Annotated in this window: 54 protein-coding genes (2 of these 54 running past the window's edge); 41 read left to right on the top strand and 13 right to left on the bottom strand. The window is 76.5% G+C overall.

From position 1 onward, the window contains the following. Positions 1–327, top strand: the end of a protein-coding gene (locus U5M74_RS08055) for a proteasome assembly chaperone family protein (protein WP_410907875.1). 627 nt of this gene lie to the left of the window's left edge; only the last 327 of its 954 coding nucleotides appear in the window; its start codon lies beyond the left edge, outside the window; its stop codon occupies positions 325–327. Then, complete coding sequence (locus U5M74_RS08060; protein ID WP_410907988.1) at positions 324–521, top strand: cold shock domain-containing protein; 198 nt, start codon at positions 324–326, stop codon at positions 519–521. The genes U5M74_RS08055 and U5M74_RS08060 overlap by 4 nt, the downstream gene beginning before the upstream one ends. Positions 522–591: 70 nt before the next feature. On the opposite strand, the gene U5M74_RS08065 is transcribed toward U5M74_RS08060, so the two are convergent. Next, positions 592–1,455 (bottom strand): spermidine synthase, encoded by an 864-nt coding sequence (locus tag U5M74_RS08065; RefSeq protein WP_410907877.1) that lies wholly within the window; start codon positions 1,453–1,455, stop codon positions 592–594. 189 nt (positions 1,456–1,644) lie between these two features. On the opposite strand from U5M74_RS08065, the gene U5M74_RS08070 reads away from it, so the two are divergent. From U5M74_RS08070 to U5M74_RS08080, 3 genes are read left to right on the top strand one after another with little or no spacing between them, the layout of a single operon-like run. Beyond that, positions 1,645–2,133 carry an SAV_6107 family HEPN domain-containing protein gene (locus U5M74_RS08070; RefSeq protein ID WP_084818271.1) on the top strand — a complete coding sequence of 163 codons (489 nt, stop codon included), beginning with the start codon at positions 1,645–1,647 and terminating at the stop codon, positions 2,131–2,133. Continuing rightward, on the top strand, positions 2,130–3,401 hold the full coding sequence (locus tag U5M74_RS08075; RefSeq protein WP_410907879.1) for a DNA polymerase IV: 1,272 nt from the start codon (positions 2,130–2,132) through the stop codon (positions 3,399–3,401). The genes U5M74_RS08070 and U5M74_RS08075 overlap by 4 nt, the downstream gene beginning before the upstream one ends. Before the next feature lie 28 nt (positions 3,402–3,429). Further along, positions 3,430–3,855, top strand: a complete 426-nt coding sequence (locus U5M74_RS08080) for a DUF3040 domain-containing protein (RefSeq protein WP_410907881.1) — start codon at positions 3,430–3,432, stop codon at positions 3,853–3,855. A 207-nt stretch (positions 3,856–4,062) separates the two neighbouring features. Here U5M74_RS08080 and U5M74_RS08085 read toward each other — a convergent pair whose 3' ends face one another. From U5M74_RS08085 to U5M74_RS08095, 3 genes are read right to left on the bottom strand one after another with little or no spacing between them, the layout of a single operon-like run. Beyond that, positions 4,063–6,330 (bottom strand): DUF3488 and DUF4129 domain-containing transglutaminase family protein, encoded by a 2,268-nt coding sequence (locus U5M74_RS08085; protein WP_410907883.1) that lies wholly within the window; start codon positions 6,328–6,330, stop codon positions 4,063–4,065. Next, a complete protein-coding gene (locus U5M74_RS08090) occupies positions 6,327–7,631 on the bottom strand; it encodes a DUF58 domain-containing protein (RefSeq protein WP_410907885.1) in 1,305 nt (434 codons plus the stop codon). Before U5M74_RS08090 ends, U5M74_RS08085 begins: the two co-directional genes overlap by 4 nt. Positions 7,632–7,633: 2 nt before the next feature. After that, the gene (locus tag U5M74_RS08095; protein ID WP_410907887.1) at positions 7,634–8,671 is read right to left on the bottom strand and encodes an AAA family ATPase; all 1,038 of its coding nucleotides are present in this window, start codon (positions 8,669–8,671) and stop codon (positions 7,634–7,636) included. 383 nt (positions 8,672–9,054) lie between these two features. Between U5M74_RS08095 and mraZ the strand changes: the two genes are divergently transcribed. From mraZ to U5M74_RS08225, 26 genes are all read left to right on the top strand, one after another. Next, positions 9,055–9,519 (top strand): division/cell wall cluster transcriptional repressor MraZ, encoded by a 465-nt coding sequence (mraZ, locus tag U5M74_RS08100; protein WP_142988826.1) that lies wholly within the window; start codon positions 9,055–9,057, stop codon positions 9,517–9,519. A 276-nt stretch (positions 9,520–9,795) separates the two neighbouring features. Further along, positions 9,796–10,908, top strand: coding sequence for a 16S rRNA (cytosine(1402)-N(4))-methyltransferase RsmH (gene rsmH, locus U5M74_RS08105; protein WP_410907889.1), 1,113 nt, complete (start codon positions 9,796–9,798; stop codon positions 10,906–10,908). Next, complete coding sequence (locus U5M74_RS08110) at positions 10,905–11,330, top strand: hypothetical protein (protein ID WP_410907891.1); 426 nt, start codon at positions 10,905–10,907, stop codon at positions 11,328–11,330. Before rsmH ends, U5M74_RS08110 begins: the two co-directional genes overlap by 4 nt. 74 nt (positions 11,331–11,404) lie before the next feature. Continuing rightward, positions 11,405–13,480: a peptidoglycan D,D-transpeptidase FtsI family protein gene (locus tag U5M74_RS08115; protein ID WP_410907893.1), complete on the top strand. Its 2,076-nt coding sequence runs from the start codon at positions 11,405–11,407 to the stop codon at positions 13,478–13,480. 83 nt (positions 13,481–13,563) lie between these two features. After that, positions 13,564–15,291 carry a UDP-N-acetylmuramoyl-L-alanyl-D-glutamate--2,6-diaminopimelate ligase gene (locus U5M74_RS08120; RefSeq protein ID WP_410907895.1) on the top strand — a complete coding sequence of 576 codons (1,728 nt, stop codon included), beginning with the start codon at positions 13,564–13,566 and terminating at the stop codon, positions 15,289–15,291. Further along, the gene (locus U5M74_RS08125; RefSeq protein WP_410907897.1) at positions 15,288–16,751 is read left to right on the top strand and encodes a UDP-N-acetylmuramoyl-tripeptide--D-alanyl-D-alanine ligase; all 1,464 of its coding nucleotides are present in this window, start codon (positions 15,288–15,290) and stop codon (positions 16,749–16,751) included. Before U5M74_RS08120 ends, U5M74_RS08125 begins: the two co-directional genes overlap by 4 nt. Continuing rightward, entirely contained in the window at positions 16,748–17,830 is a 1,083-nt protein-coding gene (gene mraY / locus U5M74_RS08130; RefSeq protein WP_410907899.1) for a phospho-N-acetylmuramoyl-pentapeptide-transferase, read from the top strand. The genes U5M74_RS08125 and mraY overlap by 4 nt, the downstream gene beginning before the upstream one ends. Before the next feature lie 2 nt (positions 17,831–17,832). Continuing rightward, positions 17,833–19,401, top strand: coding sequence for a UDP-N-acetylmuramoyl-L-alanine--D-glutamate ligase (murD, locus tag U5M74_RS08135; protein ID WP_410907901.1), 1,569 nt, complete (start codon positions 17,833–17,835; stop codon positions 19,399–19,401). 18 nt (positions 19,402–19,419) lie between these two features. Continuing rightward, positions 19,420–20,661, top strand: coding sequence for a putative peptidoglycan glycosyltransferase FtsW (locus U5M74_RS08140; protein ID WP_410907903.1), 1,242 nt, complete (start codon positions 19,420–19,422; stop codon positions 20,659–20,661). A 152-nt stretch (positions 20,662–20,813) separates the two neighbouring features. Continuing rightward, the gene (murG, locus tag U5M74_RS08145; protein WP_410907990.1) at positions 20,814–21,944 is read left to right on the top strand and encodes an undecaprenyldiphospho-muramoylpentapeptide beta-N-acetylglucosaminyltransferase; all 1,131 of its coding nucleotides are present in this window, start codon (positions 20,814–20,816) and stop codon (positions 21,942–21,944) included. Between the two features lie 74 nt (positions 21,945–22,018). Further along, positions 22,019–23,413 carry a UDP-N-acetylmuramate--L-alanine ligase gene (gene murC / locus U5M74_RS08150; RefSeq protein ID WP_410907992.1) on the top strand — a complete coding sequence of 465 codons (1,395 nt, stop codon included), beginning with the start codon at positions 22,019–22,021 and terminating at the stop codon, positions 23,411–23,413. A gap of 362 nt (positions 23,414–23,775) precedes the next feature. After that, positions 23,776–24,465 carry a cell division protein FtsQ/DivIB gene (locus U5M74_RS08155; protein ID WP_410907905.1) on the top strand — a complete coding sequence of 230 codons (690 nt, stop codon included), beginning with the start codon at positions 23,776–23,778 and terminating at the stop codon, positions 24,463–24,465. A 164-nt stretch (positions 24,466–24,629) separates the two neighbouring features. Then, the gene (gene ftsZ / locus U5M74_RS08160) at positions 24,630–25,901 is read left to right on the top strand and encodes a cell division protein FtsZ (RefSeq protein ID WP_410907907.1); all 1,272 of its coding nucleotides are present in this window, start codon (positions 24,630–24,632) and stop codon (positions 25,899–25,901) included. Positions 25,902–25,920: 19 nt separating this feature from the next. Further along, positions 25,921–26,760, top strand: a complete 840-nt coding sequence (locus U5M74_RS08165) for a polyphenol oxidase family protein (protein WP_410907909.1) — start codon at positions 25,921–25,923, stop codon at positions 26,758–26,760. 164 nt (positions 26,761–26,924) lie between these two features. Further along, complete coding sequence (locus tag U5M74_RS08170) at positions 26,925–27,398, top strand: cell division protein SepF (RefSeq protein WP_069983438.1); 474 nt, start codon at positions 26,925–26,927, stop codon at positions 27,396–27,398. 212 nt (positions 27,399–27,610) lie between these two features. After that, a complete protein-coding gene (locus U5M74_RS08175; protein ID WP_410907911.1) occupies positions 27,611–27,901 on the top strand; it encodes a YggT family protein in 291 nt (96 codons plus the stop codon). Between the two features lie 157 nt (positions 27,902–28,058). After that, positions 28,059–28,706, top strand: a complete 648-nt coding sequence (locus tag U5M74_RS08180; protein WP_410907913.1) for a DivIVA domain-containing protein — start codon at positions 28,059–28,061, stop codon at positions 28,704–28,706. A gap of 176 nt (positions 28,707–28,882) precedes the next feature. Then, positions 28,883–29,344, top strand: a complete 462-nt coding sequence (locus U5M74_RS08185) for a TraR/DksA family transcriptional regulator (RefSeq protein ID WP_410907915.1) — start codon at positions 28,883–28,885, stop codon at positions 29,342–29,344. 46 nt (positions 29,345–29,390) lie between these two features. Continuing rightward, positions 29,391–30,077, top strand: a complete 687-nt coding sequence (gene lspA / locus U5M74_RS08190; RefSeq protein WP_410907917.1) for a signal peptidase II — start codon at positions 29,391–29,393, stop codon at positions 30,075–30,077. Next, positions 30,077–31,009: an RluA family pseudouridine synthase gene (locus tag U5M74_RS08195; RefSeq protein WP_410907919.1), complete on the top strand. Its 933-nt coding sequence runs from the start codon at positions 30,077–30,079 to the stop codon at positions 31,007–31,009. The genes lspA and U5M74_RS08195 overlap by 1 nt, the downstream gene beginning before the upstream one ends. Next, the gene (locus U5M74_RS08200; protein WP_410907921.1) at positions 31,002–31,478 is read left to right on the top strand and encodes a GNAT family N-acetyltransferase; all 477 of its coding nucleotides are present in this window, start codon (positions 31,002–31,004) and stop codon (positions 31,476–31,478) included. The genes U5M74_RS08195 and U5M74_RS08200 overlap by 8 nt, the downstream gene beginning before the upstream one ends. Positions 31,479–31,525: 47 nt before the next feature. Continuing rightward, positions 31,526–32,554, top strand: a complete 1,029-nt coding sequence (locus U5M74_RS08205) for a TIGR03885 family FMN-dependent LLM class oxidoreductase (RefSeq protein WP_410907923.1) — start codon at positions 31,526–31,528, stop codon at positions 32,552–32,554. After that, complete coding sequence (locus U5M74_RS08210) at positions 32,551–34,245, top strand: alpha-amylase family protein (RefSeq protein WP_410907925.1); 1,695 nt, start codon at positions 32,551–32,553, stop codon at positions 34,243–34,245. The genes U5M74_RS08205 and U5M74_RS08210 overlap by 4 nt, the downstream gene beginning before the upstream one ends. Before the next feature lie 72 nt (positions 34,246–34,317). Then, positions 34,318–37,851 carry a DNA polymerase III subunit alpha gene (dnaE, locus tag U5M74_RS08215; protein ID WP_410907927.1) on the top strand — a complete coding sequence of 1,178 codons (3,534 nt, stop codon included), beginning with the start codon at positions 34,318–34,320 and terminating at the stop codon, positions 37,849–37,851. After that, on the top strand, positions 37,848–38,402 hold the full coding sequence (locus tag U5M74_RS08220) for an NUDIX domain-containing protein (protein WP_410907929.1): 555 nt from the start codon (positions 37,848–37,850) through the stop codon (positions 38,400–38,402). The genes dnaE and U5M74_RS08220 overlap by 4 nt, the downstream gene beginning before the upstream one ends. Before the next feature lie 49 nt (positions 38,403–38,451). Continuing rightward, the gene (locus U5M74_RS08225) at positions 38,452–38,856 is read left to right on the top strand and encodes a pyridoxamine 5'-phosphate oxidase family protein (RefSeq protein WP_410907931.1); all 405 of its coding nucleotides are present in this window, start codon (positions 38,452–38,454) and stop codon (positions 38,854–38,856) included. Between the two features lie 77 nt (positions 38,857–38,933). On the opposite strand, the gene U5M74_RS08230 is transcribed toward U5M74_RS08225, so the two are convergent. Further along, positions 38,934–39,167: an RNA-binding S4 domain-containing protein gene (locus U5M74_RS08230; protein ID WP_410907933.1), complete on the bottom strand. Its 234-nt coding sequence runs from the start codon at positions 39,165–39,167 to the stop codon at positions 38,934–38,936. Between the two features lie 30 nt (positions 39,168–39,197). On the opposite strand from U5M74_RS08230, the gene hisD reads away from it, so the two are divergent. Together hisD and U5M74_RS08240 are read left to right on the top strand one after the other, a co-directional pair. Further along, positions 39,198–40,523 (top strand): histidinol dehydrogenase, encoded by a 1,326-nt coding sequence (hisD, locus tag U5M74_RS08235; protein ID WP_410907935.1) that lies wholly within the window; start codon positions 39,198–39,200, stop codon positions 40,521–40,523. 10 nt (positions 40,524–40,533) lie between these two features. Next, entirely contained in the window at positions 40,534–41,163 is a 630-nt protein-coding gene (locus U5M74_RS08240) for an AAA family ATPase (protein ID WP_410907937.1), read from the top strand. 50 nt (positions 41,164–41,213) lie between these two features. Here U5M74_RS08240 and U5M74_RS08245 read toward each other — a convergent pair whose 3' ends face one another. Beyond that, the gene (locus U5M74_RS08245; protein WP_410907939.1) at positions 41,214–42,143 is read right to left on the bottom strand and encodes a glycosyltransferase family 2 protein; all 930 of its coding nucleotides are present in this window, start codon (positions 42,141–42,143) and stop codon (positions 41,214–41,216) included. Between the two features lie 9 nt (positions 42,144–42,152). Further along, entirely contained in the window at positions 42,153–43,118 is a 966-nt protein-coding gene (locus tag U5M74_RS08250; RefSeq protein ID WP_410907941.1) for a glycosyltransferase family 2 protein, read from the bottom strand. 129 nt (positions 43,119–43,247) lie between these two features. On the opposite strand from U5M74_RS08250, the gene U5M74_RS08255 reads away from it, so the two are divergent. After that, positions 43,248–44,645: an aldehyde dehydrogenase family protein gene (locus U5M74_RS08255; RefSeq protein WP_410907943.1), complete on the top strand. Its 1,398-nt coding sequence runs from the start codon at positions 43,248–43,250 to the stop codon at positions 44,643–44,645. A 70-nt stretch (positions 44,646–44,715) separates the two neighbouring features. Here U5M74_RS08255 and U5M74_RS08260 read toward each other — a convergent pair whose 3' ends face one another. Together U5M74_RS08260 and U5M74_RS08265 are read right to left on the bottom strand one after the other, a co-directional pair. Beyond that, complete coding sequence (locus U5M74_RS08260; protein WP_410907994.1) at positions 44,716–47,013, bottom strand: RecQ family ATP-dependent DNA helicase; 2,298 nt, start codon at positions 47,011–47,013, stop codon at positions 44,716–44,718. A gap of 376 nt (positions 47,014–47,389) precedes the next feature. Next, complete coding sequence (locus tag U5M74_RS08265) at positions 47,390–47,806, bottom strand: hypothetical protein (RefSeq protein WP_410907945.1); 417 nt, start codon at positions 47,804–47,806, stop codon at positions 47,390–47,392. A 104-nt stretch (positions 47,807–47,910) separates the two neighbouring features. Between U5M74_RS08265 and U5M74_RS08270 the strand changes: the two genes are divergently transcribed. The 7 genes from U5M74_RS08270 (at position 47,911) to U5M74_RS08300 (ending at position 53,227) form a co-directional block, all read left to right on the top strand. Beyond that, positions 47,911–48,348 carry a Rieske (2Fe-2S) protein gene (locus U5M74_RS08270; protein ID WP_410907947.1) on the top strand — a complete coding sequence of 146 codons (438 nt, stop codon included), beginning with the start codon at positions 47,911–47,913 and terminating at the stop codon, positions 48,346–48,348. Positions 48,349–48,459: 111 nt separating this feature from the next. Continuing rightward, complete coding sequence (locus tag U5M74_RS08275) at positions 48,460–49,644, top strand: histidinol-phosphate transaminase (RefSeq protein WP_410907949.1); 1,185 nt, start codon at positions 48,460–48,462, stop codon at positions 49,642–49,644. Further along, complete coding sequence (gene hisB, locus U5M74_RS08280) at positions 49,644–50,243, top strand: imidazoleglycerol-phosphate dehydratase HisB (protein ID WP_410907951.1); 600 nt, start codon at positions 49,644–49,646, stop codon at positions 50,241–50,243. The genes U5M74_RS08275 and hisB overlap by 1 nt, the downstream gene beginning before the upstream one ends. A gap of 4 nt (positions 50,244–50,247) precedes the next feature. Continuing rightward, positions 50,248–50,811: a hypothetical protein gene (locus U5M74_RS08285; RefSeq protein WP_410907953.1), complete on the top strand. Its 564-nt coding sequence runs from the start codon at positions 50,248–50,250 to the stop codon at positions 50,809–50,811. Positions 50,812–50,821: 10 nt separating this feature from the next. Further along, positions 50,822–51,547, top strand: a complete 726-nt coding sequence (gene hisH, locus U5M74_RS08290) for an imidazole glycerol phosphate synthase subunit HisH (protein WP_410907955.1) — start codon at positions 50,822–50,824, stop codon at positions 51,545–51,547. A gap of 130 nt (positions 51,548–51,677) precedes the next feature. Beyond that, entirely contained in the window at positions 51,678–52,409 is a 732-nt protein-coding gene (priA, locus tag U5M74_RS08295) for a bifunctional 1-(5-phosphoribosyl)-5-((5-phosphoribosylamino)methylideneamino)imidazole-4-carboxamide isomerase/phosphoribosylanthranilate isomerase PriA (RefSeq protein ID WP_069984343.1), read from the top strand. A gap of 80 nt (positions 52,410–52,489) precedes the next feature. Next, positions 52,490–53,227, top strand: a complete 738-nt coding sequence (locus tag U5M74_RS08300) for an SseB family protein (protein WP_410907996.1) — start codon at positions 52,490–52,492, stop codon at positions 53,225–53,227. A gap of 21 nt (positions 53,228–53,248) precedes the next feature. Here the strand turns inward: U5M74_RS08300 and U5M74_RS08305 are convergent, their stop codons facing one another. From U5M74_RS08305 to U5M74_RS08320, 4 genes are all read right to left on the bottom strand, one after another. After that, the gene (locus tag U5M74_RS08305) at positions 53,249–54,061 is read right to left on the bottom strand and encodes a S1C family serine protease (protein ID WP_410907957.1); all 813 of its coding nucleotides are present in this window, start codon (positions 54,059–54,061) and stop codon (positions 53,249–53,251) included. Beyond that, complete coding sequence (locus tag U5M74_RS08310; RefSeq protein WP_410907959.1) at positions 54,058–54,648, bottom strand: hypothetical protein; 591 nt, start codon at positions 54,646–54,648, stop codon at positions 54,058–54,060. Before U5M74_RS08310 ends, U5M74_RS08305 begins: the two co-directional genes overlap by 4 nt. Before the next feature lie 10 nt (positions 54,649–54,658). After that, on the bottom strand, positions 54,659–55,054 hold the full coding sequence (locus U5M74_RS08315) for a DUF1844 domain-containing protein (protein ID WP_410907961.1): 396 nt from the start codon (positions 55,052–55,054) through the stop codon (positions 54,659–54,661). Between the two features lie 111 nt (positions 55,055–55,165). After that, a protein-coding gene (locus U5M74_RS08320; RefSeq protein ID WP_410907963.1) for a catalase crosses the window boundary here: on the bottom strand, positions 55,166–56,178 show its 3' portion. It continues 496 nt past the right edge of the window; only the last 1,013 of its 1,509 coding nucleotides appear in the window; its start codon lies off the right edge, out of view; its stop codon occupies positions 55,166–55,168.

The raw sequence follows: 56,178 nt of genomic DNA on the forward strand, positions 1-56,178 counted from the left end.
GTCCACGTGCCGCACTACCTGGCGCAGTCCCGGTACACGCCGGCCGCGGTCGCCGCGCTGCAGCACGTGGAGCGCGCGACGGGCCTCGACCTCGCCACCGGGCGTATGGCCGCCGCGGCGGCCGACGCGACGCTCGAGGTCGAGAAGCAGCTCGAGGAGTCGCCCGAGGTGCGGGCGGTCGTGACGGCGCTCGAGGAGCAGTACGACCGCTTCGCCCGCTCGCTGGGCCGCCAGTCCCTGCTGGCGGAGGCGGCGCCCCTGCCGACGGCCGAGGAGCTCGGCGCCGAGTTCGAGCGGTTCCTCGCGCAGCAGGACGGCGAGGGCTGAGCCCGCGCGGGCACGGCCCGCGCGACCCGCGAGGGGGCTTCATCGCGCAGGACGACGGCGGTGCCGACGTCTTCGTGCACTACTCCGCGATCCAGACGCAGGGACACCGCACGCTCGAGGAGGCCCAGCGGGTCGAGTTCGAGATCACGCAGGGGCCGAAGGGCCCGCAGGCGGAGCAGGTCGTCCCGCTCTGACGGGCCGCCCGACCACGGCGAGGGCCGCGACCACGGGGTCGCGGCCCTCGCTGCGTCCGCGGCCCGCGCCTCAGCCCGCGAGCCCGGCCTCCTGCTCGGCGTCGTCGTCCTCGAACGGCGTGAACCCGCGCACGAACCGGGCCAGCTCGTCGCCGGCGAGCACCTGGGCCGGCACGGGCAGGCTGCGCAGCGCGCGGGCGAGCACCGGGGCGGTGAGGTCGGGCGCGGGCACGTCCTCGCCGCCGGGCCGCACGGCCGCGAGGACCACGTTGCCGTAGCGGCGGCCCTTGAAGATCGCCGGCTCGGTGACGGCGGCGAGGCGCCCGGCCGCGACGGCGTCGGCGTCCTCGCGCCCCGCGGGCCCGGCGAACGCCGCGGCGAGCGTCGCGAGCTCGCGGCGGACGGTGACCAGCGGCGGGCGGTCGACGCAGTTCGCGAGGTAGAGGCCGCCGGGCCGCAGCACGCGGGCGACGTCGCGGGCGAAGCGGGGGCCGACGAGGTGGGCCGGCGTGCTGTCGCCGGCGAACACGTCCCGCACGACGACGTCGTAGGAGGCGTCGGCGAGGGTGCGCACGGCGTGCCCCGCGTCGTCGGCGCGCAGGCGCAGCCGCGGGGAGCGCGGCAGGTCGAACCACTGCCGGACCAGCTCGAGCAGGCGGGCGTCGACGTCCACGCCGAGCTGGCGCGAGCCGGGCCGCTCGGCGTCCCACCGGCGGGCGAGGGCGCAGCCCGCCGCCCCGAGGTGCAGCGCCCGCAGGCCGCCGTCCGGGAGGAGCTCGCTCACGGCGTCCATCTGCTGCATGTACTCGAACGCGAGGAACCCGGGGTCGTCCAGGTCGAGGAACGAGCTGGGCACGCCGTTGACGAGCAGCGTGGTGCGGCCCGCGTGGTCCGGGTCGCGCTCCAGCTCGGCGGTGCCGGTGTCGATCGGCACGGGTCCGGACGGCAGTGTCGGTGGCTCGGGGGACGATGGGCTGCGTCGCGAGGAGCGAGTGCTGCGGCGGGCCATGCGCCCAGTCTCCCCGACGAGCCGTCCCGGCGGGCGGTGCAGCACGGATTGACAGGCTTCGAACACGTGTTCGACACTGGAGGGGCGCAGGAGCGCTCGGACGGGAGGTCTGCGATGACCCAGGAGCACACGGCACGCCGCGGCGCGGCGGGTGCGCCGGAGGCGGTCGCCCGGGCGGGCGCGGGCCCGCGGGCCGTGCCGGCCGAGGTGAAGCGCCTGCTGAGCATCGCCGACGCGGAGCTGGCCGAGGCGGCGGAGGCGTCCGACCCGGCCGACCGGTTCCTCCACGCGCACCTCGCCGCGCTGCGCAGCGCGGCCGCCGTCGTCGCCCTGCGCGGGCGCCCGGGGCCGCGGTCCGGCGCCCGCACCGTCTGGGAGATGCTGGCCCTGGTGGAGCCGCAGCTCGCGGCCTGGTCGGTGTACTTCGCCTCGGGCGCGCGCCTGCGCGCCGCGGTGGACGCCGGCCACGGCGAGCGGGTCGCGCCCCAGCGCGCCGACGAGCTCGCGGCGTGCGCGGAGGACTTCCGCGACGAGGTCGCCATGGTGGTCGACCCCGACACCGGGTTCTCCCGCCCGCTGCGGCTGGCCTCGGCCGCCTCGTGAGCCGAGCGCCGCGGTCCGCGACCGCGAACCGGGACTGGGGCGCCGACGAGAGCGGCACCTCGATCATGCACGTCGACATGGACGCGTTCTTCGCCTCGTGCGAGCTCACGCGGCGGCCGGAGCTGCGCGGGCTGCCGGTCATCGTCGGCGGCCGGGAGCGGGGCGTGGTGCTCGCCGCGACGTACGAGGCCCGGGCCTTCGGCGTCCGGTCGGCGATGTCGATGGCCTCGGCGCTGCGCCTGTGCCCCCAGGCCGTGGTGGTGCCGCCGGACCACCGGCTCTACCACGACGTGTCGCGGTCGATCATGGAGATGCTCGGCCGGATCACGGCGCTCGTGGAGCAGGTGAGCGTGGACGAGGCGTTCCTCGACGTCAGCGGCGCGCGGCGTCGGCTCGGCGCGCCCACGGTCATCGGCGGACGGCTGCGCGAGGAGGTGCGGGCCCGCCACGGCGTCACCTGCTCCGTGGGGATCGCGCAGAACAAGTTCGTGGCCAAGCTGGCGTCCACGCACGCCAAGCCCGACGGGATGCTGCTGGTGCCCGCCGACGCGACCGTCGCGTTCCTGCGCACGCTGCCGGTCGGCGCCCTGTGGGGGGTGGGGGAGAAGACGGAGCAGGCCCTCGCCCGCTGGGGCATCACGTCCGTGGCACAGCTCGCGGACACCGACGTCGCCACGCTGCAGGCCGCCGTGGGCAGGGTCGCGGGCGCGCACCTGCACGACCTGGCCTGGGGTCGCGACCCGCGGCCGGTGGTGCCGGGCCGGGAGGAGCGCAGCATCGGCGCGGAGACCACGTTCGCCCAGGACCTGTGGGACCTGCGCGCGGTGGAGAAGCACGTCCTCGCGCTGGCGGACAAGGTGGCCGCCCGGCTGCGCGGCCAGGGCGTCGTGGGGCGCACCGTGGCGGTCAAGGTCCGCACCAGCGACTTCCGCACGCTCACCCGGTCGCGGACGCTGAGCGGCCCCACCGACGTCGCCCGCGAGATCTACCTGGTCGCCCGCGAGCTGCTGGCCGCCGCCGACCTGCGCGGCCTGCCGGTGCGCCTCGTCGGCGTGCGCATGGAGAACCTCTCGACCCGGGCGGGCCTGGCCGAGCAGCCGACCCTCGAGGAGGCCGCCTCGCCCCGCGGCGAGGCCCGGCGGGAGGCCGAGCTGGCGCTCGACGCGGTGCGGCAGCGCTTCGGGAGCGGGTCCATCAGCCTCGGCGCGCGAGCCGCGCCCCGTCCGACTACCGAGCCTGACGCGGCGGGCCTATCCTGGTCTCGGTAGTACTCCACCCACCGATCGGGGGGTCTCGATGCCTCTTTCCGAGTACGAGCAGCGCGTCCTGGAGCAGATGGAGCGCGCGCTCACCAGCGACGATCCCCGGCTCGCCACCACCTTCCAGCAGACGGGACGTCGCCGTCCCGTCGTGCGCTACGTCGTTGCAGGGGTCGGCCTCGCGGTCGGTCTGCTCGTGCTCGTCCTGGGCGCGGCGACCGGGCACACGGTCGTCGGCGTCGTCGGCTTCGTCGTGATGTTCGCCGCAGTCGCCTGGGCCTTCGCCGCCGCGCCACGCTCGAAGGGCCCGCAGGGCACGGTCCGTCCCGACGGCAGCGTCGACCGGCGACCGCAGGGCAGGAAGGGCGGCGGCCGGGGCCCGAACCGCACCACCACCGCCAGCAAGGACGGGTTCATCGCCCGTCTCGAGGAACGCTGGGAGCGCCGGCGCGGCCAGCGCTGAGCCCCCACGACAGCACCTCACGACGATCCCGCGCGCCCTCGAGGCCGCGGGATCGTCGTCGTCCGCGGGACGGCGGCCGACCGTGGCCGGGCGCCGGCGGGCGCCTGCCCGCGGTGTTCCCGGTCACCGCACCCGGCGGCGGCCCGCGGCGGACCCCAGGACGGGGAGATCGTGCCCGGCCGGGCCCGGCGCGGGTCAGGGGTCGGATCAGCCGACGCCGGCCGGCGTGCGGGTCCGCGCCGCGCGGTCGTCCCCGGCGGCCAGCGCCCGGGTGACCGCCGCGACGAGCTCGTCGAGCTCCGCGGCGGCGAGGTCGGGGGCGCGGCGCGCGTAGCGCCAGTCCTCGAGCGCGCGCGCGAGCCGCGCCAGCGCGTCCTGCGCCTCCGGCGCGAGCGGGCGCCCGGTGCGGGCCTCCAGCGCGGCGGCCGCCGCGGCGGGGGCGGCGCGCGGCGTCGTCGACGGCGGCAGCGTCACGCCCTGGCGCGCCAGCGCCACCAGCACGCGCTCCCACGCGCGCTCCGGGTCGAGCTGCCGCTCGGGCCGCTCGCGCCGGCGCAGCCACAGCGCCAGCGCGGCCGCGGCGAGCGCGAGGACGCCGACGGCCCCGGCCCACGCCCCCCACGGCGTGCCGCGCTCTGCCGCGGCGGCCGGCGCGGACGTCGCCGTGGGCGCGAGGGTGGGCGGCGGTGCCGCCGCGGACGCCGTCGGGCCGCGGGGGCGCTCCTGCTCCAGGGACGGCGGCTGCGGCGTCGCGCCGGCGCCCAGCGAGGGGTCGGCGTACTGCGGGGCCGCGCCGGTCTGGACGGCCGGCGTGGGCTCGAACCGCACCCAGCCCGTGTCCTCGAACCACAGCTCGGGCCAGGCGTGCGAGTCCTGGCCGGTGACCTCCCACACGCCGTCGTCGTCGGCCTGCCCCGGCAGGAAGCCGACCGCCAGGCGGGCCGGGATCCCGAGCGACCGCGCCAGCACCACCATGGTGGTGGCGAACTGGACGCAGTAGCCGGTGCGCTGCTGCAGGAAGTCCCACACCGCGTCGCCGGTGCGACCGCGCGGCACCTCGGTGTCGTAGGCGAACCGGGTGGTGTCGCGCAGGTAGGTCTGCAGGGCCACGGCCTGGTCGTACCGCGTCGGCTGGTCGCCGGCGACCTCGGCGGCCACCGCCGCGACGTCCGCGGCGTGGGCCGAGCCCGGCACCGCGAGGAACGCGTCGTCGACGTCGGTGGTCTCCGGGGCGCCGCGCAGCCGGTCGGGGCTCAGCGCGCGCGGGTGCACGCCGATCTCGTAGCGGTCGCCCTCCTGCGTGCGCGGCCCGCCGACCACCTCGTCGCGCCCGGCGTCGTAGCGCCACCCCTCGGCCGGGCCGGCGAGGTCCCGCGGCTCGATGGACACGGGGAGCTGGTCCTCCCGCAGGGTGCCCACCGTGACGTCCAGCTCCACGCGGTCGCCGGTGAGCGGCGCCTCGGCGGGGGCGAGCACGTCCTCGGGGTCGAAGGCCTCGCCCTCGCGCTGCGGGCCGCGGCCCCAGTCCCGGCCGTCGAACGCCGAGAGCGTCATGATCCGCAGCGGGCCGACGTCGTCGCCGGTCGAGCTCGTGTACCGCAGCACGACCTCGTCCGAGCGCGTGGTGAGGCTGCGGTACATGTCCAGGTCCTCGGAGAGGCGCACGGTGCGCGCCGCCGTGGTGAAGGCGTCCGTCCACGACCCGGAGCCGCCCGGCAGCGCCCCGGCGCCGGTGCCGGCGACGAGGGCCGCGACGGCCACGACGGACGCGGTGAGGGTCGTGGCCGCCGCGCGGCGGTGGCCGGCGCGCCGCACGGCCCGGGCCGCCCCCGGCGCGGCGCTGCGGCGTGCCGGCGGCGCGCCGTCCAGGGCGAGCCCGAGCAGCAGCGCCGCGACCGTCACCACGAACACGCCCCAGGGCACCTGGCCGACCAGCACGAGCGGGGGGAACCACAGCACGAGCACGGGCACCGTGGCGAGGACGGGGTGGCGCAGCCCCGAGGCGAGCGCGTCCGCCACGAGCAGCACCACGATCGCGCCGCCGACGCAGAGCATCGCGATGGGCGCGCTGCCGACGACCGGGGCGACCTCGCCGCGCATGATCTCGCCCGCCTGGCCGAGCCGGTCCAGCACCCGGCCGGCGGCGTCGGGGCCGGGGACCCAGCGCGGCCCCTCGCCGGGGGCGCCGTAGCGGGCCAGGAGGTACCACGCCCCGACGACCGCGGCGGCGAGCGTCGGCAGCACCGAGCCCACGCCGCCGTCGTCCTTCCCGCCGGGGCGGGCGGCCCGGCGGGCGCCGATGGCCGCGCGCGTCCCGGCCGCGGCGGCCGCGACGAGCACGACGCCGGCCAGCGCGGCCGCCACCCACGGCCCGGGCAGGACCACCGCGGTGAGGCCGAGCAGCGAGGCGGCGGTCGCCAGGGTGACCAGGGCGGTCGACGCCACGAGCCGGGGGGTGTGCCGGGAGCCCGTCATCGCCGCACCTCCGTCAGGTCCGCCCACGCCTGCTCCACCGGCTCCCCGGGCAGCGCGGCGACGGCGCGCCACCCGGCGGCGCGCAGCGCCGCGACGGTGTCGGCGCCGTCGGTCCGGTCCGGGGCGACCACCAGCGCGTGGCAGCCGCCGTCGCCGGCCAGGCCGGCGAGGTCCCGGGCCGTGCCGGCGGGCAGCGCCGGGAGCACGGCGAGCACGGCCTCGCCGCCCGTCCGCAGCGCGCGCAGCGCCCGGGCCGTGGTCACCAGGGCGCGGCGCGCCTCGTCCGGGCTCGCCGTGCCGGTCAGGTCGACGGTCGCGTCGAGCAGCGCCGCGCGGCCCGAGGCCGCCCCGGTGACGAACGGCACCGCGGCCGGCGGCGTGGTCGCCGTGCCGACGAGCCGCACGGGGTGGCCCGCCGCGAGGAACGCGAGGGCGACCGACGCGGTGAGCTCGACCGCCCACTCGCCGTCGTGCTCGGTGAGCCCGCCGACCGAGCGCGCCGCGCCCGGCGCCGGGAGCAGCGCCCGGTCCAGCAGCACGCTCACCGGCCGCACGCCGGCCGCCTCGTCGCTGCGCACCATGAGCCGCCCGCGCCGGGCCGCGCTCGACCAGTGCACGCGGCGTGGGTCGTCGCCCGCGACGTACTCCCGCACCACCGAGTCGTCGGGGGAGGCGAGCCGGGTGCCGGAGGCGGCGTGCTCCACGTCGCCCAGCAGCGCCGAGCGCACCGGCAGCTCCGTCGTCCGCGGCCAGACGGCCACCGTGGTGGCCCCGCCGAGCGGCTCGGTGGTGCGCGCGAGGCCGAAGACGTCCGTGCGCGAGGTCAGCAGCGGACCGAGCGTCCAGCGGCCGCGGCGGCGCGGGTGCAGGCCGTAGCGCACGTCGACGCGGTCGGCCCGTGCCGTGACGCGGGCGCGCACGCCCTCGGGCCCGACCAGCTCGTGCGCGGCCTGCTCGGACAGGCGCAGGCGGGCCAGCCGCTCGTACGCCGCGGCGCTCGCCGTCCGGGCGGCGACGACGAGGTGGGTGTCGCCCTGCTGCCCGCGCACGACCGGGTGGGGCTGCACCTGGCGGTCGACCACGAGCGCGCCGCGGCCGGACTCGAGCCCCCGCGCGGCGAGGGTGACGACGGCGACCACCACGGCGAGCACCGCCGCCGCGCCCAGCGCCACGACGTCGGGCAGCGCCAGCGTCGCGCCCACCACGGCCAGGAGCACGCCGGCGGCGACGAGGGCGACGCCGCGGCGCGTGAGGCGGGCGCGGGCGGCCCGGCGCAGCGGCGCGACGGCGCGGCGCGGCACGGTCAGCCCCTGACGGCGGCCGGCACCGGCGTGCGCTGCACGATCTCGGCCACGACCTGCTCCGGGGTGGTGCCCGCCAGCCGCGACTCGGTCGACAGGATGAGCCGGTGGGCCACCACGGGGGCCGCGACCCGCTGCACGTCGTCCGGCAGCACGTGGTCGCGCCCGTCCATGGCGGCGACCGCCTTGGCCACCCGCAGCAGCTGCAGCGACGCGCGCGGCGAGGCGCCGAGGCGCAGGCCGAGGTGGTGCCGCGTGGCGCCGACGAGGTCGAGCACGTACTGCTTGACGGCGCCGGCGGCGTGCACGTGCCGCACCGCGTCGGCGTACCGCGCGACGGCGGCGCCCGTCGTGACCGGCTGCAGGTGGTCCAGCGGGGTGGCCGCCTCCTGGCGGTCGAGCATCAGCATCTCCGCGTCGCGGTCGGGGTAGCCGACGGTGATCCGGGCGGTGAAGCGGTCGCGCTGCGCCTCCGGCAGCGGGTAGGTGCCCTCCATCTCGACCGGGTTCTGCGTCGCGACGACCAGGAAGGGTCGCGGCAGCCGGTGCGTGGTGCCGTCGACGGTGGTCTGGCCCTCCTCCATGCACTCCAGGAGCGCCGACTGCGTCTTGGGGGAGGCGCGGTTGATCTCGTCGCCGATCACGATGTTGTTGAACACGGGGCCGGGGCGGAACTCGAACTCGTGCGTGGCGGCGCGGAAGATGCTCACGCCGGTGAGGTCGCTCGGCAGCAGGTCCGGCGTGAACTGCACCCGGCCCACCCGGCAGTCGATGCTGCGGGCGAGCGCCTTGGCCAGCGTCGTCTTGCCCACGCCCGGGACGTCCTCCACGAGCAGGTGGCCCTCGGCGAGCAGGACGGCGACGGTGAGCTCGGCGAGGTGCGGCCGCCCGGTGACGACGGACTCCAGCGCGGCCCGGACCCGGGACGTGGCCTCGACCAGCTCGTCGGCGAGCCCCGGCAGCGCGGGCGCCGGCGCGGCGCCCGGGGGCGGTGCGCCGGGCGCGGTGGCGGCGGCGTCCAGGACGGGTTCGGGCTGCACGGCGACCTCCGAGGACCACTGGCCCAGCTCGGCATCTGCTTGCTCGGGTGGTGCTGGCGACGTCCGCACCCTCGCGACCGCCGGTGCCCGCAGCCTACTGGCCCGGCGGCGCGCACGTGTCGCCGGCCGCTGGTGAACCGGGCGCCCGCCGCGGGGCCGGGCGGCCGCCGAGGACGGGGCGGGCCGCCCGCCCCGACGGGCGGCGCGCGCACGGTGCCGTCCGGGCCTCCACCGCCCTCCACCGGCACCTCGCGCCGCTGACCTGGTGCTGCGCGGAGTTTCACCCGCTCCGGGGAGCGGCACGCGGCGTTTTCCCAGGCCGGGTGGAGGGAAGTGGAGTACGGTGGAGCGAGCGGGAGCGCGAGGGGGAGGTGCGAGCCGTGGTGGGAGCCGAGCCGCTGGTGGGCGCGGGTCTCCTGCTGGGCACGTACACCCCCAAGCTCGACGAGAAGGGCCGGCTGATCCTCCCCGCGAAGTTCCGGTCCCGGCTCGCCGACGGTCTCGTCATGACGCGAGGGCAGGAGAGGTGCCTGTTCCTGCTGCCGATGGACGAGTTCTCCCGCATGTACGAGCAGGTCCGGCAGGCTCCCGTGACCTCTCGGCAGGCGCGCGACTACCTCCGCGTGTTCCTGTCGGGCGCGAGCGACGAGGTGCCGGACAAGCAGGGCCGGGTCTCGATCCCGCCGGCCCTGCGCGCGTACGCCGGTCTCGACCGGGACGTCGCCGTCATCGGCGCCGGCACCCGCGTCGAGGTCTGGGACAAGACGGCCTGGGAGACCTACCTCGCCGAGCAGGAGTCCGCGTACTCCGAGACGGCGGAGCAGATCTTCCCGGACCTGCAGTTCTGAGCCGTCCGGCGGACCGGTGGACCGGTCCGACGGCGTCTCGGGCGGCAGGTGCCGCAGGGCGGCGCCACCACAGCCGAACATCGCACGACCCCGAGGCCCCGCCCCGCGAGGCCTCCTCCCGCGAGAGGTCTGGCGTACTTCCCCGACGCCAGAAGGACGCGGAGGGAGACCTGGCCGGACGGGGCCTCGACGCAGCCCGCCCGCAGCACCGACGAGCAGCACCGACGAGCAGCACCGACACCGCAGACCGCACGCCACCCCAAGGAAGGAGCACCCGTGGCACCGACCGACGACGCCAGCGCCGCCGACCGGCACCTGCCCGTGCTCCTCCAGCGTTGCGTGGACCTGCTCGCCCCGGCGCTGCAGGAGCCCGGCAGCGTGCTCGTCGACTGCACCCTCGGCATGGGCGGCCACACGGAGGCCGTGCTCGAGCAGGTGCCCACCGCGCGGGTGATCGGCATCGACCGCGACCCGCAGGCCCTGCGCCTGGCCTCGGCCCGCCTGGCCCGGTTCGGCGAGCGCTTCACCCCCGTGCACGCCGTCTACGACGAGATCGCCGACGTCGTCGCCGACGCCGGGCTCGACGGGGTCCAGGGCGTGCTCATGGACCTCGGCGTCAGCTCGCTGCAGCTCGACGAGGCCGAGCGCGGCTTCGCGTACGCCCAGGACGCCCCGCTCGACATGCGGATGGACCAGACGGCCGGCCTCACCGCGGCGGACGTGCTCAACACCTACGAGGAGCGCGAGATCGCCCGCGTGCTGCGCGAGTACGGCGAGGAGCGGTTCGCCGCCCGCATCGCCCGCGCGATCGTGCGCCGCCGCGAGCAGCGGCCCTGGGAGCGCACCGGCGAGCTCGCCGAGCTGGTGCGCGCGTCGATCCCCGCGGCGACGCGCAAGACCGGCGGCAACCCGTCCAAGCGCACGTTCCAGGGGCTGCGGATCGAGGTCAACGGCGAGCTCGAGGTGCTCGAGCGCGCGGTACCCGCCGCGATCGAGGCGCTCGCGGTCGGCGGTCGCCTCGTCGTCGAGTCGTACCACTCGCTGGAGGACCGGATCGTCAAGCGCGCGATCCAGCGCGGCACGACGTCGTCGGCCCCGCCCGGGCTGCCCGTCGAGCCGGAGACGCACCGGCCGTACCTCGAGCCGCTCACGCGCGGCGCCGAGGAGGCGGACGCCGTGGAGCTCGAGCGCAACCCCCGCGCCGCGTCCGTCCGGCTGCGCGCCGCCGCGCGCCTGCGGCCGACGCCCGACCACCTGCGCCCGGCCGCGGCGGCCCCCGCCCGGCCCGGCCGCAGCACCAGCCGCACCACCGCACGGCCCGGTACCCGACCCACCACCCGACCCACCGCCCGACCCAGCACCCGCACGAACCCCGAGGAGCGTCGATGAGCGCACTGCGAGCCCCGGCAGCCGTCCCCTCGAGGCGCGTCGCCCCCGCGCCGCGCCGCGCGCCGCTGACCGCCCTGCCCGGCGGGCGGTCCCACCGCCGGCTGGAGGCCGTCCGCGCCCCGCTGCAGGCCCGGTCGAGCATGCCGTTCCTCGCCATCTGCGGGGCGCTGCTGGCGGCCGCCCTGCTGTTCGCCCTGGTGCTGAACACCACCATGGCGCGCGGCTCCTACGAGCAGGCGGGTCTGCAGCGCGAGGTCGCCCGGGTCGCCCAGGACGTGCAGTCCAAGCAGGCGGAGCTGCGGGCCGCAGAGGCGTCGCTGCCCGAGCGGGCGCGCGACCTCGGGATGGTGCCCGCCGAGGACCCGACGATCCTCAGCGCGGCCACCGGCCAGGTGGTCGGCGGGGCCCCGGCGCAGCCGTGACCCGGCGCGAGGCTCCTGCGACACGCGCGGGCGCCTCGCGCCCCGCGCGGCCCTCGGCAGCCCAGAATCGGGGCGTGAGGAATCCCGGCGACGCGCGCGGCGCCGCGCCGCGCGCCGCGACGCCCCGTCCCGCCGCGGCCCGTGGCGCGACCCCCCGCGCCACGTCGTCGCGCGCCACGACCCCCCGCGCCACGACGTCGCGCGGCACGACCCCGAGCTCCGCGACCCCCCGCGGCACGACGGGAGCCGTCCCCGCCCGCGGCGGGCGGCCGACCGCACGCCCGGCCCGCCCGACGGCGGGCGCGCGCGCCGAGGGCATCGGGCAGCGCGCCGCCACCGTGCGGCGCACGCCCCGCACCCCCGGCCGGCCGACGGGCGAGGGCCGGCCCCCGGCGCCGCCGTCGCCGGCGCGGCGCCAGAAGTGGCTCACCGTGCTCGCCGCGGTCGTCGTGCTGGTGTTCGTCGGCCGGCTCGTCCACATCCAGGTGTTCCAGGCCCCGGCGCTCGCCGCGGAGGCGCTCGAGGGGCGCATGAGCACGACGACGACCGTCGCGCACCGCGGCGACATCACGGACGTCGACGGCACCGTGCTGGCCACGTCCGTCGACCGGTACACCGTCGTGGCCGACCCCCTGGCGATCCAGAGTTTCCGCGGCGGCAGCCGCGTGGACTCCGAGGGCGGCGAGGTCGCCGACGGCGCGCTCGGCGTCGCGCAGCTGCTCGGGCCCATCCTCGACCTGCCGACGAACGAGCTGGCCGCCACGATCAACGGCGACGGCCGGTACGTCGTGCTGGCCAAGGACGTGGTGCCGGAGGTGCAGCGCGCGATCGCCGACCTCCAGCTGGGCGCGTACGTCAGCACGGACCTCACCTCCAAGCGCACGTACCCGTCGGGCACCGTGGCCGGCACGCTCGTGGGGTTCGTCAACTCCCAGCAGGAGGGCCAGGGCGGCATCGAGCGCATGTACGACGACGTGCTCGCCGGCACGCCCGGGACCACGACGTACGAGCGCTCGCGCGACGGCGTGCCGATCCCCGGCGGCGCGGAGGAGTCCGAGGCGGCCGTGCCCGGCCGCGACGTCGTGCTCACGATCGACCACGACGTCCAGTGGAAGACGCAGGACTCCCTCGACCAGGCCGTGTCGGCCAGCGGGGCGGAGTACGGCATCGCGCTGGTGCAGGACACGCGCACCGGCGAGATGCTCGCCATCGCGGACTCCGGGTCGGTGGACCCGAACGACCGCTCGACGGCCCAGGTGGCGCAGGGCTCGCGCGCCGTCCAGGACACCTTCGAGCCGGGCTCGACCGGCAAGGTCATCACCATGGCCGCGGCCCTGGAGACGGGGGCGTGGACGCCCGAGAGCCGGTTCACGGTGCCGTACGCGTTCACCACGCCGAACGGCCAGACGTTCCGCGACTCCCACGAGCACGAGGTGCAGAGGCTGACGCTCGCCGGGATCCTGGCGCACTCGTCGAACTCGGGCACCGTGCAGGTGGCCGAGAAGATCTCGCCGCAGACGCAGCACGACTACCTCAAGCGGTTCGGGCTGGGGGAGCCGACCGGCCTGGGCCTGCAGGGCGAGTCGCGCGGCACGGTGCACCCGGTGGACGCCTGGGACGGCCGCACGCGGTACGCCGTGACGTTCGGCCAGGGCCTGACGGTCAACGCCGTCCAGGCCACCAGCGTGTTCTCGACGGTCGCGAACGGCGGCGTCCGCATGACGCCCACCCTGCTGGCGGGCACGCGCACCGCAGGCGGTGAGCTCGAGCCGGCCGAGCGGGAGGAGGGCACGCGCGTGGTCTCCGAGGAGACGGCCGACACCCTCATGCGCATGCTCGAGGAGGTCACCAGCGAGGAGGGCACGGCGGAGGGCGCGCAGGTGCCCGGCTACCGCATCGCCGGCAAGACCGGCACGGCCCAGATCTTCCTGCCCGGCGGTGGTGTGACGTACATGGCGTCCTTCATCGGCGTGGCCCCCGCGGACGACCCGCGCTACACCGTGTCGGTCTTCCTCAAGAGCCCGCGCTCGTCCATCTTCGGCGGCGTCGTCGCAGCCCCGGTGTTCCGCGACGTCATGGGCTTCGTGCTGCAGAAGGAGGACGTGCCGCCGAGCACTCCCGCGAGCACGACCTACCCGCTGACGTGGTGAGCCCGTGGGGGAGCGCGTGGGGGAGCCCGGCGGCGGCTGCCGCCGACCGGGACCGGTCGGCTTCACCCGCTAGGGTCTACTGCGTGACATCCCCGTACGACCGCATCCGGCCCGTGGGCACCCCGCCCCGGAAGGTGCGGGACCTGGCCCTGACCTTCGGGCTCGAGACGGTGGACGTGCCGTCGTCGCCCGCGGAGCCCGTGACGGTCACCTCGGTGGCCTCCGACAACCGCGTCGTCGCCGACGGCGACCTCTTCGTGGCGCTGCCCGGCGCGCACGCGCACGGGGCCCGGTACGCGGCCGACGCCGTCGCCCGCGGGGCCCGCGCCGTGCTCACCGACACCGAGGGCGCCGCCCTGGTCGCCGCCGTGCCGCTCGAGCGGGACGGCGCGCCGGTCCCCGTGCTCGTGGCCGCCGACCCCCGCGCGGTGCTGGGCCCCGTCGCCGCCTGGGTGTACGGCAGCCCGGGCGAGCACCTCATGACGTTCGGGGTCACCGGCACGAACGGCAAGACCACCACGACCTACCAGGTCGACCACGTGCTGCGCGCCCTCGGCTGGAAGGGCGGGCTCGTCGGCACCGTCGAGATGCGCTCGGGCGACCGGGTGCTGCCCTCCCGGCTCACCACGCCGGAGGCCGCCGACCTGCAGGCCCTGCTCGCCGCGATGCTCGAGGACGGCGTGCGGACCCTCGCGATGGAGGTGTCGTCGCACGCGCTGGCCCTGCACCGCGTCGACGGCGTCCAGTACGGCGTCGTGGGCTTCACCAACCTCAGCCAGGACCACCTCGACTTCCACGGCGACCTGCAGACGTACTTCGAGACCAAGGCGCGGCTGTTCACGCCCGAGCACGCCCGGCGCGGCGTCGTCGTCGTCGACGACGCGTGGGGCGAGCGCATGGCGCAGGCGGCCCAGGTCCCCGTGGCGACGCTGCGTACCCGCCCCGCCGGCGACGACGGCGGCGCCGCCGCGGCGGCCGACTGGACCGTCTCGGGCGTGGTCCCGCACGGCACCGGCTCGGCGTTCACCGTCACCCACGTCGACGGGCGCACCGTGCGCACGACGACGTCGCTGCCCGGCGACTTCAACGTGGCCAACGCGGCGCTCGCGCTGGTCATGGTGCTCGAGGGCGGCGCGCACCTGCAGGACGTGCAGGAGGCGCTCGACGCCGCCGGCGGCCTGTCGGCCGTCGTGCCCGGCCGCATGGAGGTCGTCGGCGCCGGCGACGCGACGTCGCCGCGCGTCGTGGTCGACTTCGCGCACAACACCGAGGCCCTCGAGCTGGCGCTGGCCGCGCTGCGCCCGACGACGGCCGGCCGGCTCGTCGTCGTCTTCGGCGCCACCGGCGACCGGGACAAGGGCAAGCGCCCGGCGATGGGCGCCGCCGCCGTGGCGGGCGCCGACGTCGTCGTGGTGACCGACGACGACCCGCACGGCGAGGACCCGGCGCCCGTGCGCGCGGCGGTGCTCGCCGGGGCGCGCGCGGCGCAGCAGGCCGCCCGCGACGCCGGCCGCGAGGTCGTGCTGCACGAGGTCGCGCCCCGCGCGGAGGCGATCCGCCGCGCCGTGGCCGACGCGGCCCCGGGCGACACGGTGCTGGTCGCCGGCCGCGGGCACGAGACCATCCAGGACGTCGCGGGCGTCGACCTGCCGCTCGACGACCGCGTCGAGGCCCGCGCGGCGCTGGCCGCCCGGCAGTCGGCGCCGCCCGGGGCGCAGGACACCCCGCAGGTCCCCACCACGGACCTCACCACGGATCCCACCACGGACCCCACCACGCACCCCCAGGACGAGAGGACGACCACCGCATGATCGAGCTGACCGCTGCCGAGGTCGCGGAGGCGACGGGCGGTCGCCTCGCCGCCGCGGACCCCGAGGCACGGGTCACCGGACCGGTGGTCGTCGACTCCCGGCTCGTGGAGCCGGGCGCCCTCTTCGTGGCCCTGCCCGGCGAGCGCGTGGACGGCCACGACTTCGCCGCCGGCGCGGTGGCGGCCGGGGCGACCCTGGTGCTGGCCGCGCGGCCGGTGGACGGCGTGCCCGCCGTCGTCGTCGACGACGTGCAGGGCGCCCTCGGCGACCTCGCCCGCGTGGTGCTCGCGCGCGTCCGCGCGGCCAGCCCGGACCTGCGCGTGCTCGCCGTGACCGGGTCGGTCGGCAAGACGACGACCAAGGACCTCATGGGCCAGCTGCTCGCGCCCGACGGCGAGGCCGTCGTGCCGACCGGGTCGTTCAACAACGAGGTCGGCCTGCCGCTGACCGTGCTGCGCGTGACGCCCGCCACCCGCACCCTCGTGCTGGAGATGGGCGCCGACCGCGTCGGCAACATCGCCTACCTCACCTCGGTCGCGCCGCCCCAGGTGGGCGTCGTGCTCGCCGTCGGCTCGGCCCACCTGGGCGTCTTCGGCAGCGTCGAGGCGATCGCCGAGGCCAAGTCGGAGATGGTCACCGGCCTGGTGTCGGACGGCGTCGCGGTGCTCAACGCCGACGACCTGCGGGTGGCCGGCATGGCCGCCAAGGCCGTCGACGCCGGCGCCCGCGTCGTCACGTTCGGCACCATCCCCGCGGCCGACGTGCGCGCCGAGCGCGTCACGATCGACGCCGCGGGCCGCGCCGCGTTCACGCTGCGGGTGCGCGCCGGCGCGCTCGGCGCGACGTCCGCCGGCGAGGAGGTGCGCGCGCCCGTCAGCCTGCGGCTGGTGGGGGAGCACCACGTGACCAACGCGCTGGCCGCCGCCACCGTCGCGCTGCAGGTGGGCCTCGCCCCCGAGGTGGTCGCCGAGCGCCTGTCGGCCGCGACGCCGGTCAGCCCGCACCGCATGGCGGTGACCGAGCGCTCCGACGGCATCACCGTCGTCGACGACTCCTACAACGCCAACCCCGACTCCATGCGGGCCGCGCTGCGCTCGCTCGCCGTGATGGCGGGCCGCGAGCGGCGCTCCGTCGCGGTGCTGGGGGAGATGCGCGAGCTGGGCGACACCGCCCGCGAGGCGCACGACGCGATCGGCCGGCTCGTGGTGCGGCTGAACGTCAAGCTGCTCGTCGTCGTCGGCGAGGGCGCGTACCACATCCACGAGGGCGCGCTGCAGGAGGGGTCCTGGGGCGAGGAGAGCGTGTTCGTCCCCGACCTCGATGCCGCGCGCGCCGTCCTCGCCGAGCAGCTGCGCCCCGGAGACGTCGTGCTGGTCAAGGCGTCGAACGGCTCGGGCCTGTGGCACCTGGGCGACGAGCTGGCCTCGGGCGAGCTCAAGCCCGCGGGGGCCGTCCAGTGATCGCGATCCTGCTGTCCTCGGGCGTCGCCCTGCTCGTGGCGCTCTTCGGCACGCCGCTGTTCATCCGGTTCCTCGTGCACCGCAACTACGGGCAGTTCGTCCGCCAGGACGGCCCGACGGCGCACTTCACCAAGCGCGGCACCCCGACCATGGGCGGCGTCGTCATCATCGCGGCGACCCTCGTGGGTGTCGCCGCGTCGATGCTGGTGTCCGAACGGCTGCCGAGCGTCTCGGCGCTGCTGGCGCTGTACCTCATGACCGGCCTGGGGCTGGTCGGCTTCCTCGACGACTTCACCAAGATCCGCAAGCAGCGGTCGCTGGGCCTGACCGCCCGGGCGAAGATCGTCGGCCAGGGCTTCGTGGGCATCTCGTTCGCGGTGCTGGCGCTGCAGTTCCCCAACGCCTCCAACCGCACGCCCGCCTCGACGAAGATCTCGTTCCTGCGGGACACCAACATCGACCTGGCGTTCGCCGGCACCACCATCGGCCTGATCCTCTTCGTCATCTGGGCGAACTTCCTCATCACCGCCTGGTCGAACGCGGTCAACCTCACGGACGGCCTCGACGGCCTGGCCACCGGCACCTCGCTCGCCGTCTTCGGCGCGTACGTGCTGGTCGGCATCTGGCAGCTCAACCAGTCCTGCCAGCGGCTGGTGGCCGCCGGGCCGCGCTGCTACGAGGTGCGCGACCCGCAGGACCTGGCGATCGTCGCGGCGGCCGTCGTGGGCGCCTGCCTCGGCTTCCTGTGGTGGAACGCCAGCCCGGCGAAGATCTTCATGGGCGACACCGGCTCGCTGGCCCTCGGCGGCGCGCTGGCCGGCCTGTCGATCCTGTCGCGCACCGAGATCCTCGCCGCGATCATCGGCGGCCTGTTCGTCATCATCGTGCTGAGCGACATCATCCAGATCGGGTTCTTCAAGATGACCCGCAGGCGCGTGTTCAAGATGGCGCCGCTGCACCACCACTTCGAGCTCTCGGGGTGGGGCGAGGTCACCATCGTGATCCGGTTCTGGCTCATCGCCGGGCTGTTCGCGGCGCTCGGCATGGGCATCTTCTACGCCGAGTGGGTCGTGAGCTGAGCGTGACCGAGCAGCCGCACCCCGTCCCCGAGCACCCCGTCCCCGAGCACCCCGCCCCCGGGCACGGCGTCGTCGAGCCGCGCGTCCCGCTCGTCGAGGCCCGCGTCGTCGTCGCCGGGCTCGGCGTGACCGGCCGGGCCGTCGAGCGCGCGCTGCGGCCCCGCGTCGCCGCGCTCGTCACGGTCGACGCCGGCGCGCCGGACGCGGACGTCCGCGAGCCGGAGGACCCCGCGGTCGTCGCACGGGTCGTGGCCGACGCCGACCTCGTGGTGGCGTCGCCCGGCTGGCGGCCCACCGCGCCGCTGCTCGCCGCCGCCCTCGCGGCCGGCGTGCCGGTGTGGAGCGAGGTGGAGCTCGCCTGGCGCCTGCGCGTCGAGCGCGCCCCGGCCGACGGCGCGGCGTCCGACGGCGCGGCGTCCGACGGCGGCGCGCGCGGCCCGGCGCCGTGGCTGGGCGTCACGGGCACGAACGGCAAGACGACGACGGTCGAGATGCTCGCCGCGATCCTCGACGCGGCGGGCCTGCGCACCCGCGCGGTGGGCAACGTGGGCCGGCCGCTGGTCGAGGCCGCGCTGGACCCGGGGCTGGACGTGCTGGCGGTCGAGCTGTCCAGCTTCCAGCTGCACTTCACGCACACGACGGCGTTCCAGGCCGGCGCCGTGCTCAACGTGGCGGCCGACCACCTCGACTGGCACGGCTCCCTGGACGCCTACGCCGCCGACAAGGGCCGGGTGTACGAGCGCGCCGAGGTCGCGTGCGTCTACAACGTCGCCGACCCGCGCACCGAGCACCTGGTGCGCGAGGCCGACGTCGCGGAGGGCGCGCGCGCCACGGGCTTCACGCTCGGCACGCCCGGCCCGGGGATGCTCGGCCTCGTGGAGGACGTCCTCGTCGACCGGGCGTTCCACGCCCCGGCGGGCGCCCGGGACCGGCAGGGCTACGCCTCCGAGCTCGGGACGCTGGCCGACCTCGCCCACCTGGCCCCCGGCGGCGACGCCGCGGCGCTGCCGCCGCACGTCGTGGCCGACGCCCTGGCCGCCGCGGCGCTGGCCCGGGCGCACGGCGTGCCCGCGCGCGCGGTGCGCGACGGGCTGCGCGCCTACCGGCCGGGGGAGCACCGCATCCAGCGTGTGGGCCTGGTCGACGGCGTCGCGTACGTGGACGACTCGAAGGCCACCAACGCGCACGCGGCGTCCGCCTCGCTCGCGGCGTTCGCCCCCGGCAGCGTGGTGTGGGTGGTCGGCGGGCTGGCCAAGGGCGCCTCGTTCGACGAGCTCGTCGCCGCGCGCGCCGACCGGCTGCGCGCCGCCGTCGTCATCGGCGTCGAGCAGGCGCCGTTCGCGGAGGCGCTCGCCCGACACGCCCCCGCAATCCCCGTCCACGCCGTCGATCCCGGCGACACTGGGACGGTGATGCGCCGGGCCGTCGCGGCCGCGCGGGAGCTCGCCCGGCCGGGCGACACCGTGCTGCTGGCACCGGCCGGCGCCTCGCAGGACCAGTTCCGCTCCTACGCCCACCGCGGGGAGGCCTTCGCGGCCGCCGTGACGGACCTGGCGCCGCAGGAGCCGTAGCACCACGGAGGGACGCGCATGGCGGTCAGCACGGGCCCCGAGCGGGCCGCCGCCGAGCGGCCGCGCCTGGGGTACTGGAACTCCGCGGTGACCACCTACTACCTGCTGGTGGGCTCGACGATCGCGCTGCTCGCCTTCGGCCTCGTCATGGTGCTGTCCAGCTCGACGATCACGTCGATCGCCGAGAGCGAGTCGCCGTACACCGAGTTCCTCAACCAGGCCCGGTTCGCGCTCATCGGCCTGCCGGTGCTGATCGTCGCCACGCGCATCCCGACGCGCTGGTACAAGAACCTGGCCTGGCCCGGCCTGCTGGTCGCCCTGGTGCTGCAGGCGCTGACCTTCGTGCCCGCCCTGTCCGCGAGCAAGGGCGGCAACGCCGGCTGGATCCGCGTGCCCGTCATCGGCACCATGCAGCCGGCCGAGATCGGCAAGCTCGTGCTGGCCGTGTGGCTCGGCACGGTGCTGGGCCGCAAGCGGCACCTGCTGGGCCGGTGGAACCACGCGCTGCTGCCCGCCCTGCCGGGGGCCGCCGGCCTCCTCGCGCTCATCCTGGGCGGCAAGGACCTCGGCACGGCGATGGTCGTCATGGCCCTCGTGGCGGGCGCCTTCTGGGTCGCCGGGATCCCGGCGAAGCTGTTCGGGCTGATGGCCGGCGGCGCGGCCGCCCTGGTCGTGGGCGTGTTCATCTTCGGCCAGAGCAGCAGCAACCGGCTCTCGCGCATCATGGCCGCCTACGGCCCGTGCACGGACACCCAGGGCGAGTGCTACCAGTCGCTGCACGGCATGTACGGGCTCGGCACCGGCGGGCTGCTCGGCGTCGGCCTCGGCGCGAGCCGGGAGAAGTGGCGCTACCTGCCCGAGGCGCACAACGACTTCATCTACGCCGTCATCGGCGAGGAGCTCGGCCTGTTCGGCACGCTCATGGTCCTGGCGCTCTTCGTCATCCTCGGGTTCGCGATGAGCCGCCTCGTGCGCCGCCATCCCGACCCCTTCGTCCAGGTGACCACCGCGGCGGTGGCGTGCTGGGTCGTCGGCCAGGCGTTCCTCAACATCGGCGTGGTGATCGGGGTGCTGCCCGTCATCGGCGTGCCGCTGCCGCTGGTGTCGGCGGGCGGCTCCGCCCTGGTGACGACCATGGCCGCGCTCGGCATGATCATCAGCTTCGCCCGCACCGAGCCCGGCACCGCCGAGGTGCTCGCCGCGCGCGGCAGCGTGGTGCGCCGGTCGCTCGCCGTCCTGGGCCGCGGCCGGCCGCGCTGACCGGCGCCCCGTCCGGACCCGGCGGCGTCGCCCGCCCCCGGTAGGGTCGCGGTGTGACAGACAGCGGTACCCCCCAGACCCCGGCCGACGGCCCCGCCCGCGCACCCCAGGAGCCCCGGGAGCCGGAGCGCCGCCGCGTCCGCTCCGTCGTCCTGGCCGGCGGCGGCACGGCCGGCCACGTCAACCCCCTGCTCGCCGTGGCCGACGAGCTGCGCGCCCGCGAGCCGGGGCTGCGCGCCCTCGTGCTCGGCACCACCTCCGGCCTCGAGGCCGACCTCGTGCCGGAGCGCGGCTACCGCCTGTGGCCGGTGCCGAAGGTGCCGCTGCCGCGGCGGCCCTCGGTGGAGCTGCTGACCCTGCCCGGCAAGCTCGCGGCCGCCGTCCGCGCCGCCGAGGCGGCCATCGACGAGGTCGGCGCCGAGGCCGTCGTCGGGTTCGGCGGCTACGTCTCGACGCCGGCCTACCTCGCCGCCCGCCGGCGCGGCGTGCCCGTCGTCGTGCACGAGCAGAACGCGCGCCCCGGCGTCGCCAACCGCCTCGGCGCCCGCTGGGCGGCCCGCGTCGGCGCGACCTTCCCGGGCACCTCGCTGCGCGACGCCGTGGTGACCGGCCTGCCGCTGCGCCGCGAGATCTCCGACCTCGTCGCGCGCCGCGCGGCCGACGCCGCCGCCGCGCGGGTGCAGGCGGCCGACGCCCTGGGCCTCGAGCCGACGCTGCCCACGCTGGTCGTCACCGGCGGGTCCTCGGGCGCGCTGAGCCTCAACACCGCCGTCTCCCGCGCCGCCGCGGCCCTGCTGGAGTCCGGCGCCCAGGTGCTGCACCTGACCGGCCGGGACAAGGACGGCCCGGTGCGCGAGGCCGTCGGTCGCCTGGCCGGCACGCACGAGACCCGGCGCTACCAGGTGCGCGAGTACCTGTCCGACATGCACCTGGCGCTCGCGGTCGCCGACCTCGTGGTCGCCCGCGCCGGCGCCGGCACGGTCTGCGAGCTCGCCGCCCTCGGCCTGCCCGCGGTGTACGTGCCGCTGCCCGTCGGCAACGGCGAGCAGCGGCTCAACGCCACGCCGCTCGTCGAGGCCGGCGGCGGCCTGCTCGTCGACGACGCCGACCTCACCTCCACCTGGGTCGCCGAGCACGTCCCGGCGCTGCTGGGCGACCCCGCGCGCCTGGACGCCATGGCCGCCGCCGCCCGGGCCGCGGGCGTGCGCGACGGCGCCGCGCGCGTCGCCGACCTCGTCGAGCAGGCCGTCGCGGCGGCGGCGCCTGCCGGGGGTGCCCGGTGAGCGCCGCGGTCGCGCCCGCCGTCCCGCTCGCCGCCCTCGGCCGCGTCCACCTCGTGGGGGTCGGCGGCGCGGGCATGAGCGTCGTCGCGCGGCTGCTCGCCGCGAACGGCGTGCCGGTCCAGGGGTCCGACGCGGCCGAGGGCCCGGCGCTCGCAGCCCTGCGCGCGGACGGCGCGAGCGTGTGGGTCGGGCACGACGCCGCCCACGTGGTCGGCGCCGACGGCACGCCCCGGGTCGACACCGTCGTGGTGTCCTCGGCCGTCCGCGAGACCAACCCCGAGCTCGCCGCGGCCCGCGCCGCCGGCCTGCGCGTGCTGCACCGGTCCCAGGCGCTCGCCTCCCTCATGCTCGGGCGCCGCGCCGTGGCCGTCGCCGGCGCGCACGGCAAGACCACCACCTCGGCGATGATCGCCACGGTGCTGCGCTCGTGCGGGCTCGACCCGTCGTTCGCCATCGGCGGCACCGTGCGCACGCGCACGGCCGACGGCGTCGAGGCGGCCGTGCCGGGCGGGCACCTCGGGGCCAGCGACGTGCTGGTGGCGGAGGCCGACGAGTCCGACGGCTCGTTCCTCAACTACGCGCCCACGGTGGCCGTCGTCACCAACGTCGAGCCCGACCACCTCGACCACTACGGCACCCGCGAGGCCTTCGACCAGGCGTTCGTCGACTTCGCCGCCCGCCTGCAGCCCGGCGGCACGCTGGTCGCGTGCGCCGACGACGCCGGCTCGGCCGCCCTCGCGGCGGCCCACCGCGCCCGCGGCGGGACGGCGGTCACCTACGGGACCGCCCCGGGTGCGGACGTCGCCGTGCGCGACGTCACGGCTCGGCCGGACGGCGTGGACGCCGTCGTCGCCGGCGGGCCGCTCGGGGGCACCCCGCTCGCGCTGCGCCTGGCCGTGCCTGGCGCCCACAACGCGCTCAACGCCACCGCTGCGGCCGTGGTGGCCGCCCTCCTGGGCGCGCCGGCGGCGCGGGCGGTCGGTGGGGCGGGGGAGTTCGTCGGCACCGGCCGCCGGTTCGAGCCCCGGGGCGAGGCCGGCGGCGTGCGGGTGGTCGACGACTACGCCCACCACCCGACGGAGATCGAGGCGCTGCTGCGCGCGGCGCGGCCGGTCGCCGGCACGGGGCGGGTGCTGGTGCTGTTCCAGCCGCACCTGTACTCGCGCACCCGGATCTTCGCCGACCGGTTCGCCGCCGCGCTGGCGCTCGCGGACGAGGTCGTGGTCACGGGGATCTACCGTGCCCGCGAGGACGTGGACCCCGCCACGACGGCCCGCACGATCACCGACCTGCTGCCCGCCACGGCGTCGGGCGGCGGGGTGCGGGCGGTGGAGGACCGCACCGAGGCCGCGCACGCGGTCGCGGCGCTGGCCCGCCCCGGCGACCTCGTGCTCACCGTGGGCGCGGGCGACGTGACGGAGCTGGCCCCGGTGGTGCTCGCCGACCTCGCGGCGCGCGCGCCGCGCTGACGGCCGGAGGCGGCGCCGCCCGGCGTCGCCTCCGCCGGATCGCCGCGCCGCAGGGGGAGGATGGCGCCGTGCGACCGCCAGCCCGTCCCCGCGTCCCGCCAAAGCCGGCCCGCCCGGCGTCGCCGGCCCCGCCGGCGGCCTCGCGCCCCGGGAGCCCGGCGCCGAGGCAGGCGCCCGGCGGGCAGCGGCCGAGGCCGCCGGCTGCCGGGCCGGGCCGGCCGCCGGCGCCCCAGGGCGCGCGGCCGGCGCCGGGCGGCGCGCGGCCCGCGGCCGGCGTCGACCGTCCCGCCCGCGCGGAGGCGGTCCCGGCGCCGGACCGGGTCTCCACGACCATGGCGCGGCGGCTGGCCGAGCGCTCGGCGATGCACCGCCACCGCCTGCGGCGCACCGCCTGGGCGTGGGCCGCCGCGGTCGCGGCCGTCGCGGGGCTGGCGTGGGCGGCGTTCTTCTCGCCGCTGTTCGGGCTCGACCCCGCCCGGGTCGAGATCAGCGGCCAGGGCAGCACCGTCGACGTCGCCCAGGTGGAGCAGCTGGTGCGCGCGGAGGCGGGCGTGCCGCTGACCCGGCTCGACACCGTGGCGCTGCGCGAGCAGCTCCTCGGCGTCGACGGCGTCAAGGACGTCGCGCTCGCGCGCGGCTGGCCCGACGGCCTGGTCGTGCGCCTCACGGCGCGCGAGCCGGTCGCGGCCGTGCCCGACGGGGAGCGGTTCGCCCTGGTCGACGACGAGGGCGTGCGCGTGGGCACCCTCGACGCCGCGCCCGAGGGGATGCCCGTGGTGGACGTGCCCCTGGGGGAGGACGCCGCGCCCGCCCTGCGGTCCGCGCTGCACGTGCTCGCCGGCCTGCCGGACGACCTGCGCGCCGAGGTGCGCAAGGTCGCCGCGGACACCCAGGACGACGTGCGCGTGGCCCTGCGCTCCGGGCTGGAGGTCCGCTGGGGCGACGACTCGCGGATGCCGCTCAAGGTCCGGGTGGTGCAGTCGCTGCGGGGCGCCGCGCCGGACGCGCGCGTCCTCGACGTGAGCTCGCCCGAGCTGCCGGTGACCCGGTGACGACGCGCCGTGCGCGGAACGCGCGCGACACGCCGCGTGTCCTCCGACGCGCGGTTCGGCGCGCCGCATACCGTCGGGACAGCAGCAACCTGACATAACACTTACCCTCAGGTAGAGCCTGAGGGTTGGCGTCGGGAACCAGGAACGACCCGAGAGGCATCGACGTGGCAACTCCGCAGAACTACCTGGCAGTGATCAAGGTGGTGGGCATCGGCGGTGGTGGCGTGAACGCCGTGAACCGCATGATCGAGGTCGGGCTCAAGGGCGTCGAGTTCATCGCCATCAACACCGACGCGCAGGCGCTGCTGATGTCGGACGCCGACGTCAAGCTCGACGTCGGCCGCGAGCTGACGCGCGGCCTGGGCGCCGGCGCCGACCCCGAGGTGGGCCGCAAGGCCGCCGAGGACCACGCCGAGGAGATCGAGGAGGTCCTGCGCGGGGCCGACATGGTCTTCGTGACCGCGGGCGAGGGCGGCGGCACGGGCACCGGGGGTGCCCCGGTGGTCGCGCGCATCGCCCGCGCGCTCGGCGCGCTGACGGTCGGTGTCGTGACCCGCCCGTTCACCTTCGAGGGCCGCCGCCGCTCGGTGCAGGCCGAGCAGGGGATCGAGAGCCTCCGCGAGGAGGTCGACACCCTCATCGTCATCCCGAACGACCGGCTGCTGCAGATGTCCGACCGCAACGTCTCGGCCATCGCCGCGTTCCACCAGGCCGACCAGGTGCTGCACTCCGGCGTCCAGGGCATCACGGACCTGATCACCACCCCGGGCCTGATCAACCTCGACTTCGCCGACGTCAAGTCCGTCATGCAGGGCGCGGGCTCCGCGCTCATGGGCATCGGCTCGGCCCGCGGCGAGGACCGCGCCGTGCAGGCGGCCGAGCTGGCGATCTCCTCGCCGCTCCTCGAGGCCTCGATCGACGGCGCCCACGGCGTGCTGCTGAGCATCCAGGGCGGCAGCGACCTCGGCCTGTTCGAGGTCAACGAGGCGGCCCGCCTCGTGCAGGAGGCCGCGCACCCCGAGGCGAACATCATCTTCGGCACCGTCATCGACGACGCCCTGGGCGACGAGGTCCGGGTCACGGTCATCGCGGCCGGCTTCGACGGCGGGGTGCCGCAGGCGCGCAAGGACGGCCGCGGCCTCGGCGAGATCGCCGGCCGGTCCGCGCCGCGCCCGGCCGTGACCGCGGCCCCGGCGGAGCCGGCGCCGGCCACGGCGCCCGTGCCGCAGCCGCCCGCCGGCGCGCACACCCTGCCGCGGCCCATCCCGGCCGGCCCGGACGACCTGCCCGCGAGCCTCGACCCGGTCGAGCGCCCGCGCGTGTCGGTCGTCGAGGAGTCGGACGGCGTGACGGTCGAGCGTCCCGTCGAGGTGCCGCGCATCTGGGACGCGCAGCCGCCCAAGGAGGAGCTCGACGTCCCCGACTTCCTCAAGTGAGCCACCCGGAGGGCGGCCGGTGAGCGCTCCCGCGGGCCACGCGGCCGGGGCGCCCGCCACGGCGGCGTGGTCGCAGGAGGCGCTCCTGCCGGACGACGTCGGGGCGGGCCTGCTGCGGGTCGACCTGGGCCCGGGCGTGGTCGCCGGCTTCACCACCCGGCACGGCGGTGTCTCGCCGGCGCCGTGGTCGTCGCTGGACCTGGGCGCCGGGACGGGTGACGACCCGGCGCTCGTGCGGGAGAACCGCGCGCGCGTCGGCGCGTGGCTCGGCGCGCCCGTGGCCTTCGCGGCGCAGGTGCACGGTGACCGGGTGCTCGTGCTCGGCGAGGCGGAGCGGGCCGAGTGGGCGTCCGAGGAGCCGCCGCTCGCGGCGGGCGAGGCGGACGCGGTGGTCACCGTCGCCGAGGGCCTCGGGCTGGGCGCCCTCGCCGCCGACTGCGTGCCGGTGCTGGTGGCCGACGCCGGCGCGCGGGTGGTCGGCGTCGCCCACGCCGGGCGCCGCGGCCTGGCGCTCGGCGTCGTGCACCGCCTCCTCGACGCGATGCTCGCGGCGGGCGCGACGCCGTCCGGGCTGCGTGCCGCGGTCGGCCCCGCGGTCTGCGGCGCGTGCTACGAGGTCCCCGCGGCGCTGCGCGACGAGGTGGCCGCGGCCGTCCCGGCCGCACGGGCCACCACGCGGCAGGGGACCCCGGCCCTGGACCTGCCCGCCGGGGTCGGGGCACAGCTCGCGGAGCGCGGGGTCGAGACCGCCCGCGTGGCGCGGTGCACGCTCGAGGACCCGGACCTGTTCTCGCACCGGGCCGCCACGGCGGCCGGCACGACGACGGGCCGGCAGGCCGGGGTGGTCGTGCTGGTCTAGCAGCACCGACGCCCCGCAGCGCCCGCACCGGGAGGGCGGCTCGTCGGGCGCGCGGCGCTCCGGCGTGTCGCGCACCGCCCGCCGGTGTCGCTGGTTACCGTGCGAGGAGCCGGACGACCAGCGCGGACGGCGATCGGGCAGGCCGACGAAACGGAGTGGGAGCGATGGCCGGAGCGCTTCGCAAGACGATGCTGTACCTGGGGCTCGCCGACGACCAGGGCGAGCGGGACGAGTACGTCGAGGAGTACGACGACGAGCTGGAGGCACCGGTGCGTGACGAGTACCAGGCGGAGGTGACGCCGCTGCGCCGCCCCGCCCTGCGGGAGGCGACCCCGGCGCCGGCCGCCGACCTGCGGCGGATCACCACGATCCACCCGCGCTCCTACAACGACGCCCGCCTCATCGGCGAGGCGTTCCGCGGCGGCACGCCCGTGATCATGAACCTGTCCGACATGGACGACGCCGACGCCAAGCGCCTGGTGGACTTCTCCGCCGGCCTGATCTTCGGCCTGCACGGCTCGATCGAGCGCGTCACCAACAAGGTGTTCCTGCTCTCGCCCGAGCACGTCGAGATCGCCGGCGAGGACGACGTCGACACGGCGCCCAAGGGCCCGGGGCACTTCTACAACCAGAGCTGACCCGGCTCGACCTCTCCCGGGCCGGCTCCGCCGGCCCGTCGCTCCGGCGTGCCGACGGCCCGGCCGCCGTCCCGACGCCTGCCGACGGCGGGCACCCCGCGGGGTGCCCGCCGTCGTCGTGCCTCCCCGCCCTGCGGCCCCGGCTGCGCGCCGCGCCGGGGACCGGCCGCGCGCCGCCGCCCGGAGGCCCCCGATCCCGTAGGTTGGTGCCCGTGAGCGTCATCTTCAGCCTCATCGGGCTGGTCCTGTGGCTGTACCTGCTGTGCCTGGTCGTGCGCATGGTCCTCGACTGGGTGCAGTACTTCGCGCGCGACTGGCGGCCGCGGGGGGTCGTGCTCGTCCTCGCCGAGGGCGTCTACACCGTGACCGACCCGCCGCTGCGTGCGCTGCGCCGTGTGATCCCGCCCCTGCGCCTCGGCAACGTGGGGCTGGACCTCGGCTTCATGATCCTGTTCTTCGTCGTCCTCGTGGCCTCCAACGTCTTCACCCAGCTCGGGCGCTGACCAGCGCTCCGGCCCCGGCGCGGCGCCCGCGTCCGTGCTTGTGCAGGAATCGTGTGCGGCACGCCGACGCGCTGGTGCGCGCGCGGCTTCGCCGGGGGTCGTCCGCTACCGTGGGTCACCGACGACCGGACAACCGACGGCAACGAGGTGACACACGATGGCGCTGCTCACAGCAGAGGACATCCTGAACAAGAAGTTCTCGGCGACGAAGTTCCGCGAGGGCTACGACGTGGAGGAGGTCGACGACTTCCTCGACGAGGTGGTGCGGACCCTCACGGCCGTCCAGGAGGAGAACGAGGACCTGCGGTCCAAGCTGGCCGCCGCCGAGCGCCGGGTCGCCGAGCTCTCCCGCTCGGACGCCGCCGCCGCCGCGAAGCCCGCCCCGGTCGCCGCCCCGGCTCCGGCCCCGGCGCCCACGCCGGCCCCGGCGCCCACGCCGGCTCCGGCCCCCGCGCCGCGGGCCGCGGAGCCCGAGTCCGCGACCGGCATGCTGCAGCTGGCCCAGAAGCTCCACGACGACTACGTCCGCTCCGGCCAGGAGGAGGGCGACCGGCTCATCTCCGAGGCCAAGGCCGAGGGGGCGCGCATCGTCCGCGAGGCCGAGGAGACCAGCCACCGCACGCTGTCGCAGCTCGAGCAGGAGCGCTCGCTCCTGGAGCGCAAGATCGACGAGCTGCGCCTGTTCGAGCGCGACTACCGCACGCGCCTCAAGAGCTTCCTGCAGAACCTGCTCGGCGACCTCGACGCCCGCGGTTCCGCGCTCCCGCCGCGCAACAACGCGCAGGCCGCGACGCCGCAGATCTGACGGCGGCACCGGGCCGCGCGCGTCGCGGCCGTGGGTCGCCTCCGACCCCGTCCGGACCGGCCCGCACAACCACCCGCACCCGAGGTGCGGCGTGGGTTGTGCGGGCCGGTCCGCGCACTTACGCTGCGGGGACTCCGTAGCCAGCCGGGCGAGGAGCGGGCCGACAAGGGGCAGCGATGACGAAGCCTTCGACCACCGCGCGTGCCGCGATCACCCAGACGTTCCCGAACCTCGCCCGCGACGTCGAGCGCTTCCCCGTGCGCGACGGCGAGGAACCCTGGACCCTCGCCGAGATCGAGGAGCTGGCGGTGCTGCTGCTCGAGGACCGCGTCCGGCTGGAGGCCGAGCTGGCCGCGGCCGACAAGGAGCTCAGCGACCTGCTGCGCAACTCCGGCGACGGCGCCGGCGACGACCAGGCCGACTACGGCTCGAGCGCCCTGGAGCGCGAGCACGAGCTGACGCTCGTGAACAACCTGCGCGACCTGCTCGCCCAGACGCGCCACGCCATCGAGCGCATCAAGGCGGGCACGTACGCCACCTGCGAGATCACCGGCCTGCCGATCGGCAAGGCGCGACTGCAGGCGTTCCCCCGGGCCACCCTGTCGGTCGAGGCGAAGGCGCGCGAGGAGCGACGCTGACGTCGTCGGCCGGTGGGGGCGTCCGCCGCCCCTAGACTGGCGGGCGATGTCCAGAACCCCCGCCCCCCGGGCCTCTGCGCGGTCGCGGCGCCTGACCGCGCTCGCCGCCGTCCTGACCGCCGTCGTCCTGGCCGCCGACCAGCTCACCAAGTGGTGGGCGACGTCGGCGCTCGTCGAGGGCGGCGAGCCGGTCCGATTGGTCGGCGACCTGCTGTCGCTCCGGCTGATCTTCAACCCCGGCGCCGCGCTGTCCATCGGCACCGGCATGACCGGCGTGCTCACCGTCGTCGTGGTGGCGGTGGTCGTGGTCATCGTGCGCCAGATGCGCCGCATCGGGTCGCGCGGCTGGGCCGTGGCGCTCGGCCTGCTGCTCGGCGGGGCGCTCGGCAACCTCGTCGACCGGCTCGCGCGCGAGCCCGGCTTCGCCCGCGGCCACGTCGTCGACTTCATCGACTACGCCGGCTTCTTCGTCGGCAACGTCGCCGACATCGCCATCGTGGTGGCGGCCGGGCTCATCATCCTGCTCTCGCTGCGCGGCATCGGCGTGGACGGGCGCCGCGAGGGGGAGAAGGACGCGGAGGGCCGGGAGGGCCAGGAGGGCCAGGAGGACGCGGCGGGCCGGCAGGACGCGGAGGGGGCGGAGACCCCGGGGCACGCGGACCCGGCGGCCACCGGCGCCGAGCCCGACGGCGGAGCCCCCGCCCGCCCGGCCGAGCGCTCCGAGGAGGCCTGATGGCGCTGCGCACGCTGCCGGTGCCCGACGGGCTCGCCGGTGAGCGCGTGGACGCCGCGCTCGCCCGCATGCTCGGCTTCTCCCGCACCCAGGCCGCCGAGCTGGCCGCCGCGGGCGCGGTGCGCCTCGACGGGCGCGAGGTCGGCAAGTCCGACCGGCTGGCGGCCGGCGGCTGGCTCGAGGTCGACGTGCCCGACCCGCGGAGCGCGCCCGCGCCGGAGCCCGAGCCGGTGCCCGGGATGGGCATCGCCTACGAGGACGACGACGTCGTCGTGGTGGACAAGCCGGTCGGGGTCGCGGCCCACCCGTCGCCCGGCTGGACCGGCCCGACGGTCGTCGGCGCGCTCGCCGCGGCCGGGTACCGGGTGTCCACCTCGGGCGCCGCGGAGCGCCAGGGCATCGTGCACCGCCTCGACGTGGGGACCTCGGGGCTGATGGTCGTGGCCAAGAGCGAGGCGGCGTACTCGGCGCTCAAGCGGGCGTTCAAGGAGCGCACGGTGGACAAGGTCTACCACGCCCTGGCCCAGGGCCACCCGGAGCCCACGGTGGGCACGATCGACGCGCCGATCGGCCGGCACCCCAGCGCCGACTACAGGTTCGCCGTCGTCGCGGACGGCAAGCCGTCGGTGACCCACTACGAGGTGCTGGAGATGCTGCCGGCCGCCTCGCTGGTCGAGGTGCACCTCGAGACGGGCCGCACGCACCAGATCCGCGTGCACTTCTCCGCGCTGCGCCACCCGCTGGTGGGCGACCTCACCTACGGCGCCGACCCGGTGCTGGCGTCCAAGGTGGCGCTGACCCGCCAGTGGCTGCACGCCGTGCGGCTGGGCTTCGAGCACCCGATGGCCGGCCGGTGGGTCGAGGTGGAGTCGGCCTATCCCGAGGACCTGGGCCACGCCCTCGAGGTGGTCCGGGGTGCGTACGGTGGCTGACCCGGCCGTGCGGGTCGAGCGGGCGACGACGCCCGAGCAGCTCGCCGAGGCGTTCGCCCTCCGCACGGCGGTGTTCGTGGTCGAGCAGCGGGTGCCCGCCGAGCTCGAGCTGGACGAGCTCGACCATGCGCCGACGACGACGCACGTCGTCGCTCGGCGGACGGACGGCGGCGACGTCGTCGGCACCGCGCGCCTGCTCACCGACCCGGTGCACCCGGGCGAGGTGCACGTCGGGCGGGTCGCCGTCGCGGCCGGGGCGCGCGGCACGGGGACGGGTGCGGCGCTGATGCGCGCGCTCGAGGAGGTGGCGCTGGCCGAGCACCCGGGCCCGGACGGGACCGTGACGGTGCTGCTGTCCGCGCAGGTGCCGGCGATCGGGTTCTACGAGCGCCTCGGGTACGCGGTGACCGGCCCCGTCCACCTCGACGCCGGCATCGAGCACCGCGACGCGGCGAAGGTGGTCGGGTAGGGCGCTCGACGGGCGAGCCTGCGCCCTTGCCGGTAGGAACGGGGGCCATGACCGTCGTCGGCTTCCACCACTCGCACGAGCAGGTCCATCCCGCCGCGCTCCTGGCCGCCGCCCGGCGTGCCGAGGAGGCCGGCTTCGACGCCGCCATGTGCTCCGACCACTGGGCGCCGTGGGGCGCCGCGCAGGGCCACTCCGGCTACGCGTGGTCGTGGCTCGGCGCCGCGATGGCCACGACCGGACTGCCCTTCGGCGTCGTGAACGCCCCTGGGCAGCGGTACCACCCGGCGGTGATCGCCCAGGCGGCGGCGACGCTCGGCGCGATGTTCCCGGGGCGGTTCTGGGTCGCCCTGGGCAGCGGGCAGAACCTCAACGAGCACATCACGGGCGACGGGTGGCCGGCCAAGGACGTGCGGGACGCCCGGCTGCGCGAGTGCGTGGACGTCATCCGGGCCCTGCTCGACGGCGAGGAGGTGACGCACGAGGGGCTCGTGCGGGTGCACGAGGCCAAGCTCTGGACGCTGCCCGACGTCCGCCCCCTGCTGATCGGGCCCGCCGTCACGCCGGAGACGGCGCGGCGGCACGCCGACTGGGCCGACGGCCTCGTGACCGTGAACCAGCCGCCCGAGGTGCTCGAGAAGGTGGTCCGCGCCTACCGCGACGCGGGCGGCCGCGGCACCGTCGCCCTGCAGGTGCACGTGTGCTGGGCACCGGACCCCGAGACGGCGATCGGCGTCGCGCGCGAGCAGTGGCGCGGGAACGCGTTCGGCCCGCCGCTCGCCTGGGACATCCAGACGCCCGAGGAGTTCGACGCCCGCGCGGCGTCCATGGACGACGCGAAGATCCGCGCCAGCGTGCTCGTGGAGCACGACCCGGCCCGCCTGCGCGACCGGCTGGCGGCGCTGGTGGAGATCGGCTTCGACGCCGTCTACCTCCACCAGGTCGCGACCGACCCGCGGCCCGGCCACGACAAGCACGACGACGCCGCCCCGGCCGCGACGCCTCGCAGCGCGACCCTCGACGCGTTCCTCGACATGGCCGCCGAGCACCTCGTCCCCCAGCTGAAGGGCCTGGCATGAGGATCCGCGACACCGGCGACCTGTGGTGGAAGAACGCCGTCGTCTACTGCCTCGACGTCGAGACGTTCATGGACTGGGACGACGACGGCGTCGGCGACCTGCCCGGCCTGGTCCAGCGCATCGACCACCTGGCCGACCTCGGGGTCACGTGCCTGTGGCTCATGCCCTTCTACCCGACCGCCGACCTCGACGACGGCTACGACATCACCGACTTCTTCGGCGTCGACCCGCGCCTGGGCGACGCCGGCGACCTCGTCGAGCTCGTCCGCACGGCGCGCGACCGGGGCATCCGGGTCATCGCCGACCTGGTCGTCAACCACACCTCTGCCGAGCACCCGTGGTTCCAGGCCGCCCGCAGCAGCAAGGACAACGCCTTCCGCGACTTCTACGTGTGGCGCTCGGACCCGCCGCCCGACACCTCCGACCAGGTCGTCTTCCCCGACAAGGAGGAGGGCATCTGGACGAGGGACGAGCGCACCGGCGAGTGGTACCGCCACCGCTTCTACCGCCACCAGCCCGACCTCAACACGGCGAACCCGAAGGTCCGGGACATGATCGCCAAGGTCGTCGGGTACTGGGCCGAGCTCGGGCTGTCCGGCTTCCGTGTCGACGCCGTCCCGTTCTTCCTCGCCGACACGGCGGCGAACCCGGACGACGACGTCGAGCACCCGCACCAGTACCTCAAGGAGCTGCGCGCGCTGCTCACCCGCCGCGCGGGCGACGCGATCCTCATGGGCGAGGTGAACCTCCCGTACGACCAGCAGCTGCAGTTCTTCGGCGACGGGGACGGCGACGGCGAGGACGACGGGCCCGAGCTCACCCTGCAGTTCGACTTCGTCGGCATGCAGCACCTGTACCTGGCGCTGGCCCGGCAGGACGCCGGGCCGATCGCCCGCACGCTCGCGCAGCGCCCGCGCATCCCGCGCGACGCGCAGTGGGCCACGTTCGTGCGCAACCACGACGAGCTGACGCTCGACAAGCTCGACGAGGACGAGCGCCAGGAGGTGTTCGCCGCCTTCGGCCCCGACCCCGACATGCAGCTGTACGGCCGCGGCCTGCGCCGCCGGCTGCCGCCGATGCTCGACGGGGACCCGCGCCGGGTCCGCATGGTCTACTCGCTGCTCTTCGCGCTGCCCGGCACCCCGGTGCTGTTCTACGGCGAGGAGATCGGCATGGGGGAGAACCTCGCCGCCGAGGGCCGGCTCGCGGTCCGCACGCCGATGCAGTGGACCTCGGGACCCAACGGCGGCTTCTCCCGCGCGGAGCCGCGGCGGCTCGCCGGGCCCGTGACCGACGGCGGGTTCGGGCCGGAGCACGTCAACGTCGCCGACCAGCGCCGCGACGGCGGCTCGCTCCTGACGTTCGTGCAGACGCTCGTGCGCCGGTACCGGGAGTGCCCGGAGCTCGGCTGGGCCGAGGAGGTCGAGGTCCTCGACCAGCCGCACGCCGCGGTGCTGGCCCACCGCAGCACGTGGGACGACGCGTCGATGGTCGCGCTGCACAACCTCGGGCCGGAGCCGGTCGTGGTGCCCCTGCGGCTCGACGACTGCGACGAGGGCGTCCGGCTCGTCGACCTGCTGGCGGACGACGCGTACGACGTCGCCGCGGACGGCGGGGCGGAGGTCGCGCTGGACGCCTACGGCTACCGGTGGCTGCGCGTGGTACGGCCGGGGTCGCGGCGGCTCCTGTAGGGCGGCAGGCCCAGGGGAGGCGGCGCTCGCGGGGCGCCCCGGGTGTCGGCGGAGGCTCCTAGACTCGACCGCATGCCAGACTCGCCGGACTTCGTCCACCTGCACGTGCACTCCGAGTTCTCGATGCTCGACGGGGCGGCGCGCATCGGGGACCTCGTCGACGAGGTCGCGGCGCAGGGGCAGAAGGCCGTGGCGATCACCGACCACGGCTACCTGTTCGGCGCCTTCGAGTTCTGGTCGCAGGCGACCAAGAAGGGCATCAAGCCGATCATCGGCGTCGAGGCGTACGTCACGCCCGGCACGAGCCGGTTCGACCAGAAGCGCGTGCGCTACGGCCAGCAGGGCCAGGAGGCCGACGACGTCTCGGCCCGCGGCGCGTACACCCACATGACCCTGTGGGCGAAGAACAACGACGGCATGCACAACCTCTTCCGGGCGTCGTCGCTGGCGTCCCTCGAGGGGCAGATGGGCAAGTGGCCCCGCATGGACCGCGAGCTGCTCGAGCGCTACAGCCCGGGGCTCATGGCCACCTCGGGCTGCCCGTCGGGGGAGATCCAGACCCGTCTGCGCCTGGGCCAGTACGACGAGGCGCTGCGCGCGGCCGGCGAGCTGCAGGACATCTTCGGCAAGGACGACTTCTACGTCGAGCTGATGGACCACGGCCTGGACATCGAGACCCGGGTCACCCAGGACCTGCTGCGCCTGGCGAAGCAGATCGGCGCGCCGCTCGTGGCCACCAACGACCTGCACTACGTCAAGGAGGAGGACGCGACCAGCCAGGAGGCGCTGCTCGCGATCAACTCCGGCTCGACGCTCGACGACCCGAACCGCTTCAAGTTCGACGGCACCGGCTACTACGTGAAGTCGTCGGCAGAGATGGCGCACCTGTTCCGCGAGCTGCCCGAGGCGGTGAGCAACACGCTGCTCATCGCGGAGAAGTGCGACGTCTCGTTCGACACCCAGGCCAACTACATGCCGAAGTTCCCGGTCCCCGAGGGCGAGGACGAGATCTCCTGGTTCGTCAAGGAGGTCGAGCGGGGCATCGAGCGGCGCTACCCGCAGGGCGCGTCCGACGCCGTGCGGGCCCAGGCCAAGTACGAGACCGACGTCATCATCCAGATGGGCTTCCCGGGGTACTTCCTCGTGGTCGCCGACTTCATCAACTGGTCCAAGGCGCAGGGCATCCGCGTCGGGCCGGGCCGCGGCTCGGCGGCCGGCTCGATGGTGTCCTACCTCATGGGCATCACCGAGCTCGACCCGCTCGAGCACGGCCTGATCTTCGAGCGGTTCCTCAACCCCGAGCGCGTGTCGATGCCCGACGTCGACGTCGACTTCGACGAGCGCCGGCGCGGCGAGGCGATCAGGTACGTCACCGAGAAGTACGGCTCGGACCGCGTGGCCCAGATCGTCACCTACGGCACCATCAAGGCCAAGCAGGCCATCAAGGACTCCGCCCGCCTGCTCGGCATGCCGTTCGCGATGGGGGAGAAGCTCACCAAGGCCATGCCGCCGGCGGTGATGGGCAAGGACATCCCGTTGTCCGGCATCTTCGACCCGCAGCACCCGCGCTACCCCGAGGCCGGCGAGTTCCGCCAGGTCCACGACACCGACCCGGAGGCGCAGCGCGTCGTCGAGCTCGCCCGCGGCATCGAGGGCCTGAAGCGGCAGTGGGGCGTGCACGCCGCCGGCGTCATCATGTCCAGCGAGCCGCTGATCGACATCATCCCGATCATGAAGCGCCCGCAGGACGGCGCGGTCATCACGCAGTTCGACTACCCGACGTCCGAGGGCCTCGGCCTGATCAAGATGGACTTCCTCGGGCTGCGCAACCTCACGATCCTCGACGACGCGCTCGAGAACATCGTCAACAACGGCAAGGACCCCGTCGCGATCGAGCACGTCGCGCTCGACGACAGGGCGACCTACGAGCTGCTCGGGCGCGGCGACACGCTCGGCGTGTTCCAGCTCGACGGCGGCCCGATGCGCGCCCTGCTGCGCCAGATGCGTCCCGACAACTTCGAGGACATCTCCGCGGTCATCGCCCTGTACCGGCCCGGGCCGATGGGCATGAACTCGCACACGAACTACGCGCTGCGCAAGAACGGCCTGCAGGAGATCACCCCGATCCACCCGGAGCTGGCCGAGCCGCTCGCGGAGGTCCTGGACACCACCTACGGCCTCATCGTGTACCAGGAGCAGGTGCAGAAGGCGGCGCAGGTGCTCGCGGGGTACTCGCTCGGCCAGGCCGACCTGCTGCGCCGCGCGATGGGCAAGAAGAAGAAGGAGATCCTCGACAAGGAGTTCGTGCCCTTCCAGGCGGGCATGCGCGAGCGGGGCTACTCCGACGGCGCCATCCAGGCGGTGTGGGACACCCTCGTCCCGTTCGCCGGCTACGCCTTCAACAAGGCGCACTCCGCCGGCTACGGCCTGGTGTCGTACTGGACCGCCTACCTCAAGGCGAACTACCCGGCCGAGTACATGGCGGGCCTGCTGCAGTCCACCCGAGAGGACAAGGACAAGCTCGCCCTCTACCTCAACGAGTGCCGCCGGATGCACATCACCGTGCTCCCGCCGGACGTCAACGACTCGGCCGCCAAGTTCACCGCCGTGGGCCAGGACATCCGGTTCGGCCTGTCCGGCGTGCGCAACGTCGGCACCAACGTGGTCGAGGCGATCATCGCCGCCCGCGAGGAGAAGGGCGCCTTCACCTCGTTCACCGACTTCCTCGACAAGGTCCCGGCCGTGGTGTGCAACAAGCGCACCATCGAGTCGCTGATCAAGGCCGGCGCGTTCGACTCGCTCGGCCACGCCCGCCGCGCGCTGCTCGTGGTGCACGAGCAGGCCGTGGACTCGGTCATCTCCGTCAAGCGCAAGGAGGCCGAGGGCCAGTTCGACCTGTTCGCCGGCTTCGGCAGCGACGACGACGAGCCGGCCGTCTCCTTCGCCGTCGAGGTCCCGGACCTGCCGGACTGGGAGAAGAAGCAGAAGCTCGCGTTCGAGCGCGAGATGCTCGGCCTGTACGTGTCCGACCACCCGCTGTCCGGGCTCGAGCACGTGCTCGCGCGGTCGGCGGACACCTCGATCGCCTCGCTGGTCACGGACGAGGGGCGGGCGGAGAACTCGGTCGTCACGGTGGCCGGCCTCATCACGTCGCTGCAGCGCAAGATGAGCAAGAACGGCAACCCCTGGGCGGCCGTGACCCTCGAGGACCTCGAGGGCTCCGTCGAGGTGATGTTCTTCGGCGAGACGTACCTGGCCTACTCCACGGCGCTCGCGGAGGACCAGGTGGTGGCGATCCGCGGCCGGGTGCGCCGGCGCGACGACCAGCTGTCGCTGCAGGCCATGGAGGTGTCGCTGCCGGACACCTCGGCAGTGGCCGACGCGCCGGTCCAGGTCACCGTGCCGCACACCCGCTGCGTCGAGCCGACCATGGCCCGGCTGCGCGAGGTCCTGGCCACGCACCCCGGGTCGGCCGAGGTGCACATCACCGTCGCCGAGCCGGGCAAGCGCACCGTCGTGCGCGCCGCGGACGCCCTGCGCGTGGAGAAGTCGCCCGCGCTGTTCGGCGACCTCAAGGCGCTGCTCGGGCCGAGCTGCCTCGGGTGAGCGGCCCGGGGCCGCTGCGGGGCGGCTGGGACGACGGCTCCGCCGACCACCGCTTCCGCGTCGTGCCGGCGGCGTACGTCTACCTGCGCCGGTCCGTCGACGACGGCGGCCGGGCGCGCGAGGAGGTGCTGCTGCAGCTGCGGCAGGGCACCGGCTTCATGGACGGGCACTGGGCCGCCGCCGCGGCGGGGCACGTCGAGCCGGGGGAGTCCGTGGTGGCCGCCGCGGTGCGCGAGGCGCGCGAGGAGCTCGACGTCGTCGTCGCACCGGGCGACCTCGTGCCCGTCACCGTGATGCACCGCGGGCAGCCGGGCGGGCCCGCGCTCGAGCAGCGCGTCGACGTCTTCTTCGCGGCGAGGCGGTGGGGCGGCACGCCGCGGCTCGCCGAGGCGGCCAAGGCGGCGGCCGTGCGGTGGTTCCCGCTCGACGCGCTGCCGGACCCCGTGGTGCCGCACGAGCGGCGCGTGCTCGAGGCGCTGCGCGCGGCCGGGCCGGGCGGCGACGTGCCGCGGCTGCTGACCGACGGGTTCGGCCCGGGCGCCGGCGCCTGAGCACCGGCGCCGCGGACCGGCCGGGGGCGCGCGCGGCTACGCTCGGCCCGTGCTGCGCCTGAACCCCGAACAGCTCGTCTTCGTCACCGAGCGGCACCTCGCCACGCTCACCACGCTGCGCGCTGACGGCTCGCCGCACGTGACGCCGGTGCGGTTCAGCTGGGACGCGGCCCGCGGCGTGGCGCTGATGACCACGGAGCGCACCTCCGCCAAGGCCGCGAACGCCCGCCGCCGCACGGCGTCGGGCGCGCCGACGCGCGCGGCGCTGTGCCAGGTCGACGGCGGGCGCTGGCTCACCATCGAGGGCACGATCGAGGTCGACGAGTCGGCGGAGGCGGTGGCGGACGCCGTCGCGCGGCACGAGCGGCGCTACCACCGGCTCGAGCCCGACCCGCAGCGCGTGGTGCTGCGGCTCGTGGCCGACCGCGCGATGGCCAGCACCTACATGGACTGACGGTCCGGAACCGACGGCCAGGCGGCCGACGACGCGGCGGCCCAGCACCTCGACGGGCCCGGCGCCGGGCGGCGCGGTCAGCCGACCTGCGCCGACTCCTCGCCCTGCGGGCCGCTGACGGTCACCACGTCGCCGCGCACCAGCTGGCGGCCGCGGCGCGTCTCGACCTCGCCGTTGACCTGGACCTCGCCGTCGCTGACCAGGTCGCGAGCGTGCGTGCCGGTCTCCGCGAGCCCGGCGAGCTTGAGGAACTGCCCGAGGCGGATGACGTCGTCGCGGATCGGGACGGGCGGGGCGCTGGGACGGGTCATGACCCTATTCTCCCCGCCTAGACTGGCCGCGTGATCCAGCGCATCGACCTTCGTGGCCAGACCCTCTCCCGCCGGGAGCTTCTCGCGGTGGTGCCGCGGGCGGAGGTCGGGGTCGACGACGCGCTCGCCGCGGTCGGGCCGATCGTCGCGGACGTGCGTCGCCGCGGTGCGGCCGCCCTGCGCGACGTCGCCGAGCGGTTCGACGGCGTGCGGCCCCAGGACCTGCGCGTGCCGCGGGCTGCTCTGGACGCGGCGCTCGCCGCCCTCGAGGCCCCGCTCCGCGAGGCGCTGGAGGAGGCGATCCGGCGCGTGCGGGCCGTGCACGGCGCGCAGGTGCCGCCGGAGCACACCACCCGGCTCGCCGACGGCGCCGTCGTGCGCCAGCGCTACGTGCCCGTCGAGCGCGTCGGCCTGTACGTCCCCGGCGGCCTGGCGGTCTACCCGTCGTCGGTGATCATGAACGTCGTGGCGGCGCAGGAGGCCGGCGTGCCCGGCCTGGCCGTCACGTCGCCCCCGCAGAAGGAGCACGGCGGCCTGCCGCACCCCACCATCCTCGCCGCGTGCGCGCTGCTGGGGGTCGAGGAGGTCTACGCCGTCGGCGGCGCCCAGGCGGTCGCGATGTTCGCCTACGGCGCCGAGGGCAGCGAGCCGCAGGACGGGACCGTGCTGTGCGAGCCGGTCGACGTCATCACCGGCCCGGGCAACGTCTACGTCGCCGCCGCCAAGCGCCTGGTGCGCGGCGTCGTCGGCATCGACGCGGAGGCCGGGCCCACCGAGATCGCCGTCCTCGCCGACGCGACGGCGGACCCCACGCACGTGGCCCTCGACCTGATCAGCCAGGCGGAGCACGACCCCATGGCCGCGTCCGTGCTCGTGACGCCGTCGGTCGAGCTCGCCTCGGCCGTCGAGGCGCGGCTCGTCGACCTCGCGGACGCGACCAAGCACTCCAGCCGCGTGCTGCAGGCGCTGGGCGGCCCGCAGTCGGCCATCGTGATGGTCGACGACCTCGAGCAGGGCCTCGCCGTGGTCGACGCCTACGGCGCGGAGCACCTGGAGATCCAGACCGCCGACGCGGCGGCGCTCGCCGACCGCGTGCACAACGCCGGCGCGATCTTCGTCGGCCCGTGGTCGCCGGTGTCGCTCGGCGACTACATGGCCGGGTCCAACCACGTGCTGCCCACCGGCGGCACCGCCCGCTACGCCAGCGCGCTCGGCGTGCTGTCGTTCCTCAAGTCGGTGCAGGTCATCGAGTACTCCCGCGACGCGCTCGGCGAGCTGGCGGGCCGCATCGTCGCGCTCGCCGGCGACGAGGACCTGCCGGCACACGGCGAGGCCGTGCGCGGGCGGTTCCACTAGGACCCGCCGCGTGCCCGGCGGGCGGCAGGGCTCGACGGCGCCCGGCCGCGACGCCGGCGCCCGGCGCGTCGTGCTGCTCACCGGGATGTCCGGCGCCGGCAAGTCGACGGCGCTGCGGGCGCTCGCGGAGCGCGGCCACCGGACGGTCGACCTCGACCACGGCGGCTACACCCGGCTGCTGCGCGACCCCGCGACGCCGATCGGCTGGTCGCAGGAGTGGGACCTCGAGCGGGTCGCCGCGCTGCTCGACGGGCACCGCGGCGGCGGCCCCGCGGGGGAGCGGGCCGCCGCCCCGGCCTCGCGCGCGCTGTTCGTGGCCGGCACGGTGGTGAACCAGGCCCGCCTGTACGACCGGTTCGACGCCGTCGTGCTGCTCACCGCGCCGGCCGACCTGCTGCTGGCGCGCATCGCGCAGCGGACGGACAACCCGTTCGGCAAGGACCCGCTGGGCCGGGCGACGGTGCTGCACCACGTGGCGACCCTGGAGCCGCGGCTGCGCGCCGAGGCGTCGCACGTCCTCGACACGCGTGCGCCGGTGCCCGCCGTGGCGGACGCGCTCGAGCGCATCGCGATGGCCGCGCCGACCGACGAGGTCGCGGCGGCCGAGCCTGCGGGCGCGGACGCCCTCCCGCAGGAATAGTGTGCCGAGCGCCCGCACCCGCGGGCGCGCCGCCGGGCCCGCCCGGGATCTCAGCCCTGGCCCACGACCCGCAGGTCCCGCTCGACCGCGGCGGGCAGCCGCCGTCGCCGGCGCAGCGCAGAGACCGCCTGCCGGGCCGTCGGCAGGGCGGCGGCCAGGTGGTGCCTCCCGCCGGCCGCCAACGACGCGCGCAGCCGGGCGCCCACCACCCGCCAGGGCCGCAGCAGCAGGGCGCTGGTGAGGGCCGAGCGCGCGACGGCGCGCCGGCGGGCGTCGGGGGAGTGCCGCGACGTCGCCGGGTGGTGGTGCGCCACCAGGTGGTCCGCGTAGACCACGGCCCGGCCGAGGCCGGCGAGCCGCAGCGTGAGCACCTCCTCCTCGCCCGGGAACGGCACCGCAGGGTCGAACCCGCCCGCGTCGAGGAAGGCGGTGCGCCGCACCACGGCACCGCAGGCGACGAAGCCGAGCAGCCGGGGCCCGGGCAGCGAGCCCCGCTCGAGGGGCGAGTCGCGCAGCACCGCCATGAACGAGTCCTCGCGTTCCTGCGGGCCCACGAGGACGCGGGCCTGGACGACGGCCACCCGGGGGTGGGCGTCGAGCAGGTCGGCGGCGGCGCACAGGGAGCCCGGCGCCCACCACGAGTCGTCGTCGGCGAAGGCGACGTACGGGGTGGCGGCCTCGCGGACGCCCACGTTCCGCGCCACGGCGCCGCGGTTCTCCCGCAGCCGCACGACGCGCGCGTCCGGGCGCACGCGCCGCACGACCTCCGGGCTGCCGTCCGCCGACGCGTTGTCGACGAACACCACCGGCGCGCGGTGGCGCCGCATGCTCGCGGCCAGGTCGTCGCGCCGGTCGCGGCTCATGACCACCACCGACACGCGCGCGTCCTCCACCTTCGGGGCGGCGTCCGGGGCCGTCGCCCCGGCCGTCCGCGCCCGCTCCTGCGCCTGCGGCACCTGCTGCGTCTCCGGCTGTGTCACGTCGCCCCCTCAGATCCCGTACCGCCGCGCGGCCGACCGGCGCTGCGGCTCCTCCAGCGCGCGGAAGCGCGCCTCGACGCGCGGCGGCAGCGGCCGCCGCTCCCGCAGCACCCACGGCAGGCCCCGCACCGCGTCGAGGACGCCGAGCCCGGCGGCGGGTGTGCGAGGCAGGCCGCGCACGACGTGCCACGTCCGGCGCAGCGCTGCCGCGACCGGGCGGCGCAACCAGGTGAACCACAGCGTGTTGCGGATGCCCTCGCGCGCCCGCGACGCGCGGTCGCGCACGAGCGAGGCCGCGTGGTGGACCGTGAGGTCCTCGAGGTAGCACAGCTCCCACCCGGCCGTGGCCAGGTCGGCGGCCAGCAGCTCCTCCTCGCCGCCGAGCCACAGCCGCGGGGAGAACCCGCCGACCTCGCGGAAGGCCTCGACCCGCACGGCCGAGGCGCCGGCGAGGAAGCTGCCGAGCGCGGGCCCGGGCAGCGGCACGCTGGGGCGCACCGGCGACTCGCGCAGCTCGCGCACGATCGGGTCCTCCGTGCCCGCGGGCTCCACGACGATGCGGGCGGTGACGACCGCCAGGCGCGGGTGCGCGTCCAGGGCGTCGGCGACGCGGCGCAGCGAGCCGGGGTCCCACCACGTGTCGTCGTCGCAGAACGCGACGTACGGCGTGCCGCGGCGCGCGATCTGCTCGACGCCGACGTTGCGCCCCACCGCGCCGAGGTTGGCGCTCGCCTCGACGACCTCGACCTCGGGGTGGCGGGCCCGCACGGCCGCCGCCGTCCCGTCGGCGGACGCGTTGTCCACGACGACGACGTGCGGACGCTCCGGCAGCGCGGCGAGCCGGTCGAGCGTGTGCAGCAGCTCCGCCCGCCGGTCGCGGGTGATGATCACGACCGCGACGCGGTCGTCGGGTCCGGTGCTGTCGGGGGCCGAGGCAGGCGGGCTGTCGGGGGCGGGGGTGCGGCGTGCGGTCACGGTGCCGTTCTCGTGCACGCACGGCCCGCTCGCAACCGTCATCGATGGCGAGCGCGCCGCCCGCGCGCGAGGCTCGTGCCGCCCCCGCACGGCGCGCGCCGTGCTCCCCGGCGTCGAGGAGGCCCGTACATGACCACGACCGCTGCCCGCACCGCCCCACGGACGCTCGAGCGGCCCGACCCCGTCACCGGCCGGCCCGGCCGCGCCGTGGCGTGCGCCGACGCCGCCGAGGTGGACGCGGCGGTGCGCGCCGCCCGCGAGGCGTACCCGGGCTGGCGCGCCACGGCGCCCGCCGCACGGGCCGGGATGCTGCGCGCGGCGGCAGCGGCCGTGCGGGCGGCGGCGGACGAGCTGGGCGACCTGCTGTGCGCGACCACCGGCCGCCTGCTGGGCGAGTCCCGCGACTCCGCGGCCGTCGCCGCCGACCTGCTCGAGGAGGCGGCCGTGGCCGGCCTGGGCCGCGCCGGCCGGGTGCTGGCCGGCGACGCCACGGCGGTCGACGTCGTGCGCCGGGAGCCCCGCGGCGTGGTCGCCGTCATCACCCCCTGGAACGACCCGTACCCGGCGGCGGCGGGCCTGCTCGCCGCCGCGCTGGTGACGGGCAACACCGTGGTGCACAAGCCGTCCGAGCGCAGCGACGCGCCCGGCGTGCGGCTGGCCGAGCTGGTCGCCGGCGCGCTGCCGGCCGGCGTGCTGCAGGTGGTCAGCGGCGACGGCGCCACGGGCCAGGCGCTGGTGGAGCACGAGGACGTCGCGCTGGTGGCGCACGTCGGCTCCACGGCGGCCGGCCGGCGCATCGCCGCCGCCGTCGGCGCCCGGGGCGCCCGAGCGCTGCTCGAGAACGGCGGCAAGGACCCGATCGTGGTGGACGCCGGCGTCGACCCGGTCGAGGCCGCCGCGCAGATCGCCACGGGCGCCTTCACCAACGCCGGCCAGCTGTGCACCGCCGTCGAGCGGGTCTACGTCGTCGAGGAGGTCGCCGACGCGCTCGTGGCCGAGCTCGCCCGGCGGGCCGAGGCGCTCGTCGTCGGGGACCCCGCGGACCCGTCGACGACGATGGGCCCCCTGGTCGACGACGACCAGCTCGCCGTGGTCGCGGCGCACGTCGCCGAGGCCGTCGAGGCGGGCGCGCAGGTGGTCACCGGCGGCCGCCGGCTCGAGCGGGACGGCAGCTACTACGCCCCCACGGTGCTCGACCGCTGCCCGGACGACGTGGCCCTGCTGCGCGAGGAGACCTTCGGCCCGGTGGCGCCCGTGGTGCGGGTGGCCGACTTCGACGAGGCGCTGCGCCGGGCGTCGGCGTCGGCGTACGGGCTCGCGGCGACCGTGCTCACGCCGCGCCTCGACCACGCGCTGCGCGCGGCCGACGTGCTCGAGGTCGGCACCGTGAAGGTCAACGCCGTGTTCGGCGGCGCACCGGGCGGCTCCGCGGACCCGCGCCGGGGCAGCGGCGGCGGGGCCGGCTACGGGCCGGACCTGCTGGACGAGATGACGGTGCGCAAGGCGGTGCACCTCGAGGGGCTCTGAGCCGCGGAGCGGGACGGCGCGCGCTTCTCCTGCGCGGTGCTCCTGCGCGTCGTCCCGGCGCGGCGGCGGCTCAGCGCACGCCCAGGACGAACGGCAGCACGCGTGCGGCGCCGGCCTGGCGCAGCAGCCGGGCGGCGACCGTGAGGGTCCAGCCCGACTCGGTCCAGTCGTCCACGAGCAGCACGGTGCGCCCGGGCAGGCCGCGCAGCGCGCCCTCGCCGAGCTCGAGACGCAGGCGGCGCGCGACCCCGGCCAGGCGCATGGCCGAGTTGACGTCGTGGCGGCCGGGCTGCTCCTGGCCCGGCACGGGGCCGACCGCCCCGATGAGCGGCACGCTCAGGTAGGCCGCGAGCCCGCTGGCCAGGTGGTAGGTCAGCTGCGGGCGGGTCACCGACCGCACCGCGACGACGCCCTCGACGAGCAGCCGCCGCTCGGCGTCCGCGCCGCCCCCGTCGCCGGCGGCTTCGTCCGCGCCGTCCCCGGCGCCGGGTACCGCAGCACCGCCGCCGGCCCCGTCCGCGCCGCCGTCCGCGGCGGCCTCCCGCAGGGCGTCCCAGTCGTCGAGCACGCGGGCCGCGGCGCGACGCAGCGGCACGGGCACCTCGCCGTCGGGCGCGCCGGGGGCGAGCAGGTCACGCAGCGGGCCGGACCAGCCCAGCCCGTCGAGGCGGGCGACGGCGCGCCCCGGCTCGGCGAGCTCGCCGGCCGCGAGCCGGCCCTTGAGCTCCAGGCCGAGGGAGGCCAGCCCGGAGGGCCACATCTTGCGCGGCTCGATCTCGACGCCCGGGCGGTCCATCTCCGCGCGGGCGGCGGCCACGGCCTCCGGGTCGGGCGGCTCGGGCAGGTTCACCCCGTCGCAGCGGTCGCACCGGCCGCAGCGCCAGCCGTCCGGCAGCTCCGGGTCGTCGAGCTGGGCGCGCAGGAACGCCATCCGGCAGCCGGGCGTGGCGACGTAGTCGAGCATGGCGCGCTGCTCGGCCTCGCGGGCGGCCTCGACACGGGCGTAGCGCTCGGCGTCGTAGGCCCACTCGCGGCCGGTCGCGACCCAGCCGCCCTGCACGCGGCGGACGGCGCCGTCGACGTCGAGCACCTTGAGCATGGTCTCCAGGCGTGAGCGCTTGAGGTCGACCTGCGTCTCCAGCGCCGCCGTCGACAGCGGGGACCCGGCGCCGGCGAGCGCCGCCAGCGTGGCGCGCACCTGGTCCTCGGCCGGGAACGCCTGGGAGCCGAACCAGTCCCAGATCGCCCGGTCCTCCTGGCCGGGCAGCAGCACGACCACGGCGTCGTCGACGCCGCGGCCGGCGCGGCCGACCTGCTGGTAGTAGGCGATGGGGGAGCTGGGCGCGCCGAGGTGCACGACGAAGCCCAGGTCGGGCTTGTCGAAGCCCATGCCGAGCGCGGACGTCGCCACCAGGGCCTTGACCCGGTTGGCCTTGAGGTCCTCCTCGAGCGACTCCCGCTCCGTGGGGTCGGTGCGGCCGGTGTACGCGGCCACCGCGAGGCCGGCCGAGCGCAGCTGCTCGGCGACCTGCTCGGCGGCCGAGACGGTGAGGCAGTACACGATGCCCGAGCCCTCGACGTCCTGGAGCGTCTCCGCCAGCCACGCCACGCGGGTGGGCTGGTCCGCCAGCTCGAGCACGGCCAGGTGCAGCGACTCCCGGTCCAGCCCGCCGCGCAGCACGAGCACGTCGTCGGCGGCCGTGCCGTCGGCGCGCACCGCGAGCTGCTCGGCCACGTCGCGGGTCACGCGCGCGTTCGCCGTGGCCGTCGTCGCGAGCACGGGGATGCCGGCGGGCAGGTCGGCGAGCAGCGTGCGGATGCGGCGGTAGTCAGGGCGGAAGTCGTGCCCCCAGTCGGAGATGCAGTGCGCCTCGTCGACCACGACCAGGCCGGCGTCGGCCGCCAGCCGCGGCAGCACCTCGTCGCGGAAGCCCGGGTTGTTGAGCCGCTCCGGCGAGCACAGCAGCACGTCGACCTCGCCGGCGGCGATCTGCGCGTGCACCTGGTCCCACTCGGTGACGTTGGCGGAGTTGATCGTCACGGCGCGGATGCCCGCGCGGGCGGCGGCGGCGATCTGGTCGCGCATGAGCGCCAGCAGCGGCGAGACGATGATCGTGGGGCCGGCGCCGCGGGCGCGCAGCAGCGACGTGGCCACGAAGTAGACGGCGGACTTGCCCCACCCGGTGCGCTGCACGACCAGCGCGCGGCGGTGGAACGCCACCAGGGCCTCGATCGCCGTCCACTGGTCCTCGCGCAGCGCCGCGTCCTCGCGGCCCACCAGGGCGCGCAGCGCCGCCTCGGCCTGCTCGCGCAGCGTGCTGGGCCCGCCGTCGGCGCCGGACGTGCTGTCCAGCAGCCCGCGCAGCATGGCGAGCTTGGCCCGGCGCGCGGAGTCGCCCGCCCCGGCACCGGGGGCGCCCCCGGTCCCGGTCCCATTCTCGGTGCTGGGAGCCTGCGGCGGCGCGGCCGCCCGCCCGTCGCGCGCGGCGCCGCCGGCTCCCGGCACCGGCTCGGGCGCCTGCTCCGGCGCCTCGTCCGGCGGCGGCGGGACGTCGTCGTCCGGCGGCTCGGTGGGCACGAACACGAGGTCGGAGTACGGGTCGGCGTTCGGGTCGCTCACCCGCACGATCGTAGGCGTCGCCGCCGACGTCGCGGGCCCGCGCCCCGGTGGCTGTGGACGACGCGGCCGTCGACGACGGGGCCGGGGACGACGCGTCCGTCGACGACGCGTCCGGGAGACCGGCTCAGCCGCGCCGGCCGCGCACGAGCACCACCGCGCCCGCGACGGCGGCGACCAGCTCGGCGACCCCGGCCACGGCCGCCTCGGTGGTCACGACCTGCTCCCGGACGCCGAAGAACCCGACCGACAACGACAGCAGGTAGGCGCCGAGCGTCGCCACGCCGTAGCCGACGGCGCCCAGCGGCGGCAGCCAGTGCACCCACGCCGCCAGCAGCACCGCGAGCACCACGCCGGCGACCGCCTGCAGCAGGAACAGCGGGCCCACGACAGGGATCTCCCGGTACCCGTCCGCCCACAGCGCCAGGTGCACGACCGCCGAGACGAGCACGGCGAGCGCCGCGACCCGGCGCGCGGCGACCACCTCCCGGGCCGGTGGCCGAGCCGCTGGCACGCCCGCGTGCGACGACGTCATGATGACCATGCAACCACCGTGCGCCCGGCCGCGGCAGCCCGTCGCCCCACCCGACCGCCCCACCCGACCGCCCCACCCGACCGCCCCACCCGACCGCCCCGAAGGAGCCCGCGATGCCCAGCAGCCCGTCCCCGGCCGTCACCCGCCGTCGCGTCCTGGCCAGCGGCGCCGGTGTGGCCGGCGCCTGCCTGCTCGCCGCCTGCACCGAGCAGCGCCCCACGCCGCAGGGCGAGTCCGGCGCGCTCGGGTCGCTCGAGCCCGGCACGCGCGTCGTGGCGCTGGCGGAGGTGCCGGTCGGCGGGGCGGTCGCCGCCTCGCTCGACGGGCACGACGTGCTCGTGACGCAGCCGGCCGTGGGGGAGGTGCACCTGTTCAGCGCGATCTGCACCCACGCGGGCTGCACCGTGCAACCGGGCGCGGGCGAGCTGGACTGCCCGTGCCACGGCTCGCGGTTCGCGCTGGCGGACGCCGCGGTGCTCGGGGGGCCCGCGTCCGAGCCCCTGCCCGAGGTCCCCGTCGAGGTGCGCGGCGCCGACGTCGTGCTGGCCTGACCGGGTCCGCGCACGTCGCGGCACAGGTCGGGCCCGGCGGCGTGAGGGGTCTCACGGTCGCGGCCTGAGACGCGCGGACGTGCGGCGTCACCCGCTCCGTAGACTGGGCGGGTGACGATCCCCTCGACGCAGGACCCGACGTCGGCGCGCCCCGCGGCGCTGCCGCTGCGGCCCGAGCTCGCCGGCGAGGAGCCGTACGGCGCCCCGCAGCTCGACGTCCCGGTGCTGCTCAACGTCAACGAGAACCCCTACGCGCCCGCCGAGGACGTCGTGGCCACCATCGCCGCCGACGTCGCGGCGGCGGCCCGCGGGCTCAACCGGTACCCCGACCGCGACTTCCTGCCGCTGCGCGCCGCACTGGCGGACTACCTCGCGCGGGAGTCGGGCGTCCGGGTCGCGCCGGAGCAGGTGTGGGCCGCCAACGGCTCCAACGAGGTCATGCTGCACCTGCTGCAGGCCTTCGGTGGCCCGGGCCGCACCGCGCTGTCGTTCGCGCCGACCTACTCGATGTACCCGGAGTACGCCCGCGACACGCACACCCGGTGGGTGACCGGGCGCCGCGCCGAGGACTTCACGCTCGACCCCGCGCACGCCGTCGCCACGATCGAGGCCGAGCAGCCCGCCGTGATCCTCCTGGCGAGCCCGAACAACCCCACCGGCACGGCGCTGCGTGCCGCCACGGTCGAGGCCGTGCTCGAGGCCGCCGCCCGCGTGCGCGTCCCGGACGCGCCCGACGGCGCGGGCGCCGTCGTCGTGGTCGACGAGGCCTACGCCGAGTTCCGGCGCACCGGCACCCCGTCGGCCCTCGAGCTGCTCGACCGGTACCCGCACCTGGCCGTCACGCGCACGATGTCCAAGGCGTTCGCCGCAGCGGGCCTGCGGCTGGGCTACCTGGCCGCCGGGCGGCCCCTGGTCGACGCGCTGCGCGTCGTGCGGCTGCCGTACCACCTGTCCGCCGTCACGCAGGCCGCCGCCGGCGCCGCGCTCAAGCACACCGAGTCGCTGCTCGCGCAGGTCGACACGCTGCGGACCGAGCGGGACGCCGCCGTGGCGTGGCTGCGCGCGCAGCGCGGCCCGGACGGCGCCCCGCTGGTCGTCGCCGAGACGGACGCCAACTTCGCGCTGTTCGGCACGTTCGCCGACCGGCACGCCGTCTGGCAGGGTCTGCTCGACCGGGGCGTGCTCGTCCGCGAGGTGGGGCCCCAGGGTTGGCTGCGCGTGTCGATCGGCACGCCGCAGGAGATGGAGCGCTTCCGCACGGCGCTCACCGAGGTGATCGAGGAGCTGAGCAGCTGATGGCCCGCACCGCGCGCATCGAGCGCACCACGTCCGAGTCGAGCGTCGTCGTCAAGCTCGACCTCGACGGCACCGGCCGCACGGACATCAGCACGAGCGTGCCGTTCTACGACCACATGCTCACGGCGCTGGGCAAGCACTCGCTGATCGACCTGACCGTCAAGGCCTCCGGCGACACCCACATCGACGCCCACCACACCGTCGAGGACGTGGCGATCGTGCTCGGCGAGGCGCTCAAGGTCGCGCTCGGCGACAAGCAGGGCATCTCGCGCTTCGGCGACGCCACCGTGCCGCTGGACGAGGCCCTCGCCCTCGCCGTCGTCGACGTCTCCGGGCGCCCCTACCTCGTCCACGAGGGCGAGCCCGCCGGGCAGGAGTACCACCTCATCGGCGGGCACTTCACCGGCTCGCTCACCCGGCACGTGCTCGAGTCGATCGCCCACCACGCGAGCATCTGCCTGCACGTGCGCGTGCTCGCCGGCCGCGACCCCCACCACATCGTCGAGGCCCAGTTCAAGGCCCTGGCGCGCGCCCTGCGCGCCGCCGTCGCCCTCGACCCGCGCGTCGAGGGCATCCCGTCCACGAAGGGTGCGCTGTAGCAGCATGTCGACCACGCCCAACCCCGGCACCGGTCCCGAGAACCCGCACGACGGCGACGCCGGCCGGCCGGACGTCGAGCTGCCCGCCGACCTCGAGATCCCGGACGACCTGTCGTCGCTCACCGCGCCGAAGGACCCCGAGCTCGCGGTGCTCATCACGCAGGTGGCCGACGCCGAGGCGCTCGCGGCCGCCTGCTCCCTCGCCGACCTGGACGTCGACGCCGCACCGACGCCGATCGGCGCCCTCGCCGTGCTGCGCAGCACCGCCGGCGAGGTCCCGGCGCGCGCCGCGGCCGCGGTGTCCCAGCTCGTGCGCGGCGTGCCGCTGGTGCTGGTCACCCGCACGTCGGGGCAGCTCGCGGCGGTGCGCTACCAGGACGGCCGGCCCGACGGCGAGCTCGCGCCCGGGCTCGTGCTCGGCGGCGCGCCCGAGGCGCTCGAGGACCTGGTGACCGGTCAGGTCACGGTCGCCGACCTGCCCGGCGTCGTCCCGTCGTCGAGCATCGGCAAGTTCAAGGCCATGCGCATGCTGACCGGTGCGGCCCGCAAGGCCCGCAAGCAGAAGTGAGGTGACCGGCGTGAGCGAAGAGATCCCGCCCCTGCTGCCCGACGGCGGCGCGGCCGCCGACCTCAACCGGCGGCCCGCCGCGCGCCCCGCGACGGGCCGGCCGGACGTCGTCGTGCTCGACTACGGCTTCGGCAATGTCCGCTCGGCCGTGCGCGCCCTGGAGCGCGTCGGCGCCGACGTCGAGCTGACCGCGGACCGGGACCGGGCCGCCGAGGCCGACGGCCTCGTCGTGCCCGGCGTCGGCGCGTTCGCCGCGGTGATGGAGGGCCTCAAGGCCGTGCGCGGCGACCAGGTCGTCGAGCGCCGCATCGCCGGCGGCCGCCCGGTGCTCGGCATCTGCGTCGGCATGCAGGTCATGTTCGAGGCCGGCGTCGAGCACGGCGTGCGCGCCGAGGGCCTCGGCCAGTGGCGCGGCGTCGTGGAGATGCTCGACGCCCCGGTGGTGCCCCACATGGGCTGGGCCACCGTCGAGGCGCCCGAGGGCACCACCCTGTTCCGCGGCATCGAGGACGAGCGCTTCTACTTCGTCCACTCCTACGCCGCCCAGGAGTTCTCCCAGGGTCACGACGAGCACGCCGACCCCCGGTTCCAGCCCCCGCGCGTCACGTGGGCCCAGCACGGCGGCCGCTTCGTCGCCGCCGTCGAGGACGGCACGCTGGCCGCCACGCAGTTCCACCCCGAGAAGTCGGGCGACGCCGGCGCGACGCTGCTCGAGAACTGGGTGACGTCCCTCTGAGTCCCGCGGGCCGCGCCGCCGGCCCCGCCACCCGCCCTGCCACCCGCCGCGGCACCGACCACAACACCCGCCACGCCACCTGCCACGCCACCTGCCACGCCACCTGCCACGCCACCCTGGAGAAGACCGCATGACCGACCGCCTCGTCCTCCTGCCCGCCGTCGACGTCGCCGACGGCCAGGCCGTCCGCCTCGTGCAGGGGGAGGCCGGCTCCGAGACCTCCTACGGCGACCCGCTCGCCGCGGCGCTCGACTGGCAGGCCGGCGGCGCCGAGTGGGTGCACCTGGTGGACCTCGACGCGGCGTTCGGGCGCGGCTCCAACGCCGAGCTGCTCGCCGACGTCGTGGCGCGCCTCGACGTGCAGGTCGAGCTGTCGGGCGGCATCCGCGACGACGCGTCGCTCGAGCGCGCGCTGGCCACCGGCGCCCGCCGCGTCAACATCGGCACGGCCGCCCTGGAGAACCCGGAGTGGACCGCCGCGGTCATCGAGCGCTACGGCGACCAGGTCGCCGTCGGCCTCGACGTGCGCGGCACCACGCTCGCCGCGCGCGGCTGGACGCAGGAGGGTGGCGACCTGTGGGAGGTGCTCGCGCGCCTGGACGAGGCCGGCTGCTCCCGCTACGTCGTCACCGACGTGACCAAGGACGGCACGCTGCAGGGCCCCAACGTCGAGCTGCTGCGCGAGGTCGCCTCCCGCACCCCCGCCAAGGTCGTCGCCTCCGGCGGCATCGCCACGCTCGACGACCTGCGCGCGCTGCGCGGGCTCGTGGGCGACGGCGTCGAGGGCGCGGTCGTCGGCAAGGCCCTGTACTCCGGGGCGTTCACGCTGCCCGAGGCGCTCGACGTGGCGGGGCGCCCGTGACCTCCGACGACGCGCACCCCGAGGGCGTGCCCGTCTCGGGGGCGCAGGACGCGGCCGCCGGCCGCGCCCTGCCGAGCCACCTGCGCTCGATCCAGCCCACCTCGCAGTTCGCCGGGGACGACGGCTCCGCCGACGCCGAGCTGGCGGGGCTGCTCGCCGGCTACCGCGACGGCCGCACGCCGCTGCGCGCGGTCGTGGCCCGGCTCGCCGCCACCCGCGTGCTGGTCCCGGTGCTCGCCGAGCTCGAGGCCGCCGAGTCCGTGGTGGTCGACGGCCAGGAGATGCACGTCGACAAGGAGGCGTCCGCGGGCGTCGTCGCGCTCGCCGCGCCGGACGGGCGCCGCGCCCTGCCGGTGTTCACCAGCGTGGACGCGATGCGCGCCTGGCGCGACACGGCGCGCCCGGTGCCGGTCGACGCGCCGCGCGCGGCGCTGTCGGCCGTGAGCGAGGACTGGGCGCTGCTGGTCGTCGACCCCGCCGGCCCGGTCCCGGTCACCGTGCCCCGCCCCGCCGTCTGGGCGCTGGCGCAGGGCAAGGAGTGGCGGCCGGCGCTGGTGCCGACGCAGGACGGGGTCGTCGTGGACGACGAGGTGCTGGCGGCCGTGCGGCTGGCCGCCGAGCCCGTGCAGCACGTGGTGCGCGTGGGGGCGCAGCCGGGGCGCACGGCGGAGGTCGCCGTCGTCCTCGCGCTCGACCCGGGCCTGGACCGCGCCGGCCTGGACGCCGTGCTGCGGCAGGTCAACGCCCGCCTGGCGGCGTCCGAGGTGGTCGCCGAGCGCGTCGACTCGCTCGAGCTGCGGATCGCCGCGGCGCGCTGAGCGCGCCTCGGCCGGGCGCCGTCAGCCCGCCTCGCACGGCGTCACGGGCGTGAACGCCGCGGAGTCGCCGAGCACCTGCTGCAGCGTCGACAGCGGCACGAGCAGCGACCGCCCGTCGGACGTCTTGGCGTAGACGACACCCACCACGCGGCCGGCGGCGTCGAGCGCCGCGGACCCCGAGGAGCCCGGCTCCACGGGCGCGTCCGTGACCAGCACCCGGCCGAGGTTGGCGTGCAGCGGGTCGGTGGCCTCCCCGATGACGGTGCCCTCGGTCACGGTGAGCGCGCCACCCTCGGGGTAGCCGACGACGGTGACCGGGTCGCCCGTGCGCGGGTCGTCCTCGCCGAGCGCCGGGTACGACGGCAGCGGGTCGTGCGTGCGCACGACGGCGAGGTCGGCCAGGCCGGCGGTGCTGGCGGTCTCGACGTCGAGGTCCCGGCCGTCGTACGTGCTCACCTGCAGCGTGCTGGCGTCGGCGACGACGTGCCGGTTGGTGATGAGCGTGTGCTCGTCGACCGCGAAGCCGGAGCCGGTGGACAGCTCGCCGCAGCCGACGTTGCGCACGCGCACGGCCATGCGCCGCACCGCGTCGAACCCGTCGGGGGAGAGGGCCGCGGCGTCGGACGGCGCGATCGACGGCGCCACCGAGGCGAGGGCCGTGGGCACGATGTCGCTCGCGGCGATGGCGGACGGCTCGTCCGTCGGCAGCCCGGGGAACGCCGGCCACGCCGCGCACCCGGCCAGCGCGACGGCGCCGACGACGGCTCCCACCACGGCCGCCGCGAGGCGGGGGACCGCTGCCGGGCCTCGGCGCGCCCCGCGCGGCGCGGTCACTGCTCGAGCTCCTGCTGGAGCGAGGCGTTCGCCTCGGTCGCGCTCGCGCACAGGTCGGCGACCTGGCCGCGGAACTCCTCGAGCTGGGCGGCGTCGTACTGCTCCGGGGTGCGCAGGTACTCGATGAGCTGCGCCTGCCCCGAGGTGCACCGCCCCAGCGCCTCGGCGACCACGCCGGCGGCGTCGCTCACGCGGCGCTGGTAGTCGAGGTACTGCTGGGCGACGACGTTCTCGTCGCCCAGGCGGGCCTTCTCGTCGGCGAGGTCGGTGATCCGCTCGGTCGCGGTGGACAGCTGCTCGCGCGCCGCGGTGAGCTCGCCGTCGGCCGCCTCGAGCTCGGCGCCCAGGCGCGCCACCTCGGCCGCCTGGGCGCGCGCCTGGCCCTCCCAGGCGTGCGCCGCGCCGCGCCACCGGTCGGCGGCGAGCCAGAGGTAGCCCGCGAGCACGAGCGCCCCGACCAGCAGGCCGGCCAGCACCGCCGCGACCATGACCGCGCCCGCCCGCCGGCGCCGGCCCCCGGGCGCGGCGCCGAGCACGGGCGCCGCGTCGTGCGGCGGCCGCGACGGTGGGACCGGTCCGAGGCTCATGCGGCGGGTGTCAGACGACGGAGCCGGTGTACTTCTCGCCGGGGCCCTCGCCCGGGGCGTCCGGGATGACCGAGGCCTCGCGGAACGCGAGCTGCAGCGAGCGCAGGCCGTCGCGCAGGGAGCGGGCGTGCTGGTTGCCGATGTCCGGTGCGGCGGCGGTGACCAGCGCGGCGAGCGCGTTGATGAGCTTGCGCGCCTCGTCGAGGTCGAGGTGCTCCTGCTCCTCGGCGTCCTCCGCCAGGCCGCACTTCACGGCGGCGGCGCTCATGAGGTGGACGGCGGCGGTGGTGATCACCTCGACGGCGGCGACGTCGGCGATGTCGCGGGTGGCGGAGTCGACGCCGGCGTCGGTGCCGCCGTGCTCGGGGGTCCCGGCGGCGCCGGCGGTCTCGGGGGTGGTGCTCATGGCGGCCATCCTAGGTCGCGGCGGCGGCGCCCGGACGCGACGGAGGCCGGACCCCGCGGGCGGGGTCCGGCCTCCGGGCGACGCGCGTCGGGCGCGCGTCACGTGCGGGCGTCAGATGCCGATCGGCTCGACGTCCGGGCCGCTGCCGGCGGCGACCGGCGTCGGGGCCGGACCGGTGGCCACCTCGACGCGCAGCTTCGCGCCGAGCTCGGCGTCGACGTTCGTCCAGTACTGGAAGAACCGCTCACGGATGGCCTCGACCGTGATGGCCTTGCCCTGGCCGGTCAGCGTCTCGAGGAAGCGCGCCTTGGCGGCGTCGTCGAACACCTCGCGGTACAGGGTCCCGGCCTGGCCGAAGTCGGAGTCCTCGGCGTGCAGGCTCGCGGCGGTGCGCACCAGCGCGCCGTCGTTCTCCCACGAGCCCTCGGCCACGCGCGTCGGGTCGGCCGACGGGCCGCCGAACGAGTTCGGCGCGTACACCGGGACGCCCGGGTCGTTGAAGTGGTGGCGCTGGGCGCCGTCCTGCGAGTAGCTGTGCACCGGCGCAGCGTGCGGCGCGTTGACCGGCAGCTGGTTGTAGTTGGTGCCCACGCGGTAGCGCTGCGCGTCCGGGTAGGAGAACACGCGGGCCATCAGCATCTTGTCCGGCGAGATGTCGGTGCCCGGCACCTGGTTGGCCGGCGACAGCGCGGCCTGCTCGATCTCGGCGAAGAAGTTGCGCGGGTTGCGGTTGAGCGTGAAGTGCCCGACGGGGATCAGCGGGTAGTCCGCGTGCGGCCAGACCTTGGTCAGGTCGAACGGGTTGAACCGGTAGTCCTTCGCGTCCGCGTACGGCATGACCTGGACCTTGATGTCCCAGGTCGGGAAGTTGCCGGCCTCGATGTTCTCGTACAGGTCGCGGCGGTAGTAGTCGGCGTCCGCGCCGGCCAGGCGCTCGGCCTCGGCGTTGTCCATCGTCTTGACGCCCTGGCGGGAGATGAAGTGGTACTTCACCCAGAACCGCTCGCCGGCGGCGTTGATCCACTGGTAGGTGTGCGAGCCGTAGCCGTTCATCTCGCGCCACGAGGTGGGCAGGCCGCGGTCGCCCATGAGGTAGGTGACCTGGTGGGCCGACTCCGGCGACA

Source organism: Puerhibacterium sp. TATVAM-FAB25 (genome assembly GCF_046535855.1).
Taxonomy (GTDB): Bacteria; Actinomycetota; Actinomycetes; order Actinomycetales; family Cellulomonadaceae; genus Puerhibacterium; species Puerhibacterium variabilis_A.

Excerpts from the sequence above, each read along its gene's own strand:
- U5M74_RS08310 (WP_410907959.1), bottom strand. The coding sequence starts at position 54,648 with ATGAGCCTCGGACCGGTCCCACCGTCGCGGCCGCCGCACGACGCGGCG.
- murC (WP_410907992.1), top strand. The coding sequence starts at position 22,019 with ATGAGCGTCGTCGCGCGGCTGCTCGCCGCGAACGGCGTGCCGGTCCAG.
- U5M74_RS08080 (WP_410907881.1), top strand. The coding sequence starts at position 3,430 with ATGCCTCTTTCCGAGTACGAGCAGCGCGTCCTGGAGCAGATGGAGCGC.
- U5M74_RS08260 (WP_410907994.1), bottom strand. The coding sequence starts at position 47,013 with ATGCTGCGCGGGCTGCTGGACAGCACGTCCGGCGCCGACGGCGGGCCC.
- U5M74_RS08140 (WP_410907903.1), top strand. The coding sequence starts at position 19,420 with ATGGCGGTCAGCACGGGCCCCGAGCGGGCCGCCGCCGAGCGGCCGCGC.
- U5M74_RS08285 (WP_410907953.1), top strand. The coding sequence starts at position 50,248 with ATGTCGACCACGCCCAACCCCGGCACCGGTCCCGAGAACCCGCACGAC.
- priA (WP_069984343.1), top strand. The coding sequence starts at position 51,678 with ATGACCGACCGCCTCGTCCTCCTGCCCGCCGTCGACGTCGCCGACGGC.
- U5M74_RS08315 (WP_410907961.1), bottom strand. The coding sequence starts at position 55,054 with ATGAGCACCACCCCCGAGACCGCCGGCGCCGCCGGGACCCCCGAGCAC.
- U5M74_RS08185 (WP_410907915.1), top strand. The coding sequence starts at position 28,883 with ATGACGAAGCCTTCGACCACCGCGCGTGCCGCGATCACCCAGACGTTC.
- U5M74_RS08070 (WP_084818271.1), top strand. The coding sequence starts at position 1,645 with ATGACCCAGGAGCACACGGCACGCCGCGGCGCGGCGGGTGCGCCGGAG.
- U5M74_RS08205 (WP_410907923.1), top strand. The coding sequence starts at position 31,526 with ATGACCGTCGTCGGCTTCCACCACTCGCACGAGCAGGTCCATCCCGCC.
- U5M74_RS08085 (WP_410907883.1), bottom strand. The coding sequence starts at position 6,330 with ATGACGGGCTCCCGGCACACCCCCCGGCTCGTGGCGTCGACCGCCCTG.
- U5M74_RS08125 (WP_410907897.1), top strand. The coding sequence starts at position 15,288 with ATGATCGAGCTGACCGCTGCCGAGGTCGCGGAGGCGACGGGCGGTCGC.
- U5M74_RS08195 (WP_410907919.1), top strand. The coding sequence starts at position 30,077 with ATGGCGCTGCGCACGCTGCCGGTGCCCGACGGGCTCGCCGGTGAGCGC.
- U5M74_RS08265 (WP_410907945.1), bottom strand. The coding sequence starts at position 47,806 with ATGGTCATCATGACGTCGTCGCACGCGGGCGTGCCAGCGGCTCGGCCA.
- U5M74_RS08210 (WP_410907925.1), top strand. The coding sequence starts at position 32,551 with ATGAGGATCCGCGACACCGGCGACCTGTGGTGGAAGAACGCCGTCGTC.
- dnaE (WP_410907927.1), top strand. The coding sequence starts at position 34,318 with ATGCCAGACTCGCCGGACTTCGTCCACCTGCACGTGCACTCCGAGTTC.
- U5M74_RS08230 (WP_410907933.1), bottom strand. The coding sequence starts at position 39,167 with ATGACCCGTCCCAGCGCCCCGCCCGTCCCGATCCGCGACGACGTCATC.
- U5M74_RS08180 (WP_410907913.1), top strand. The coding sequence starts at position 28,059 with ATGGCGCTGCTCACAGCAGAGGACATCCTGAACAAGAAGTTCTCGGCG.
- U5M74_RS08155 (WP_410907905.1), top strand. The coding sequence starts at position 23,776 with ATGCACCGCCACCGCCTGCGGCGCACCGCCTGGGCGTGGGCCGCCGCG.
- lspA (WP_410907917.1), top strand. The coding sequence starts at position 29,391 with ATGTCCAGAACCCCCGCCCCCCGGGCCTCTGCGCGGTCGCGGCGCCTG.
- hisB (WP_410907951.1), top strand. The coding sequence starts at position 49,644 with ATGGCCCGCACCGCGCGCATCGAGCGCACCACGTCCGAGTCGAGCGTC.
- U5M74_RS08270 (WP_410907947.1), top strand. The coding sequence starts at position 47,911 with ATGCCCAGCAGCCCGTCCCCGGCCGTCACCCGCCGTCGCGTCCTGGCC.
- U5M74_RS08110 (WP_410907891.1), top strand. The coding sequence starts at position 10,905 with ATGAGCGCACTGCGAGCCCCGGCAGCCGTCCCCTCGAGGCGCGTCGCC.
- U5M74_RS08255 (WP_410907943.1), top strand. The coding sequence starts at position 43,248 with ATGACCACGACCGCTGCCCGCACCGCCCCACGGACGCTCGAGCGGCCC.
- U5M74_RS08170 (WP_069983438.1), top strand. The coding sequence starts at position 26,925 with ATGGCCGGAGCGCTTCGCAAGACGATGCTGTACCTGGGGCTCGCCGAC.